The 57671-nt window shown below is 41.9% G+C and carries 47 protein-coding genes and 3 pseudogenes (1 of these 50 cut by a window edge); 18 read left to right on the forward strand and 32 right to left on the reverse strand.

The genetic code is table 11. The annotated features are described in order from the left end of the window. The 7 genes and pseudogenes from PTE_RS27265 to crtB all read left to right on the forward strand — a co-directional run. A pseudogene (locus tag PTE_RS27265) lies at window positions 1-101 on the forward strand (carotenoid oxygenase family protein) (its annotated part extends 322 nt beyond the left edge of the window); the annotation flags it as partial. Then, window positions 86-844, forward strand: a pseudogene (locus PTE_RS11885) (carotenoid oxygenase family protein); the annotation flags it as partial. The pseudogenes PTE_RS27265 and PTE_RS11885, both read left to right, overlap by 16 nt. Before the next feature lie 178 nt (window positions 845-1022). Beyond that, complete coding sequence (locus tag PTE_RS11890; RefSeq protein WP_036846706.1) at window positions 1023-1976, forward strand: polyprenyl synthetase family protein; 954 nt, start codon at window positions 1023-1025, stop codon at window positions 1974-1976. Then, complete coding sequence (gene fni, locus PTE_RS11895; protein ID WP_036846709.1) at window positions 1948-2979, forward strand: type 2 isopentenyl-diphosphate Delta-isomerase; 1032 nt, start codon at window positions 1948-1950, stop codon at window positions 2977-2979. Before PTE_RS11890 ends, fni begins: the two co-directional genes overlap by 29 nt. Before the next feature lie 80 nt (window positions 2980-3059). Continuing rightward, window positions 3060-4235, forward strand: a complete 1176-nt coding sequence (crtY, locus tag PTE_RS11900) for a lycopene beta-cyclase CrtY (protein WP_036846816.1) — start codon at window positions 3060-3062, stop codon at window positions 4233-4235. Beyond that, the gene (locus PTE_RS11905; protein ID WP_036846711.1) at window positions 4228-5709 is read left to right on the forward strand and encodes a phytoene desaturase; all 1482 of its coding nucleotides are present in this window, start codon (window positions 4228-4230) and stop codon (window positions 5707-5709) included. Before crtY ends, PTE_RS11905 begins: the two co-directional genes overlap by 8 nt. Beyond that, window positions 5706-6632, forward strand: a complete 927-nt coding sequence (gene crtB, locus PTE_RS11910; RefSeq protein WP_036846714.1) for a 15-cis-phytoene synthase CrtB — start codon at window positions 5706-5708, stop codon at window positions 6630-6632. Before PTE_RS11905 ends, crtB begins: the two co-directional genes overlap by 4 nt. Before the next feature lie 282 nt (window positions 6633-6914). Here crtB and PTE_RS11915 read toward each other — a convergent pair whose 3' ends face one another. Next, window positions 6915-7445 carry a single-stranded DNA-binding protein gene (locus PTE_RS11915; protein ID WP_036846716.1) on the reverse strand — a complete coding sequence of 177 codons (531 nt, stop codon included), beginning with the start codon at window positions 7443-7445 and terminating at the stop codon, window positions 6915-6917. Between the two features lie 242 nt (window positions 7446-7687). On the opposite strand from PTE_RS11915, the gene uvrA reads away from it, so the two are divergent. Continuing rightward, entirely contained in the window at window positions 7688-10522 is a 2835-nt protein-coding gene (uvrA, locus tag PTE_RS11920) for an excinuclease ABC subunit UvrA (protein WP_036846717.1), read from the forward strand. A gap of 62 nt (window positions 10523-10584) precedes the next feature. Here uvrA and PTE_RS11925 read toward each other — a convergent pair whose 3' ends face one another. The 7 genes from PTE_RS11925 to dnaB form a co-directional block, all read right to left on the reverse strand. After that, window positions 10585-11523: a pseudouridine-5'-phosphate glycosidase gene (locus tag PTE_RS11925; protein WP_036846719.1), complete on the reverse strand. Its 939-nt coding sequence runs from the start codon at window positions 11521-11523 to the stop codon at window positions 10585-10587. Continuing rightward, complete coding sequence (locus tag PTE_RS11930; protein ID WP_036846720.1) at window positions 11520-12611, reverse strand: PfkB family carbohydrate kinase; 1092 nt, start codon at window positions 12609-12611, stop codon at window positions 11520-11522. The genes PTE_RS11925 and PTE_RS11930 overlap by 4 nt, the downstream gene beginning before the upstream one ends. A 531-nt stretch (window positions 12612-13142) precedes the next feature. Further along, window positions 13143-13598 (reverse strand): GNAT family N-acetyltransferase, encoded by a 456-nt coding sequence (locus PTE_RS11935; protein WP_036846723.1) that lies wholly within the window; start codon window positions 13596-13598, stop codon window positions 13143-13145. 621 nt (window positions 13599-14219) lie between these two features. Beyond that, entirely contained in the window at window positions 14220-14426 is a 207-nt protein-coding gene (locus PTE_RS25045; protein ID WP_110742898.1) for a colicin E5-related ribonuclease, read from the reverse strand. 155 nt (window positions 14427-14581) lie between these two features. Then, window positions 14582-15778: an amino acid aminotransferase gene (locus PTE_RS11940; RefSeq protein WP_036846725.1), complete on the reverse strand. Its 1197-nt coding sequence runs from the start codon at window positions 15776-15778 to the stop codon at window positions 14582-14584. A gap of 53 nt (window positions 15779-15831) precedes the next feature. Further along, window positions 15832-16911 carry an alanine racemase gene (gene alr / locus PTE_RS11945; RefSeq protein ID WP_036846728.1) on the reverse strand — a complete coding sequence of 360 codons (1080 nt, stop codon included), beginning with the start codon at window positions 16909-16911 and terminating at the stop codon, window positions 15832-15834. Window positions 16912-16948: 37 nt separating this feature from the next. Beyond that, a complete protein-coding gene (gene dnaB / locus PTE_RS11950) occupies window positions 16949-18358 on the reverse strand; it encodes a replicative DNA helicase (RefSeq protein ID WP_036838957.1) in 1410 nt (469 codons plus the stop codon). Window positions 18359-18528: 170 nt separating this feature from the next. Between dnaB and PTE_RS11955 the strand changes: the two genes are divergently transcribed. Then, a complete protein-coding gene (locus PTE_RS11955; protein ID WP_036846731.1) occupies window positions 18529-19512 on the forward strand; it encodes a quinone oxidoreductase in 984 nt (327 codons plus the stop codon). Between the two features lie 134 nt (window positions 19513-19646). On the opposite strand, the gene PTE_RS11960 is transcribed toward PTE_RS11955, so the two are convergent. The 4 genes and pseudogenes from PTE_RS11960 to dusA all read right to left on the reverse strand — a co-directional run bounded on the left by PTE_RS11960 (window position 19647) and on the right by dusA (window position 23952). Then, complete coding sequence (locus PTE_RS11960; RefSeq protein WP_036846734.1) at window positions 19647-20024, reverse strand: ASCH domain-containing protein; 378 nt, start codon at window positions 20022-20024, stop codon at window positions 19647-19649. Beyond that, window positions 20002-21057, reverse strand: a complete 1056-nt coding sequence (locus PTE_RS11965) for a hypothetical protein (protein ID WP_036846738.1) — start codon at window positions 21055-21057, stop codon at window positions 20002-20004. The genes PTE_RS11960 and PTE_RS11965 overlap by 23 nt, the downstream gene beginning before the upstream one ends. Window positions 21058-21405: 348 nt before the next feature. Next, window positions 21406-22543: pseudogene (locus PTE_RS11970) on the reverse strand (ISAs1 family transposase). A 371-nt stretch (window positions 22544-22914) separates the two neighbouring features. Beyond that, window positions 22915-23952, reverse strand: a complete 1038-nt coding sequence (gene dusA, locus PTE_RS11975; protein ID WP_036846740.1) for a tRNA dihydrouridine(20/20a) synthase DusA — start codon at window positions 23950-23952, stop codon at window positions 22915-22917. A 362-nt stretch (window positions 23953-24314) separates the two neighbouring features. Here dusA and PTE_RS25050 point away from each other — a divergent pair, with 362 nt between their 5' ends. The 3 genes from PTE_RS25050 to PTE_RS11980 all read left to right on the forward strand — a co-directional run bounded on the left by PTE_RS25050 (window position 24315) and on the right by PTE_RS11980 (window position 26086). Then, a complete protein-coding gene (locus PTE_RS25050; protein WP_110742896.1) occupies window positions 24315-24539 on the forward strand; it encodes a type II toxin-antitoxin system RelB/DinJ family antitoxin in 225 nt (74 codons plus the stop codon). Between the two features lie 163 nt (window positions 24540-24702). Continuing rightward, window positions 24703-24816, forward strand: coding sequence for a type II toxin-antitoxin system YafQ family toxin (locus PTE_RS25055; RefSeq protein ID WP_245219047.1), 114 nt, complete (start codon window positions 24703-24705; stop codon window positions 24814-24816). Window positions 24817-25117: 301 nt separating this feature from the next. Beyond that, window positions 25118-26086 (forward strand): IS30 family transposase, encoded by a 969-nt coding sequence (locus PTE_RS11980; protein WP_036846742.1) that lies wholly within the window; start codon window positions 25118-25120, stop codon window positions 26084-26086. A 34-nt stretch (window positions 26087-26120) separates the two neighbouring features. Here the strand turns inward: PTE_RS11980 and PTE_RS11985 are convergent, their stop codons facing one another. The 3 genes from PTE_RS11985 to PTE_RS11995 form a co-directional block, all read right to left on the reverse strand. Next, entirely contained in the window at window positions 26121-26663 is a 543-nt protein-coding gene (locus PTE_RS11985) for a VOC family protein (RefSeq protein WP_245219045.1), read from the reverse strand. A 189-nt stretch (window positions 26664-26852) separates the two neighbouring features. Continuing rightward, a complete protein-coding gene (locus PTE_RS11990) occupies window positions 26853-27275 on the reverse strand; it encodes a tail fiber assembly protein (protein ID WP_036846752.1) in 423 nt (140 codons plus the stop codon). A 2-nt stretch (window positions 27276-27277) separates the two neighbouring features. Beyond that, window positions 27278-28186, reverse strand: coding sequence for a gp53-like domain-containing protein (locus PTE_RS11995; protein WP_036846753.1), 909 nt, complete (start codon window positions 28184-28186; stop codon window positions 27278-27280). A gap of 401 nt (window positions 28187-28587) precedes the next feature. On the opposite strand from PTE_RS11995, the gene PTE_RS12000 reads away from it, so the two are divergent. After that, on the forward strand, window positions 28588-29778 hold the full coding sequence (locus PTE_RS12000; protein ID WP_081738216.1) for a lactate oxidase: 1191 nt from the start codon (window positions 28588-28590) through the stop codon (window positions 29776-29778). A 168-nt stretch (window positions 29779-29946) separates the two neighbouring features. Here the strand turns inward: PTE_RS12000 and PTE_RS12005 are convergent, their stop codons facing one another. Next, complete coding sequence (locus PTE_RS12005) at window positions 29947-31089, reverse strand: DUF1266 domain-containing protein (RefSeq protein ID WP_036846756.1); 1143 nt, start codon at window positions 31087-31089, stop codon at window positions 29947-29949. Window positions 31090-31308: 219 nt separating this feature from the next. Here PTE_RS12005 and zur point away from each other — a divergent pair, with 219 nt between their 5' ends. Further along, window positions 31309-31818, forward strand: coding sequence for a zinc uptake transcriptional repressor Zur (gene zur, locus PTE_RS12010; RefSeq protein ID WP_036846759.1), 510 nt, complete (start codon window positions 31309-31311; stop codon window positions 31816-31818). A gap of 135 nt (window positions 31819-31953) precedes the next feature. Here zur and lexA read toward each other — a convergent pair whose 3' ends face one another. Together lexA and PTE_RS12020 are read right to left on the reverse strand one after the other, a co-directional pair. Beyond that, window positions 31954-32559: a transcriptional repressor LexA gene (gene lexA, locus PTE_RS12015; protein WP_036846762.1), complete on the reverse strand. Its 606-nt coding sequence runs from the start codon at window positions 32557-32559 to the stop codon at window positions 31954-31956. Window positions 32560-32678: 119 nt separating this feature from the next. Continuing rightward, on the reverse strand, window positions 32679-33050 hold the full coding sequence (locus PTE_RS12020) for a diacylglycerol kinase (protein WP_036846765.1): 372 nt from the start codon (window positions 33048-33050) through the stop codon (window positions 32679-32681). Between the two features lie 130 nt (window positions 33051-33180). On the opposite strand from PTE_RS12020, the gene plsB reads away from it, so the two are divergent. Further along, on the forward strand, window positions 33181-35637 hold the full coding sequence (gene plsB, locus PTE_RS12025; RefSeq protein WP_036846768.1) for a glycerol-3-phosphate 1-O-acyltransferase PlsB: 2457 nt from the start codon (window positions 33181-33183) through the stop codon (window positions 35635-35637). Window positions 35638-35686: 49 nt separating this feature from the next. On the opposite strand, the gene ubiA is transcribed toward plsB, so the two are convergent. The 3 genes from ubiA to pgi form a co-directional block, all read right to left on the reverse strand. After that, window positions 35687-36541, reverse strand: a complete 855-nt coding sequence (gene ubiA, locus PTE_RS12030) for a 4-hydroxybenzoate octaprenyltransferase (RefSeq protein ID WP_036846771.1) — start codon at window positions 36539-36541, stop codon at window positions 35687-35689. Window positions 36542-36570: 29 nt separating this feature from the next. Continuing rightward, entirely contained in the window at window positions 36571-37083 is a 513-nt protein-coding gene (gene ubiC, locus PTE_RS12035; protein ID WP_036846774.1) for a chorismate lyase, read from the reverse strand. A 186-nt stretch (window positions 37084-37269) separates the two neighbouring features. Continuing rightward, window positions 37270-38916, reverse strand: coding sequence for a glucose-6-phosphate isomerase (pgi, locus tag PTE_RS12040; RefSeq protein ID WP_036846777.1), 1647 nt, complete (start codon window positions 38914-38916; stop codon window positions 37270-37272). 298 nt (window positions 38917-39214) lie between these two features. On the opposite strand from pgi, the gene lysC reads away from it, so the two are divergent. Further along, window positions 39215-40594, forward strand: a complete 1380-nt coding sequence (gene lysC / locus PTE_RS12045; protein ID WP_036846780.1) for a lysine-sensitive aspartokinase 3 — start codon at window positions 39215-39217, stop codon at window positions 40592-40594. A gap of 369 nt (window positions 40595-40963) precedes the next feature. Then, entirely contained in the window at window positions 40964-41263 is a 300-nt protein-coding gene (locus PTE_RS12050; protein WP_023044494.1) for a hypothetical protein, read from the forward strand. A gap of 112 nt (window positions 41264-41375) precedes the next feature. Here PTE_RS12050 and PTE_RS12055 read toward each other — a convergent pair whose 3' ends face one another. From PTE_RS12055 to PTE_RS12080, 6 genes are all read right to left on the reverse strand, one after another. Next, on the reverse strand, window positions 41376-42413 hold the full coding sequence (locus PTE_RS12055; RefSeq protein WP_036846783.1) for a DUF2156 domain-containing protein: 1038 nt from the start codon (window positions 42411-42413) through the stop codon (window positions 41376-41378). Further along, a complete protein-coding gene (locus PTE_RS12060) occupies window positions 42397-44964 on the reverse strand; it encodes an aminotransferase class III-fold pyridoxal phosphate-dependent enzyme (RefSeq protein WP_036846786.1) in 2568 nt (855 codons plus the stop codon). Before PTE_RS12060 ends, PTE_RS12055 begins: the two co-directional genes overlap by 17 nt. Window positions 44965-45055: 91 nt before the next feature. Beyond that, a complete protein-coding gene (locus tag PTE_RS12065) occupies window positions 45056-46102 on the reverse strand; it encodes an acyl-CoA/acyl-ACP dehydrogenase (RefSeq protein WP_036846789.1) in 1047 nt (348 codons plus the stop codon). A gap of 50 nt (window positions 46103-46152) precedes the next feature. Continuing rightward, window positions 46153-47049, reverse strand: coding sequence for a hypothetical protein (locus PTE_RS12070; protein ID WP_036846792.1), 897 nt, complete (start codon window positions 47047-47049; stop codon window positions 46153-46155). Window positions 47050-47097: 48 nt separating this feature from the next. Continuing rightward, window positions 47098-47481 carry a membrane protein gene (locus PTE_RS12075; protein WP_036846794.1) on the reverse strand — a complete coding sequence of 128 codons (384 nt, stop codon included), beginning with the start codon at window positions 47479-47481 and terminating at the stop codon, window positions 47098-47100. Next, a complete protein-coding gene (locus PTE_RS12080) occupies window positions 47474-48298 on the reverse strand; it encodes an alpha/beta fold hydrolase (protein WP_036846797.1) in 825 nt (274 codons plus the stop codon). Before PTE_RS12080 ends, PTE_RS12075 begins: the two co-directional genes overlap by 8 nt. A 914-nt stretch (window positions 48299-49212) precedes the next feature. On the opposite strand from PTE_RS12080, the gene iclR reads away from it, so the two are divergent. Further along, window positions 49213-50043, forward strand: coding sequence for a glyoxylate bypass operon transcriptional repressor IclR (iclR, locus tag PTE_RS12085; RefSeq protein WP_036846800.1), 831 nt, complete (start codon window positions 49213-49215; stop codon window positions 50041-50043). Between the two features lie 265 nt (window positions 50044-50308). Here the strand turns inward: iclR and PTE_RS12090 are convergent, their stop codons facing one another. The 5 genes from PTE_RS12090 to metA all read right to left on the reverse strand — a co-directional run bounded on the left by PTE_RS12090 (window position 50309) and on the right by metA (window position 57321). Next, on the reverse strand, window positions 50309-50872 hold the full coding sequence (locus PTE_RS12090; RefSeq protein ID WP_036846803.1) for a hypothetical protein: 564 nt from the start codon (window positions 50870-50872) through the stop codon (window positions 50309-50311). A gap of 429 nt (window positions 50873-51301) precedes the next feature. Further along, window positions 51302-53074, reverse strand: coding sequence for a bifunctional isocitrate dehydrogenase kinase/phosphatase (gene aceK, locus PTE_RS12095; RefSeq protein WP_051477385.1), 1773 nt, complete (start codon window positions 53072-53074; stop codon window positions 51302-51304). A gap of 62 nt (window positions 53075-53136) precedes the next feature. Continuing rightward, a complete protein-coding gene (gene aceA / locus PTE_RS12100) occupies window positions 53137-54444 on the reverse strand; it encodes an isocitrate lyase (protein WP_036846808.1) in 1308 nt (435 codons plus the stop codon). A gap of 63 nt (window positions 54445-54507) precedes the next feature. Next, complete coding sequence (gene aceB / locus PTE_RS12105; RefSeq protein ID WP_036846811.1) at window positions 54508-56106, reverse strand: malate synthase A; 1599 nt, start codon at window positions 56104-56106, stop codon at window positions 54508-54510. 285 nt (window positions 56107-56391) lie between these two features. Next, the gene (gene metA / locus PTE_RS12110; protein WP_036846813.1) at window positions 56392-57321 is read right to left on the reverse strand and encodes a homoserine O-acetyltransferase MetA; all 930 of its coding nucleotides are present in this window, start codon (window positions 57319-57321) and stop codon (window positions 56392-56394) included. Window positions 57322-57671 lie beyond the last annotated feature (350 nt).

The following is a 57671-nucleotide window of genomic DNA, read 5'->3' on the forward strand; positions in this document are numbered from 1 at the left end:
ATGCTAANTTTTCNNNGATGCTTNTCCNGGATTTGTTAAANNNNAANCAAATGNCTANAAATGATTCTNATANAATGATAATTTATATGGATTTGGTGTGACATATGGTATTCGAACTAAGTTGACACTATACAACATAGACAGTGCCGGTGACATGACTGTCATACTCAACATTCTGCTTAAGAAAAGGCAATTAATTCAGGATTTTATAATGACAAAGAATTATTTTTTGTTTTTTTTAGGTGGGCCGCATATAAATCTTAAGTTGAGAAATATAATTGGCAATGAAAGCATCCTTGCATCTATGAATTCACGTGAAAATGAGAAGGGCCAAGTCCTTTTAATTTCAAGAGAAAGCCATGATGCTAAATTATATGATGCAGTTCCTGGATTTGTTTTTCATTTCGCAAATGGCTATGAAGATGCTGATGGAAATGTGATTTTTGATGCCTCATTTTGGCGGTCATTCCCAGTATTTACACAAAATATATTTAAAAATAATAGTTCAGAGCTTTGTCGTTTTACTTTATGCACTGCATCCGGGAATGTTGATAAAGAAATTTTATTCAGGGGGAACACCGATTTTCCAGCCATAAACCCTATAGTTTGTAGCAGAAAGCACAGATATGCCTGGTTCGTTTGCTGGGGGGACACTGAAAGTGAAGGGAGATCAATAATTAAATTTGATTTTGTTGATAGGAGTGTAATAAGTCACTGTTTTGATAATGATTTGCCTGAAGAGCCTGTTTTTGTAGCCAAAAAGGATTCTGTTAAAGAAGATGATGGTTGGCTTATTTTTAAGGTTTATGTCGCAAAATTGCACTGTACAGATGTCGTGATCTGAATGCTGATCGACACTCAATGGTGTGCAGATTACGTTTGCCGCACCATATTCCAATGGGAATGCATCACTGCTGGATAAATGAAGTTATGCTAGAAACCTGAAACCTGTAGTAATAGTAAGCTTATCATTGTCTTTCAAATGGCTTAGTGAAATTATTTACGTGATTCGGGAAATACTTATGAACGTTAGTACTGCACAAGCTATGAATTACGAAGAGACATTACTGGAGTTACAGAGTGCACTACAACAGCACCTGGAACGGATACTTCCTTCAGAAGCCCCGGATGACAAAGTCTGCGCAGCCATGCGAGCAAGTACACTGGTATCTGGAAAACGTATCCGCCCCCTCTTATTGCTACTCATAGTCCTGGATCTTGGAGAAAACCCCTGGAAGACTGACTTTCTACAGCTGGCATCTGCAATTGAAATAGTGCATGCAGCCTCATTAATTTTAGACGATCTTCCCTGTATGGATAATGCTGAACATCGGCGCGGACGCCCAGCTATTCATCGGCAGTATGGTGAAAGTGTCGCGATCCTGGCGGCTGTAGCCTTGTTGAGCCGGGCTTTTGGCCTCATTGTAGAAACAAACCTTTCTGAATACGATAAATCTGCTTCTGTCGCCATACTTTCTCATGCAATTGGTTTAAACGGTCTTGTCCAAGGACAATTTCGCGATCTGAACAATACATTATGTACTGGTAATTATCATGCCATTGCGGCCACCAACGATTTAAAAACCGGTTTGCTTTTCGACGCAACACTTCAGTTAGCGGCAATTGCTGTGAATGCACCTGATATAATTCGTCAGGCATTGCGTCATGTATCACAACATTTGGGGCAGGCGTTTCAATTACTGGATGACTTGAGCGATGATCTGAATAATACAGGGAAAGATATGTATCAGGATAAGGAAAAGTTAACAATGGTGACTCTGCTCGGAAAATCTAAAGTACATGAACATTTACGCAGGCACATCAGATACATTGATAAATATTTGGCGGTAGTGTGTCGCAGGCATTCAGCCTCACGATATTTTATACGACGCTGGTTTGATAAAAATATTGCGATGTTTAATGAATTTCAACCTTGGCCCGAAAAAAATGAAAAAGATCGATCACACTCAGCGTAAAAATGAGCATCTGGATATTATATTCCGCTCCCCTCAAACTGAGACCCAGGTAAAAACGGGGTTTGCTGAGTGGCGATTTCAGCATTGTGCTCTGCCAGAATTGGATCTGGACAGTATAGATCTTAAGTGTTCCCTCTTTGGAAAAACTTTGCAAGCACCACTGCTCATAAGCTCTATGACTGGAGGGGTTCATCGTGCTCATGCGATTAATCACCATCTTGCAGAGGCAGCTCAAGTACTGGGAATTTCAATGGGGGTCGGGTCACAGCGTGTTGCTCTTGAAAATGAAGCAAATGATGGGCTTAATCGCTCACTACGTCAGATAGCTCCTGATATTCTCCTTTTCGCTAATCTCGGGGCAGCCCAAATTCGTGGCGAGCACGGGTTTAATTATGCTCTGCGAGCAGTACAGATGATTGAAGCCGATGCTCTAATTATCCATCTGAATCCGCTACAGGAGGCGCTGCAACAGGGGGGAGACCGTAACTGGTGCCATGTTCTATATGCTATTGAACAACTCGTAGCAAAACTTGGGGTTCCCATAATTGTTAAAGAAGTAGGTTCAGGTTTATCGCTTCCTGTAGCACACCAATTGGCAGAAGCTGGAGTCAGTATGCTGGATATAGCCGGGGCTGGAGGAACCAGTTGGGCAGCGGTTGAAGCTGAACGCGCATCCACACCGTATCACCACGCACTGGCCATGGCATTTGCTGACTGGGGAATTCCGACCACGACAGCACTGCGTGAAATACGCGGGGCACTTCCAAACATGCCACTGATCGCCTCTGGCGGCATCAGAAATGGTGTTGATGCTGCCAAAGCTTATTGCATGGGGGCACAATTGGTCGGCCAGGCCGCTGCCGTCATACATAGTGCAGCCCTCTCCACAGATGCAGTTATAGAACACTTCCAATTAATTATTGAGCAGATAAAAGTCGCCTGCTTTTGCACAGGAAGCGCCGATATTGCGGCGCTGCGTACAGCTATTCTGCTACCAACATGAGTTTTTCCGCTACGAATTTCCGTGATGTATATAACTCTCGATGAGGTTAATAACTTGGTGATTGTCGGATGATCAACAAAATGATGTACGACTGGGATCTGATTTTGGTGGGGGGAGGATTGGCCAACGGACTGATCGCGATGCGTCTTCAGCAGTGCAAACCGCATCTGCGAGTGTTGCTCATTGAAAACACAGAAACAATAGGGGGCAATCACACGTGGTCATTTCATCAACACGATCTTACTGAGGCGGAACATGGGTGGATAGCACCGCTGATCACCTATCGCTGGTCAGGTTACGACGTAATTTTTCCAGCATTTCAACGCACATTGCCACATTCATATTTCAGTGTCACATCCCAACACTTTGCCAACATACTCCGTGCGTATTTGGGCGAGCGTATACAGACTCGTTTATTGGTACAGGAGCTGACGCCACAGAAGGTTTACTTACAGGATGGTTCGGCTCTAAGTGCAGGCGCAGTCATTGATGGGAGAGGCTGGCGACCAGGACCGTTTATGGGGAATGGTACCCAGGCATTTTTTGGTCAGGAATGGGAGCTGGAAGAGTCGCACTCTTTAACCCATCCGATTTTAATGGATACCAGTGTGGGACAGAATACAGGTTATCGATTTGTCTATGTCCTGCCGTTTTCCCCAACTCGTCTGCTGATAGAAGACACTCATTACGTTGATCGAGAACCGCCGGATAAGACCTTGTCACAGGCAACTATCGCAGAGTACGCGAAGAGGCATGGCTGGAAACTGGGTAAACTAGTTCGAGAAGAGAGCGGTTGTCTCCCGATTACACTTACGGGGGATTTTACCTCTTTCTGGGCACAACTAGCAGGCCAGCCCACCTGTGGGTTGCGTGCAGCTTTGTTTCACCCCACGACAGGCTACTCTCTGCCACACGCCGTTCGGTTAGCAGATCGTATTGTTGCTCTGCCGGAGCTTACTGATACCTCCTTATTCATTACCCTCAGGGATTACGCACGACAGCAGTGGCAACACCAGCGCTTTTTCCGTCTTCTAAATCGCATGCTCTTCCTGGCTGGGGATCCACAACAACGTTGGCAGGTGATGCAACGTTTTTATCAACTTTCCCCAGATCTGATTGCGCGTTTTTATGCAGAGCAACTTAATTTCGTCGATAAGGCCCGGATTCTCATAGGTAAACCGCCGGTGCCGATAAAAGGTGCCCTAAAGGCCATGTTTAAACAACACAAGAAGCTTCAGGGATTTTATCATGATTAAAGCGCTGGTAATTGGTGCTGGTTTTGGTGGGCTGGCGCTGGCAATAAGGCTCCAGTCTGAGGGGATCCCGACATGTATTTTGGAACAACGGGATAAGCCAGGTGGACGCGCCTATGTTTATAAGGAACAGGGGTTCACCTTTGATGCTGGCCCCACTGTCATCACCGCTCCCAATGCCATTGAAGAATTGTTTACACAGGCTGGTAAACGTATGGCTGATTACGTCGATTTACTTCCCATACGCCCTTTTTATCGGCTCTGTTGGGAATCGGGCAAGATGTTTGATTACGACAATGATCAGCAACATCTGGAAGCGCAAATCCATACATTCAATCCAAGTGATGTTAACGGGTATCGACGCTTTCTGGACTATTCTCGGAAGGCCTTTGATGAAGGCTACCTGAAACTTGGAACGGTGCCCTTCCTCTCTTTTCGCGACATGCTGAGTGCGGCTCCCCAGTTAGTACGTCTACATGCATGGCGTAGTGTTTATAGCCAGGTGGCACACTATATCAAAGATGAGAGTCTGCGCCAGGCATTCTCATTTCACTCGCTACTGATAGGAGGTAACCCCTTTGCTGTATCTTCTATCTATACTTTGATCCACGCACTGGAACGAGAATGGGGAGTTTGGTTTCCGCGTGGAGGCACCAGCGCCCTGGTCGAAGCAATGGTGAAATTGTTTACCGATATTGGTGGAAAAATTGAGCTTAATGCAAAGGTAAAACGCTTCACCACCCATGGCAATCGGGTCACAGGTGTACAATTGACTGACGGACGAAATATGACATGTGACGTTGTGGCCTCAAATGCCGATGTTGTGCATACCTATAAGCACCTGTTAGGTCAGCATCCGGTCGGAATGGCCCGCGCCCGAACACTGGTGCGTAAACGAATGAGCAACTCACTGTTCGTGCTTTATTTTGGTCTGAGCCACCACCATGCGCAATTAGCCCATCATACAGTTTGCTTTGGTCCACGCTATAAGGAACTCATCGAAGATATTTTTTATCATGACGGACTGGCAGAGGATTTTTCGCTCTATCTCCATGCCCCCTCTGTTACTGACCCATCTCTTGCTCCCCCGGGGTGCGCAAGTTACTATGTTCTGGCCCCTGTACCACACCTGGGAACAGCTAATCTCAACTGGGATATAGAGGGGCCACGCCTACGTGACCGTATTTTCGCGTATCTGGAAAAGTACTATATGCCCGGTCTACTCAAGCAGTTAGTCGTTCATCGTATCTTTACCCCATTTGATTTTCGTGACCAGCTAAATGCCCATCTAGGTTCGGCCTTCTCCTTTGAACCGTTGCTGACACAAAGCGCCTGGTTCCGACCACACAATCGGGACAGCCATATTGATAATCTGTACTTCGTCGGCGCAGGCACGCATCCTGGAGCGGGTATTCCCGGCGTGATGGGGTCAGCAAAAGCCACAGCCACACTGATGTTAGAAGATATCGCCAGATGAATCCCGCACTGCTTAAACATGTTACTCAGATAATGGATCAAGGTTCAAAAAGTTTTGCCAGTGTCGCCCGACTTTTCGATACGGCAACACGGCGCAGCACAATGATGCTGTACACCTGGTGTCGCTATTGTGATGATATAATAGACGGGCAAGAGTTGGGGGGACAAATAAGCAATGTTGATAAGTATGACGCTTGCGAGAAACTTCAAATGCTGCAATACCTAACGAGGCAAGCTTATGACGGTTTGCCGATGACCGAACCTGCTTTTGCAGCCTTTCAGACAGTAGCTCTGAGTCATGAAATCCCTCAGCAGCAGGCCTTCGAACATCTGGAGGGATTCGCGATGGATGTACGCGGTGATCCTTGCAGAACGTTAGATGATACTCTGAGATATTGCTACCATGTCGCGGGAGTAGTTGGGCTGATGATGGCAAGGGTGATGGGGGTTCACAAAGCGAGTGTGCTGGATCGGGCCTGCGATCTAGGAATTGCTTTTCAATTAACTAACATTGCTCGGGATATTATTGAGGACGCGAAGGCCGGGCGTTGCTACCTTCCGCTAGAATGGCTTTATCAAGAAGGGCTAATGCCGGACACACTTATTTATACCGAAAACCGTCCTGCGCTTGCTCGGGTGGCATCCCGGTTGGTGGTGGAAGCGGAGTCTTATTATACCTCTGCTCTGACAGGGCTTACTGGTTTACCTTTGCGTTCAGCCTGGGTCATAGCTTCTGCTCATGGTATCTATCGTGAAATCGGCATTAAAGTGCAGCAAGCAGGAGTACAGGCCTGGGAGTGCAGACAAGGAACTAATCGTAGAGAGAAAGTTACCTTATTAATGGCCGGCGCAATGCAGGCGCTTATGTCTCGAGTGGCAATAATAACGCCTCGCGATCCCAAATTGTGGCAGCGGCCTCATTAAAACTTAACGCCACTTCGTTGTGTAGCACCCTACATTTCGTCACCTGAACAGAGATGTTAACTATGGAATGTCAAATTATATGGAACTTGCAATGGCTGGCGCAAAGTAGGTTATTTCCCCGCAACCAGCCTTTTCCTGACATGCTACACTCCCCTCCCTCTTTCGAGGTTCAAACCCATTACTGGGTAAGGATTAGTCAGGCTTGCAATAGGCATTCCAACAGCCTATGATTATCACACCAAAACATGATAACCACTTGTTTTAAAAATAAAAATTTCACACTCAGAACGGAATGTCATCATCAAAATCCATCGGTGGCTCATTGCCTTGTGGAGCAAGGGACTGAGCCGGACGGGAAGGCGCACCGCCGCCGCTGAACTGCTGAGATTGTTGTGGCTGTGATTGTGGCTGCTGTGGCTGTCCCCAACTACCGCCTTGTGATTGGTTATCCTGTAAGCCGCTTGCACGCCCACCCAGCATTTGCATGGTACCACCCATGTTTACCACCACTTCAGTGGTGTAACGCTCCTGGCCGTTCTGATCCTGCCATTTACGGGTTTGCAGAGAACCTTCGATATAAACCTGTGAACCTTTACGCAAGTATTCACCCGCGACTTCTGCCAGTTTGCCGAATAAAACAACCCGGTGCCATTCAGTCTTCTCTTTCATCTCACCGGTCTGTTTATCGCGCCAGCTTTCAGAAGTCGCCAGAGTAATGTTAGTAACTGCGCCACCGTTCGGCATATAGCGGACTTCTGGGTCCTGCCCCAGGTTGCCGATTAAAATAACTTTGTTTACGCCTCTGCTGGCCATTGGGAATACTCCTGATGAAATGAATTTCTACAATTATAAGCAATGCAGTTTAACATGCGACGCTAAAAATGAAACGCAGCCACATTAGAACTGACTTTGCGAAGCTCACCGTACTTTATACTGTGATACTGTACTTATTACATTATTTCACTTAAATACTGTATATCTAATCAGTCAACTCTGTGTAATAATAACGCACTTATTATTAGTTATGCACGTACGAATAATCTGGGAAATGGTTCATGGATAACATCGAAGTTCGGGGCGCACGCACCCATAATCTCAAAAATATCAATTTGATAATTCCCCGAGACAAGCTGATAGTTATCACGGGTTTGTCCGGCTCAGGTAAGTCTTCTCTGGCATTCGATACGCTTTATGCAGAAGGGCAGCGTCGTTATGTTGAATCACTTTCAGCTTATGCGCGCCAGTTTCTGTCACTGATGGAGAAGCCCGATGTTGATCATATTGAAGGGTTATCCCCGGCTATTTCCATTGAACAAAAATCCACTTCCCATAACCCACGTTCAACCGTGGGTACAATTACCGAAATTCATGACTATCTGCGTTTGCTGTTTGCTCGTGTAGGTGAACCACGTTGTCCTGATCACGATGTTCCACTCGCAGCACAGACTGTCAGCCAGATGGTAGATAATGTTCTGGCATTGCCGGAAGGGAATCGCCTAATGTTGCTGGCACCGATCGTCAAAGAGCGCAAAGGTGAACACACGAAGTTGCTGGACAATCTGACAGCACAAGGGTACATCCGCGCACGCATTGATGGTGAAGTCTGTGATCTGTCCGATCCGCCAAAACTGGAATTACAGAAGAAACACACCATTGAAGTGGTCATTGATCGCTTTAAAGTTCGCACCGATCTGGCTCAACGTCTGGCTGAATCTTTTGAAACAGCGCTGGAGCTTTCAGGTGGCACAGCCATTGTCGCCGATATGGATGACAATAAAGTTGAAGAACTGATTTTCTCCGCTAACTTCGCGTGTCCTGCATGTGGCTATAGCATGAGTGAGCTGGAACCTCGCCTGTTTTCTTTTAACAACCCAGCCGGTGCCTGCCCAACTTGTGATGGTTTAGGCATTCAGCAATTTTTTGATCCTGACAGAGTCATCCAGAATGGTGATATCTCTTTAGCAGGGGGAGCAATTCGTGGCTGGGATCGCCGTAATTTCTACTATTTTCAGATGCTGTGTTCACTGGCAAACCATTATAAATTCGATATTGAAATACCTTTCAATTCCCTGAGCGCCAGTATTCAGCAAGTGGTGTTATACGGTTCCGGTAAACAATCCATTGAATTTAAATACACTAATGACCGTGGCGATACCACGGTACGCAACCACCCGTTTGAGGGTGTACTGCATAATATGGAACGCCGTTATAAAGAGACAGAATCTACTGCCGTTCGTGAGGAACTGGCGAAATATATCAGCAATCGCTCATGTATTTCCTGTCACGGAACCCGTTTACGCAAAGAAGCCCGTTATGTATTTGTTGAGAATACAACTTTGCCGGAAATCTCAGATTTTAGCATCGGCCATGCAATGGACTTCTTCCAAAATATCAAGCTCAGTGGTCAACGTGCACAAATTGCCGAAAAAGTACTGAAAGAGATCCGTGACCGCCTGAAATTTCTGGTTAATGTTGGTCTGAATTATTTAACACTCTCCCGTTCCGCCGAAACACTGTCCGGTGGCGAAGCTCAGCGTATCCGTCTTGCCAGCCAGATTGGTGCCGGTTTGGTGGGCGTGATGTATGTACTTGATGAACCTTCTATCGGGTTACATCAGCGGGATAATGAACGCTTGCTGGAAACACTGATCCACTTGCGCAATCTGGGGAATACTGTGATTGTGGTTGAGCATGATGAGGATGCCATCCGCGCTGCCGACCATATTATTGATATCGGCCCCGGTGCTGGTGTGCATGGCGGCGAAATCGTCGCGGAAGGTACAGTTAAAGATATCATGATTAGCAAAGATTCACTGACAGGTAAATTCCTGAGTGGTGAACGGGAAATTTCAATTCCAGAGAAGCGTATTCCAGCTGATCCGAAAAAGGTACTGAAGCTGATTGGCGCGAAAGGTAATAACCTGAAAAATGTGACGTTCAACCTACCAGTCGGATTATTCACCTGTATTACCGGAGTCTCTGGCTCCGGTAAATCGACGCTAATAAATGATACGCTGTTCCCCATTGCACAACGCCAATTAAATGGCGCGACCAATATCAACCCTTCTCCTTATATTGATATTCAAGGACTGGAGCATTTCGATAAAGTGATTGATATTGACCAGAGTCCAATCGGTCGAACTCCCCGCTCTAACCCGGCAACTTACACCGGTGTATTTACGCCAGTCCGTGAGTTGTTTGCAGGTGTACCTGAATCCCGCACCCGTGGTTATACACCTGGGAGATTCAGTTTTAACGTTAAAGGTGGACGCTGTGAAGCTTGTCAGGGTGATGGCGTTATTAAGGTAGAAATGCACTTTCTGCCTGATATTTATGTCCCTTGCGATCAGTGTAAAGGTAAGCGTTATAACCGTGAAACACTGGAAGTAAAATATAAAGGCAAAAATATCAATGAAGTCCTAAATATGACGATCGAAGAAGCCCGTGAATTCTTTGATGCTGTTCCTGCTCTGGCCCGCAAACTGCAAACACTAATAGATGTTGGTCTTTCCTATATCCGCCTGGGGCAATCAGCAACGACGTTATCAGGTGGTGAAGCGCAGCGGGTAAAACTGGCACGAGAACTATCCAAACGTGGAACCGGGCAGACGTTATATATTCTTGATGAGCCAACAACCGGTCTGCATTTTGCTGATATTCAGCAATTATTGACAGTTCTGCATCAGTTACGCGATCAAGGAAATACCATTGTGGTTATTGAGCATAATCTTGATGTGATTAAAACCGCTGACTGGATCGTGGATCTTGGCCCTGAAGGAGGGAGCGGTGGCGGCGAAATTCTGATTTCCGGTACTCCTGAAGAGGTATCCGAATGTGAGCAATCACATACTGCGCGTTTCCTGAAACCGATATTGACGAAAAAAGCCTAATGCGCAAATAGGGGCTCAGTTGAGCCCCGTTGTTTTCTGCCAGTAGCTTTCCGAAACTCACTTCACCTACGGTTTTCCCAATAGCAACAAGCAATTTTCGACGCCAGTTCAGCGTTATTAAGTATCAATTGAATATTGGCAGACAGACTATCGCCTCCGGTCAACTCAACCACTCGAGCCAACAAAAACGGTGTACATTCCTTTCCACTTACTCCCTGCTCAATGGATTCGCGCACAGCCTGTTCGATAGCGGCATTAATCTCCGTTTCCGGCATGGCATACTGCTCAGGGATCGGGTTAGCAATCACTAATCCCCCCTGTAATCCGGTATCCCATTTTATCACCATTGCCTGGGCTATCTGTTCTGGAGAATCCAAGCGAATATTGACAGAAAATGGACTGGTACGGCAGAAAAATGCCGGCAAAGAGTGGGTCTGATAGCCAATTAACGGTACACCATGAGTTTCAAGATATTCTGTTGTCAGGCCAAGATCCAAAATGGATTTGGCTCCCGCACAGACTACCGCAACACTGGTTTTCGCCAACTCCTGCAAATCGGCTGAAATATCAAAAGTATGCTCTGCTCCACGATGCACACCACCAATGCCACCGGTAGCGAAAATTTTAATCCCCACCATTTCCGCAATAATCATGGTAGAGGCAACGGTGGTCGCACCATTTTTTCCGGCAGCAACCACAAAGGGTAAATCACGACGACTGACTTTAGTAACCTTGTAGCCTTCACTGCCCAAAAGTTCTATTTCTTCATGCGACAAACCGGCTTTCATACGTCCATTAATAACGGCTATTGTTGCAGGAATAGCGCCATTTTCCCTGATTTTCTGCTCAACCTGTAGCGCAATTTCTACATTTTGCGGATAAGGCATCCCTTGAGCAATAATCGTAGATTCCAACGCTACGACGGGTTGGTTATCCGCTAAAGCTTCTGCAACTTCCGAGGAAACATCCAGATATTCATTTCCAATAGCGTGATTTTTCATGATTGTAATTCCAATAGTTTTCGGACACTGCCATTTGACAGATTTGGATTATTGGTAAATTCACAAGATAATGTAATGGCAGAACACCCTTGAGCAAAACGAACACTCTCTGCCAGCGTCATATCTTCCAGCCAACAGTTCACCAGACCGGCCATCATGGCGTCGCCGGCACCCGTTACATTAACCACCTTGACACTGATAGGATGTGACCAACCCGCCATACCATCACTTTCACTAAAGTAAACACCCCCTACGCCCATGCTAAGAACTAAACGCTGCACACCTTGATCGTGAAACCATCGTGCCACTACCGGAACATCGGTAGGTTGGGTAATTTTCATTCCACTTAGCGCTTCCGCCTCCAGAAAATTAGGCTTTAAGGTGTGGATATAGGAAAGCCAGTTTTTAATCTTAGGTGCTTTAAATGCAGATACTGTATCCACAAATACCGGCACTGTTCCGGCATTAGTCAACAACCAAACCAAAGCCTCTTCAGATAAATTGCAATCAATAACCAGTACGCCAGCATGCTGAATAAGATCACAATGACTCACCAACAACGATGGGGTCAGTTTTTCCAGAATATGCATATCGTTGATAGCAACCAACATCTCACCGCTATCATCTAATAAAGAGATATACGTCGAGGTATTCTCACCATAAAGCTTATAACAGCGATCGACGTTAACACCCGCGCGTTTAGCCTGATCCAATAAAGTACTGCCATAGAAATCATCACCAACAACAGAAATAAGATGACATTCTTTACCCAATAGAGCGATATTTTGGGCAATGTTTCTACCTACACCACCAGGTGTGCATTTCACTTTTCCTGGGTTAGAATCTTCATAAATTAATTTAGCGGATGCATAACCACAAACATCCATATTAATAGATCCAATAGTCACCACATAATTGTGATCAGATAAAATATAACCTTTCCCCTTTATATACCCCTTATTCATTAAATTCATAATATGACCAGCAACACCGGAGCGACTTATACCTAAAATATCGGCAATTTCCTGCTGTGGGATCAATGGATCTCGTCTCAGAAGGTGCAATATTTGTTTTTCCCGATTCGTCATTTTTGGGCACTTGTTTGTTTTTAAACATACGTTTGTTTTATGTGTTAAAAACAAAACAGTAAAGCGAGATTTTTTATTTCACAACGAAGTTGGGAGAGCGATCGTAAGAGTATATGACTGGATTTTCAGCCCAATTTTATGTGATAACCATCAAGTTAAATCCTGCTGGAATACCCATCCTTCCAGAATATTAAGAATCGGCTAGTGTTTTATACTAGAAATAGATTTAACAAAACAAAGAAATAAGAAAAGTCTTATTGAAAACTAACAAATGTTTGGGTATGCCTTGAAATAGTTAAAATCATTTTTACCGTCTGAGACATGTTTCATGAAAAAGTGATCTATTTCACAATAAATAGCAAGAGTTAGATCACGTTCAAATGGCAATATTTTTGGCAAACTGTTCAATTCACCGAATCTTGATTAACATGACTTTCACAGCAATTTATATCTGTATATTGACACGATGAATTGTTCTCTGCATATATGAATCCCTCATTTATAATTAATCAATAGATTGATTTAATTACATTAAATATTTTTTTGCTTGTAAATATCAGGACGAACGATTTGCCAAACAAAGTTTTCTGATTTTACCGGTGAATAACCTGTCTTTTCATATAACCAAGGGGCTGTGGTAGTAACCAACATAATTCTTCTGAGCTTTATTATTTGAAGATGATCCAGACAACACTCCATCATCCAGCGTGCTAATCCTAACCCCTGATAATCATCCAAGATAAAAACATCGCATAGATAACCAAAGGTCGCGAAATCAGTGACAATACGCGAAAATCCTATCTGTTGGGAATCTTTGTACAAACCAAAGTTTAAGCTATTTTCAATTGATAAGTTCACAGTTTCTTTATCAATTCCTTCTGCCCAACTCGATTTTGCCAAAAATTGATGAATCAAGTTAATATTTAATTCATGTTTATCCGTAGAAATAATATAACCATTCTTTTCCCAACGATGTAAATTTTCCATTTACTTCCTCATAAGCAAAACGATGCTAATCAACTATTCTATCAAAGAGTATTCTAAAAGACTTATCGTAGCTAATTTTTAGTAATTATTTCAACAAAAAATTCAAGAAAATAATGATAATATATTCTCTATTACAACCACGATAAGATCAAGTCTAATTTGAAAGGACTAAACCCTACTCAGCATAGAACTCGGTCCTTCTTTATCCCTAGTCCTCACCTGACATATCGGGATAAATTCAAACAAGGTAGCTTTATACTCTGATAATTGATATGTAAGTTACCGTTTTTTAGCTAAAGTAATAATAAATACATCATGTCCACTTTTTTCATCTTCCTTGATATTTTCTATAGCTTCTTTATTATTTTTTTCACCTTTTATAAATCATTCTCCGGATTCATTAATCCATCCAAAATAGCATCTAACCTAGTCTCAAATTTTCCGGTGTTACGATGCCAAATAAACCCTTCAATACGTGAAATTACTAATTTTTTATTAGTAGCAATTTCACAGAATCCTATCGCCGCTTAAGGTGTTAACTTCATTACAATACTTCCACCTAAGGCAAAGAACTCATCAGGATTAGTATAAACGCGTAATTTATCTATAGATATATTCACTTTATTTACTCCACTTAATTCGACTATTAGCATTCCAGCCAGAGTCCATTTTATCAGCTATCTGAGTAATTTCTCCCGTTCTATCGTTTACTACTATATATCCATTTGGAGGAATACCATATACTGTCGCTGTATTATTCCTTCTTAATTTATCTGGCGTTTTATTATCTTTTGACTTTTCATTCGTGATACTAGTCTGACTAATAATTGCAGGTCAAAAAAACATAAGAATATAAATATTAAAATTCAATTATCTGAAGCGCACCATACCTAGTGCGCTTCTAAAGAGGGGTATACTGCTATTTTACAAACCTGCCAATCATTATCATCAATTCAATAGCAGATCATTTACATTAAAATTTATTACTTATTTACCGCCGCAAATGTTTCAGCAATACGCTCAACATTATGATAATTAACCCCAGCCATACAGACTCGGCCATTACCGACCAGATAAACAGCAAACTCTTTACGCAGGCGATCTACTTGCTGCTGACTAAAGCCGGTATAACTGAACATGCCGCGTTGTTTCAGCAAGTGATCAAAATTTTTCTCTGGCAGTGTGGTTCTCAGGACATCCACCAGCACCGTGCGCATTTCCAGAATACGCCTGCGCATATGTTCAACTTCTTCCAGCCATTGTGTCTTTAAAGCCGGATCAGTCAGAACCTTAGCCACAACCTGTGCACCAAAATTCGGTGGACTGGAATAAATACGGCGTACACCAGCTTTCAACTGTCCAAGCACCCGATCTTTTGTCTGTCCATCATCACAAACAACAGACAAGCCACCAACGCGTTCACCATACATAGAAAATATCTTGGAGAAGGAGTTGCTCACCAGGAAAGGCAAACCGGCTGTCGCCATAGCGCGAATGGCATAAGCATCTGCTTCCATACCATCCGCAAACCCCTGATACGCAATATCAAGAAATGGCAGGAGTTCCCTTTCTTCAACAATCTGAACAACCTGATCCCATTGATCATCTGTCAGATCAGATCCCGTTGGGTTATGGCAACAAGGATGCATCAAAACTATGCTTTTTGCCGGCAATTTTCTGAACGTTTCCAGCATTTCACTGAATTTTACCCCTTTGGTCTGTTCATCAAAATAAGGGTAGTAATTCACCTTCACACCAGCACCCATAAAAATAGCCGCGTGGTTTTCCCAGGTTGGATCACTGCACCACACTTCTGAATCAGGGAAATACCGATGCAGAAAATCAGCGCCGATTTTCAGACCGCCAGAACCACCTAACGCTTGAATTGTTGCCACCCGCTGCTGTTGCAACATAGGATGATCTTTACCAAGTAGTAGTTCCTGAACAGCAAGACGATATGATTGCAGCCCTTCCATCGGCAGATAAAGAGAGGCAGTCTGTGACAACGCACGAAGTTGCTCTTCAGCGGTAGCCACAGCCTGCAATTGCGGAGTCACACCCTGCTCATCGTAATACAGCCCAATGCTCAGATTAATTTTTTCCGCACGAGGATCTTTTTTAAATTCTTCAGCCAGCGAAAGAATAGGATCACCGGCATAAACATCAACATTCTGGAACATCAGGCTATACTCCTTGTCAATCAGTTATTCAACAAACAATATAGCCTATAGCATCATTCGTCCATATATTCCATTGCAACTCTGGAAGTGAGTTTAGTCATCAGCTCGTAAGTAATGATGCCCGTGCATTCAGCAACCCGTTCCACTGGCAGCACATCCCCCCAGAGAACCACTTCATCACCGACTTTATCTGTAGCATCCGGCCCCAAATCAATAGATATCATATCCATTGAAACACGGCCAACAATCGGCACTTCACGCCCATTAACAAATATTGGCGTTCCTGAGGGAGCACTGCGCGGATAACCATCACCATAACCAATAGCCACAACACCAAGCCAGGTATCCAGTTCACTGACCCAGGTTCCACCATAACCGACTGACTCACCGGCTTTGTGTTTACGAACCGCAATCAAGCTCGATTTTAATGTCATCGCTGGGATCAGGTTAAAATCCGCCGCCGTTTTATCAGGCAATGGCGATACACCATACATCATAATCCCAGGACGTACCCAGTTCTGATGGGCTTCCGGCCACAGCAGGATCCCCCCCGACGCATCAATAGACTTTTCTCCCGGCTTGTTAGCACAGAAAGCCTGAAAACAGGCTATCTGCTGACGGGTTGTGTCTACAGTGGGTTCATCAGCCCTGCTGAAATGGCTGACAATATTGACTGGCTGCCGCACATTTAGGCAACGACTTAACCGTTCATAGAAAGCTTCTGCATCTTCCGGCCGAACACCAAGACGATGCATTCCGCTATCCAGCTTCATCCACACCTTTATCGGATGAGATAATTCAGCCTGCTCCAGTGCTTCCAACTGCTCAACGCTGTGCACTACCGTCTCAATATGGTTGGCTACCAGTACAGGCAGGTCAACCGCATCAAAGAATCCTTCCAATAACAGAATCGGTTTGACGATACCTCCATAGCGTAACGTCAATGCTTCACTAATTCGCGCTACACCGAAACAATCGGCGTCTTCCAGCGTATGTGCTGTCTCCAGTAAACCGTGGCCATAAGCGTTTGCTTTCACAACTGCAATAAGATTGCTTTTAGGGGCGAGAGTCCTTACCCGTTGCAGGTTATGTCGCAGAGCGCGGCGGTCAATAACTGCGGTTGCCGCTTTCATTTTATTCCTTTATTGATTAATTCTCTGGTGTTAATACTTATTCGTCGTCATAACTCGGTCCGGCGTAGTTATCAAACCGCGACCACTGACCATTAAACGTCAGGCGAACTGTACCGATTGGACCGTTACGCTGCTTACCAAGAATGATTTCAGCCACACCTTTCATGTCGCTGCTCTCATGGTAAACCTCATCACGATAGATAAACATAATCAGGTCGGCATCCTGCTCAATTGAGCCGGATTCACGTAAATCAGAGTTAACCGGGCGCTTATCTGCCCGTTGTTCAAGGCTACGGTTGAGCTGAGAAAGTGCAACTACTGGCACCTGAAGTTCTTTAGCCAACGCTTTGAGTGAACGGGAAATTTCTGCAATTTCCAAAGTACGGTTATCAGATAAAGATGGAACCCGCATTAATTGCAGGTAGTCGATCATAATGAGGCTCAACCCGCCATTTTCACGGAAAACACGCCGGGCACGGGAACGCACTTCGGTCGGCGTCAGGCCGGAAGAATCATCAATATACATATTGCGTTTTTCCAGCAATATCCCCATCGTACTGGAGATCCGCGCCCAGTCCTCATCATCAAGTTGACCTGTACGGATACGGGTTTGATCCACCCGTGAAAGGGATGCCAGCATACGCATCATGATCTGGTTGCCAGGCATCTCAAGACTGAAGATCAGAACAGGTTTGTCCTGCATCATGGCTGCGTTTTCACACAGGTTCATGGCAAAAGTGGTTTTACCCATAGAAGGACGAGCGGCTACAATGATCAGATCTGATTTTTGTAACCCTGCGGTTTTCTTATCCAGATCCTGATAACCGGTAGAAACACCCGTTACCCCATCATGAGGCCGCTGATAGAGTTGCTCAATACGCTCGACGGTTTCCTCAAGGATCCGTTCTATCCCTTTCGGCCCTTCATCTTTACTGGCACGGTTTTCTGCGATCTGGAATACCCGCGATTCAGCCAGATCCAATAATTCTTCGCTGCTCCTTCCCTGAGGATCGTAACCCGCATCCGCAATTTCATTAGCTACTGCAATCATATCGCGGACAACAGCACGTTCGCGGACGATATCCGCATAGGCATTAATGTTAGCCGCACTTGGCGTATTTTTTGATAATTCGGCCAGATAAGCAAAACCACCTACATTGCTCAGATCCCCACTCTGCTCAAGAGATTCAGATAACGTAATCAGGTCTATGGGGTTGCCCATCTCCAGCAACCGCTGCATTTCAGAAAAAATACGTCGATGTGGACGGCTGAAAAAATCATTGCTGGTGACTCGTTCGGAAACATTATCCCAACGCTCGTTATCCAGCATTAAACCACCTAACACGGATTGCTCCGCTTCCAAAGAGTGTGGCGGAAGCTTCAGCCCTTCCATCTGGCGATCTTTTGGTTCAGCCATTTTGTTGTGAGTTGATTTTTTTCCTGCCATGAATCCCGCAATAATCCACTGATAAACCTGTAACGACGCACGAGTATACGCTATGAAGTGTCTTGAGTAATTAGATATAGTTTGTAATTATTCCTGACACCTTAAAGCCCGTTTACAATCAGTTCAACTACTACGTGCAAACATTCTCCCTACATTTACGAGGTTGAGTCATGGCAAAGCATATCGAATTTTCCGCAACCGGCGGCCCTGAAGTCCTTAAATATTGTGAATTCACACCCGCAGCACCTGCTAAAGATGAAGTACAAGTAGAAAACAGAGCTATTGGAATCAACTATATTGATACTTATATTCGTAGCGGGCTATATCCACCAGCACACCTGCCAAGCGGCCTGGGTACTGAGGCCGCAGGCATAGTGAGCAAAGTGGGTTCCGCTGTAACCTCCATAAAAGTGGGTGACCGTGTGGTTTATGCGCAATCAACTTTGGGCGCTTACAGTGAAGTACATAGTGTCGCGGAAAGTAAAGTCGCTGTTCTGCCGGATGCCATCTCCTTTGAGCAAGCTGCCGCTTCTTTTTTGAAAGGGTTAACGGTTTACTATCTTCTGCGCCGTACCTACAAAATTCGACCAGGCGAACCCTTTTTGTTTCATGCCGCCGCTGGTGGCGTTGGGTTGATTGCCTGCCAATGGGCAAAAGCCTTGGGTGCAAAACTTATCGGCACTGTTGGCTCCGATGAGAAAGCCCAACGCGCTAAAGATGCCGGCGCATGGCAGGTAATTAACTATAACCGCGAAGATATTGTTGAGCGAGTTTATGAAATAACCCACGGTGAAAAAGTGGGTGTAGTTTATGATTCCGTAGGTAAATCCACCTGGCTGAACTCATTGGATTGCCTGAAACGCCACGGTTTGATGGTCAGTTTTGGCAATGCATCTGGACCAGTTACGGGTGTCGATTTGGGGATTTTAAATCAAAAGGGCTCACTGTTTGTTACTCGCCCTTCTATCGCCGGCTATATTTCGACCCGCGAAGAGTTGAAGGAAGCCAGCAAAGCGCTATTCGATCTGATTGCCCGCGGCAAAATTAATGTAGATGTACCAGAGAGCCAGAAATTCCCACTGAGTGAAGCGACAAGAGCGCACCAAACATTGGAAAGTCGCGCGACTCAGGGATCAAGTTTACTGATCCCTTAATGGTAAATTGAACGAGCTATCGACCAAACCGCCAACGACTATATTATGTACATTCATTAGATAACAGTGCTGAGTACAGAGTGTGAGATGGAGGATAAAACGATACCCCTATTAATTATTGGGGTATCTCTCATTCAGGAAGATAAATAGCGATAGGATTGAGGCGCCTTTATCCCTTGACCAAGCATATCTAAAGACAAAGGTTTATCGTACTTTTTAACATTACCAATGCCAATTGCGACAGCATTTTTTCTCCCCTCAAAATAATTATCAAAAAAATCCTTTGTTATACCTGCAAATTGTCGAGTCATTTCCCACACAACAGAAGGTGAATCAGAAATGATCTCTTCAATTTCAAATTCTCCAACAACCATCCCTATAGGCATAGTCGCATATATAACAACGGACTGAACTTCGTTATTTTTAAAAGCCCCTTTTCTGAATTCAAATCTCTTTGAACCATCAAGTATTCTATTAACATATTCAGGCTTAATTGATAATAAAACTTTCATTAACTTCACTCAGTCGGATAATATCATTAAATTGATCATTGGTTAATTTCATTACTCCCCAATAATCATCACCATTTAAACCAACTTCATTAATAAGTCTATCACGAATAATCCTTTTGGGCAAAGCCACATTATAAGTAAATCTCACTATATATGGATATCGTCTTTCTTTATATATTTTAGTTAATTCACTTTCACTAAAGACACTAAACCTACCACAATAATCAATATAACTTTTTAAAGTTTGGAATTCATCAATAACCCGAACTTCTTCAACAACACAAAGTGAGCTAATCACTGATCTATATCGCGCTGGCCCTTGCTTATCGGCAGTCCTATATATAACAATGATATCTCCTCTCTTCATGTAAAGAACATCTTTCATTGCACATATATATATTTTATGAATACTATTAGCATGTGAAACATCCTGAACAATATCAGGTGGCTCAGTTAAAAGGCGTGAATCAGGAAAGAGGCGTGTATGAAACTCTGGGTATATTGATAATAAATATTTATTTTCTGTTTTACTCACTATCAATGGATAATCAAGAAGAATATCACCATTTATTAAAGTTAAATCTCTAACATATACAAATTCTATGCCATTATTTGTATGTTTTTCGCCATGCTTATAAAAACCATATTTTTTGAATAAGCGGATCAGGTAATCATGCATTTCAAAGATAGTCACATATATGTTATCAACCTCTAACGCTATTGCTGTATCGAATACTTTCTTTATAAAACGCTGTCCACGCAATGTGCCTTTTGATTCAAATTTAAACGTACCTATTTTAAGATGAGTGCTACCAGGCAAAGAAGGTTCGACATCTGAAACAGTACTCGCAGATTTTNAATAGAGAAATCCGTCTATTCTATTCGTATCATCATACAATAAATAAGCTGATTCATTACTCAAGGCCTTTTTATTTAACCAATCTGAAAATTCGACATAACTTTCCTTTAATGTGTCGAAAAAGACGTCATTATGATTAAAACAACTGAACTTCTCATATCTTAAACTATCCATAAACACCAAACCTCCACAAAGGCAGTTCTTCCCTCTGAGGTAACGACACAATAGTTTTCAACTAATCCCACTTCTTCAGTCAAACAACCTAACGCCTGAATTATCTTGCTGGATAATAATGTTACCCAAGCATACAAACTTCATCCTGAATAATTTCATACCATTACAAACTACTTTTAATTACTTACTTCTATTCGATATTAATTTTATACCCATTAAAAAATCAATAATCGTTGAATATCTTAATCTTTGTTCAATGTTAAGTTTCACAATATAGCATGATAAAGAAAAATAAAAAGACTCAGTGTTTACGCATTCCATGTAGAATAATGCCTAACAAACTGGTTGCTAAGTACTTACCACAGGGNGGNCGCNCATCACTTTGTATTTATTTATCAAGATAAGCTGGCTACTAAATTCTCCTGACCAAGTCGCTCTTCGACGTTTCGCTGCTTGACTATCTTTTATACTCGTATTTTGTTTAATCACATTTAATGCTATTCGATTAAAAAGAGCCATTTGTGCTGCACCATCAGGATCTTTAAGCGAGATAGCATCTTCCCCAAAGATGACGCCCAAAACCCAGTGTAGCTCATTTTCTACTGACCAATGCTTTCTTATTGCCGTGGCAGCCCGCTCCACATCTAAAGGCAACGAACTCACATACCAGCGTGAATCACGATGGGCTGGTTGGACTTTCACACTGCGTTCACTGACCACTTCGATAACAGACTGTATTGATGGCCATTTTTCCTGAAGTGCTGCTGGCAATGCCGCACGAATTTGCATAACATGACGGAATTCTGTCCGTCCATGCCCCTTNCTNTTCTCCGTAAACTCAGCCAGTTCGTCGTTATCACCATGCGCCGCAAAATGAGATTTAACAAACCCAGAGAGCGTTTTTTGATTCCCTTTGATGATAACAATAAAATGGTCGCCTAGTTGGGTAATGAACTCAAGGGTTTCCTTCTGACAATTCAGGGCATCCAGGGAGACAATCGTCCCATCGAGTGCCAATAAGTCAATCAGTTGTCTAGCAATAGGTCCTTCCTGACTTTTACTTTAGGATGCCGGAAGGTACAGGACAACACCCGATTCCACATCATAAGCACTGACCACATGCAGGGTTTCAAACAAGGTTCCTTTACAGGTCCCCCTCATTGTTTTTCCATCAATGGCGATGAGACTTTTTCCGGCTTTAACCCGGCGTCGGTTGATCCAGGCATAAAAGGCTTCGACCAGTGCATCTTGTTCTATCATTTTGATAATATTCGCAATACAGTGGCGGCGAGGAATACCGTGAGTAAAGTTGGTATATGTTAAGCCACTCGANNNGTATCNCNCCAAATTCCGGGATTGATTTCCAGCCAGAAGCCCCACATAGCACAGCAGAAAAAGCTAAAAAAATCACATCCATTAATTCATGTTTTTTATTGATGTCAGAACGTGGGTCATGTATCTTGCTGATAAAGTTGAAAATACTCATTATTAAGATCACGCTTTTATAGAATAGAGAGATCTTAACGTTTTAATGAGAGAAGTGGCTATAAAAAGTTATATTTTGGTCTTTATTTAACCCAAATAACCTTGTTAAAATTGTGAGATCTTGCCCTGGTACTTACCACCAGCAAAGATCGCAGAACTTAAGCATTATTGCTGAAACAAGACTGTCCAAATTCCAGTACGGCAAAATTGATTTATTCGAGCAGTATCACAATGTTTGACAAACATATATGGATATCTATTTTTGTCAAATAATGGGAAGCTAATCCCGAAAAATAAGTTAAATCACGGCAAAAAATCATGCGATATCGATAAATATTTTAATCCCATCCTTAACGGTAAAACGAGCGGATATTACATCCGCTCAGTTACCATTGCCAACGCCTGTTCCACAACGGGAATATCTGCACCGGGTTTATGGGCATTTTCACTCAGATGACGACGCCACTGACGCGCACCCGGAATCCCCTGAAAAATGCCTAAAATATGGCGGGTGATATGCCCCAGATAGGCTCCTTTTGAAAGTTCTTGCTCTATATAAGGATAAAGCGTTCTAACCACCTCAACGGGATTCACTACCGGAATTGAAGAATCAAATAACTCGTGATCAACATGTGCCAGAATAGATGGATTCTGATACGCCTCACGCCCGACCATAACCCCATCCACATGTTGCAAATGCTGTTTTGCTTCTTCCAGCAATTTAATACCACCATTGATAGCAATTGTCAGTTGAGGAAAATCTTTTTTCAGTTGATAAACCCGCGGGTAATCCAACGGTGGTATCTCACGGTTTTCTTTTGGGCTTAAACCAGAAAGCCAGGCTTTGCGTGCATGAATGGTAAATATATTGCAGCCACTGCGTTGTACAACAGTATCAATAAAATCACACAGGAATTCGTAGCTGTCTTGCTCATCAATACCAATACGGGTTTTAACCGTAACCGGTACACTGACCACATCCTGCATTGCTTTGACACAATCCGCCACCAATGCAGCGTCCCCCATCAGGCAAGCGCCAAAACGTCCGTTTTGTACCCGATCAGAAGGACAACCCACATTCAGGTTAATTTCATCATAGCCACGTTCCTGAGCAATTTGCGCACAATACGCCAGCGCTTGTGGATCACTTCCACCCAGTTGTAATGCTATTGGGTTTTCTTCTTTACTGTATGCTAGATAATCGCCTTTTCCATGAATAATTGCTCCAGTTGTCACCATTTCGGTATACAACAGCGTTTGCTTAGTCAACAGACGATGGAAATAACGGCAATGACGATCTGTCCAGTCGAGCATCGGGGCAATGGAAAATCGACTAGGGCTATATTTATCTATCTCTCTATTTAGTTCTTTGATTTTACAAATATTATTTGATTCTTTATTTTGGTGCATTTCTGTACTTTTTAAGCTATTGTTTCTTCCTCTGTACACATCAGCAATGGTGTAGCCGGATACGGAAGTTCGCAAGAATATGGCTTACTATAACATAGAAAACTCCCTCGTATTGACAGCATAAGTATACTACTGACACCAAAATAGAGTCGGAGCTGACCTTGCAATGATTAACTACAATGTAAGGTACCTTTCTCCTGTTTCAGCTTCAGCAAAACCTATTTATATTTTATACTGACTAAAACGTAGACGTTACATTGCAGAAAAAGGCAAAAAATAATGCATTTTTCACTCGATAAAACTTGTTTTGTGACCACAATAGACACACAAAAATATGAAGAGGTGTACTATGAAATAGTGCTATTTTAAAAGTCCGTGTACCTGAAGAACTTAAAAACGCTGTAGTACAAGCCGCCCAGAATAACAATTTGGATATGTCCAGCTTTATCCGTTTAGTTCTCACCAAAGCTACAAAGGAACGTCATGTCCCTAATACGACAACACAAGCTGCGATCCGTGAACTAGAAAATGGCGGTGGCACTCGTGTTGATACCGTTGATGAATTTTGGGGCGAGATATTCAAATAATCATGCTAAAAATTTGATATTCATCAGCCTTTAAAAAGGACTTAAAGCCGTATCAGCACGATAAAGCAGCACTTGCCGCTATTGATACTGTATTAAAATTGCTTATAAATGAGTAAACCACTACCACCCAGAATATAAAGAGCCCCCACTGAAAAGAAACTATATCGGGTATTTAGAATGTCATGGAAAACCAGACCTTCTATTAATTTATAAAAGAACGGAAGGAGAAATATTATTATATCGCACAGGCAGCCATGCAAAATTATTCAAACGGTAATATTCATAATAGTCCAATCTTCCGGGCTATTTTCTAATTCCCATTAAAAATGTATTTGACTCTATTATATCAGACACAGTAAACTTAATAAAGATCAAATAGAATATTCATTATAGTAATACTTAGGCCCTGAGTTATCTCCCCACCTTAATTTTTTAATTATACATGTAAACATAATTAAACATTTACATGTATATTTCCCAATTAATAAAACATGGGGGATTCTACTAATAAGTGCGATTTTTCAGAAAGGCGGTCAGTTGCTATAGTAGGCACCTTTCCCGCCACAGGAAAATGCACTATGGCCTATACACAACTGACCGAAACAGAAAGATATCAGATTTCCAGTTTAAAAAAAGCGGGTTTTTCACAACGTTTCATTGCTGAGTCACTTAAGCGAAGCCCGTCGACCATCAGCAGAGAATTGAAGAGAAATCAAGAAGTCCAGACATACTGCCCTGAACAGGCTCATTTGAAGGTATTGGCTNGTCGTCATTTTGCTAAGAAAGCCNNGAAAATAACGCCGGAAGTAAAAAAATGGATAAAACGGTTAATTTGGAAAGACTTAAGTCCTGANCAGGTGGCTGATTATTTAAAGCAACATAAAGGGATATCTTTGCATCATGAGACAATTTATAGCCTGATTTATAAAGATAAAATAGAGGGGGGTGATTTATGGCAACATCTGCGAATTACCAGAAAACCCTATCGTAAACGTTATGGTAGCTATGAAAGAAGAGGCAAAATTAAAAATCGGGTCAGTAATGATGCACGCCCGGAAATTGTTGATAAAAAAGATCGTATTGGCGACTGGGAAGGAGATACGATAATAGGGAAAGGAAAAAAAAGTCTCTTATTAACATTGGTAGACCGCAAGCCGCTGTATACGCNNATCGTNNANCTNGATAGCAAGCGAGCTTCAGAAGTCGCGAAAGCTGCAGTGAAAGTATTATTTCCGTTAAAACAAAAGGTTAAGACCATCACGTTCGATAACGGTCTGGAGTTCGCAGATCAAGAAATCATCAGTGAAAAATTAGAAACCCAAATTTCCTTTGCTCACCCTTATTCGCCTTGGGAAAGAGGGATCAATGAGAATATCATTGGGTTAATCAGACAATACTTTCCAAAGGGAACCGATTTTAATGAAATCTCTGATCAGGAAATAAATTTTGTGGTAAACCGATTAAATAATCGCCCCCGGAAAACACGGGGTGGGAAAACACCGAATGAATTATTTAAGGGAATACGAACATGTTTACTTCCAGATTAACGATGTTGCACTTATTATGTGAATCTACCCATCATTATATGGAGATAGAATCATCAGTTCCAATATCATCATGCCCTTCTTCAAACTCCCATTGAACATTATATTTATCTATAAAATAAAAATATCTGATATTACCGATAATCTTACAGGTTTCTTGCTTTAGAACAGTATTCTTTTCATCTTCTTCGCTAAAAAACATAAACTCATTACTGGCTATTTCGTCTATTTTATACGGCTTATATAATGGTGATGAATTTATCAATCTGACATTCGGAAAACTCTTTACGTGCTCAAATACACTGTCTATATTCTGCATTCTAAGACAAATATGACCAACACCACCAATGTCATGAGTCTCTTTTATTTCATCCCGTTTTCTTCCAGTTGGACAGTGATATTCCATCAATTCGATAAAAACGCCAGTTCCAGGAATTTCTAAAAACGCTATTGATACATCTACCTGTTCAGGATTATCGATAAAACCTGCTGATTTTGCAAAACCATTATTTTTAAAATGAGGAAAGAATTGTCTTGGTATCGCACCAAATAGATTCTTATAAAAATCAATTGCCTCCATCAGCTCACATAGCATACAATTCATACCTGAATTCAGATAAAAATTATATCAGAATAAATTAATTTAAGTAAAATTAATTTATAGTAGATAATATGCGATCAAAATTTAGATTAATCTGAAAATCTGAATTTCCCTAAAAAATCAGGCAATCAATTTTTCAGGGAAATTCATCAACCCAGATTTTATCAATCACCTTGGTTGCTCAGGCCAATCAATATCTTTTCCCTGTGAAATATCTATCCGGTTAAGTATTACTCTATACTCTTTCCATGCCAATAAAGCCATTTTCTCTTCTTTAGTAGCAATATCTAAATCAACAGCATCTTGCAATGGTGCGATTTGTTTTATTGCCTCAGCCATTAATTGCTGCTTTTGGAGTTGGGCATATTGCTGTAATTCACTTTCCGTGGATGGAGGAATATCCCCCCATTCTGGCAAGCCATTTTTACCCGCTATACGGCACTTTCCTTCTGGTGCATTATTAGCGGCATATTTATAATAAATATCACTACTGACTTCCATAACATCATCCGGCAATGAACCAGCTGCAATATAATTCTCTTTCAACTCTATTGGATAGAACGCATTGGTTTTTGCACTGTAATAATACATAACTAATATCCTATCGCTATCCAAAAGAATGGGCTGTTCCATCTGGCATTTACCCAAGAGTTTAATAAATCGAAAGATGAGCGATCAATCACATTTACGTAGCCAATAACCGCTCCCATAGAACCTATTTTGCTCTGGATAGGATTAATATTCACAGAATAATCCGTATTGGAAAAACTAATTGGTAACTGAATACGAGCCACATTACCACTTTGGATCACGTCAGTGCGTCCCCATTGATAAATTACACCCGTGTCTCCACATTTCCACCAACCATTAACAGCTTTATCGGCGGTGTTCTTATTACCTTTAGCATTAATTTTTTTATCAACTTCAATACTAATTTTTTGGTCTAATTCAATATCAATTCTCCTGTCTACTTCAATATTAATTTTTTGGTCTATTTGTTCTGGTGTATATACACCAATATCCACGGCGCCCAGATGAATATCCTCAGACAACTCCTTACCATTCACTTTCCGAATATTAGGCACTCTATTACTAAGATTGTCATTAAACGAATCTGCTAATTCTTGGATAAGCTTTTGTGTCGCGGCCAACCTGCTACTATTACCAAGCATGTTTGTAAGCTGAACAATACCTTCCTGTGCTAATGAAGCACTTGGAATTTCTGTTGTGATTTTCTGCTCTAAAGCTCTATTTAATTGTGTAGTGAGTTTGACTATATCGCCATCATCCAAAACATCATCGCTACATTGTGTAGAGATAAAATCAGCTACCACAGATGATATGATTGATGATTGACGCAACACCTTATTTAACAAACCAATGGAAATAATATTGGGTGGAATCCCGGTGTTTAGATCCCGACTTTCTTCATATTCTCTTTGAGATACAACATTAGCATCCTGGCTAGCAGAAAAAGCTTTAAATTCATTTTTATTACTCATAATTTCTCCTTAAAGAAAAAATTAATATTTTTATTAAATAAGATTTTAAGTTAATAGATATTAAAATAGAACATCTGACCTATAATCTAATACCATTTTAATATTGCATTTCAATAATAGTCTCTTTCTGACAAAGAACGATGAAAATTTTTTATAACTTATAGCAATTAACTATTTTCGTATAGTTAATTTAGGCAATAGTTCAATACCTAAAACTAAATTTTAAGTTTTTAGATAAACCTCGCATAACAAAAAAACCGGCTCCAACAGGCTTTGTAAGCTCATAAAAACATGCTTAAGTATTTATTAGCTTGAATTATCCAGAATTTGTCTATTCTTATATATGTGGACAAATTCTATTGTCAATATTTATAAGCCTACTTTAAGTAAGGGAGAATTGTATGCCATCAAGAAGAGACGTCATGGTTGGAGGATTAAGTCTTGCTGCTGCCGGTATCCTATCTACGGTATCTTCAGCTAATGCTGCAACTGCTAACATAAAACTGCAAGGAGCTTATAAAACAGGTAGCGAAGAAAAAGCCCTTGATATTATTAATCTTTATGATTTGGAAGAAGAAGCACGTAAACTGATTCCTGCCCCTCAATTTGGCTATATTAGCGGCGGTTCAGGTGATGAATGGACGCTACGTGAAAATACCAGAGCCTTTGACGATTACCAAATTATTCCCCGCTATCTCGCGGGGATAAAAGAACCTGACACAACAACCGAATTACTCGGCAGCAAAGTGGATATGCCTATTTTCATTCCACCGATGGCAGCACATGGACTGGCTCATATCTCGGCTGAATTGGGAACAGCGCGTGGCGCGGCTGCCGCTGGTGCCCTGTTTACTGCACAAACTCTGTCTAATTCATCTCTTGAAGAGATAGCAAAAGTGAGTAACGGCCCCAAATGGTTCCAAATTTATTTTACCAAAGATATGGGTATGAACCGTGAACTAATACGCCGGGCTAAAGCTATGGGTGCAACCGCCATCGTATTTACGGTTGATTTAGAGTGGAGTGGTAATAGGGAAACCGATAGACGCAATAAATTTACCTACCCACGTTCACTTCCATTTCCTAATATTCCTGGCGCTACCGCCGGTGCACCATTATCAGAAATTACAGCGCTATTTAAACGGGATCTTGATTTTAAGGATCTGGAATTTATCGTCAAAGAATCAGGTCTTCCTGTCATCGTAAAAGGTATTCAATCTGCCGAAAATGCTAAAGAATGTATTGACCACGGAGCCGCAGCTATTCAAGTTTCTAACCATGGCGGCCGGCAATTAGATACTGTCCCGGCAGCAATCAAGTCATTACCAAGCATTGTTGAAGCCATTGGACATCATATTCCGGTCTATTTAGATGGCGGTATCCGTCGCGGTATTCATGTGTTTAAAGCACTCGCATTAGGCGCCAAAGCTGTCGCTATCGGCAGACCAATTTTATATGGACTGGCATTGGGTGGAGCACCAGGCGTAACTTCCGTTTTAAACCTGCTTAAAGATGAGCTGAAACTTAGCATGAAGCTGGCGGGATGCGCAGCTATTAAAGATATTGAGAGAAAGTTTATCAGTTTAATTTAACTCATTAACTGATGACGTAAATATCAGCCCCGTTTCATTTGAAATAGATGATTTCAGGAAACGGGGTAAATTCTGTTAACCACGGTAATTTTTATAATTTAACTGGTAAAATAGAATTTTCACTTTTCCCCTGAAATATTCTTCAAGGGGAAAAGTTTAATATAAATATTAATGAAGTATACGAGACGCTGACGGCTCCGCAATATCAATTTCATAACGTTGTTGTTCTTCCATTCTACTACGTAAAACATCTTCTACTAATGCAGAAAAACCTGTCATCATTTGCCGTTCCATAATAATGCCTTTTGGCTCAGGCCACGGCAGGCTGGCAATTGGCCAGTCACAATATAATTTATAATAATTAAACTGATCCAACCGTTCTTTACTCTTGTCAAAATCATTACTCCAGTAGGCATTACCCAACCGGAAGTTTGTATAGAACTCATCAAAGCGGCCAAAGATTTCATAAATATAATCAGCGGTTTTCAGCATATTTTTCCATGCCACGTCTTCACTGATATAACCAGCGCAAAAACAATTACGGCTTAAAACAATTGCAAGCCACAAATCAAATCCCCACACTAATGCAGGTGGGCGCCCATTAGCCGTTTGAGAACATTTACGAATAGAGGCAGGTGTTACTTCAACTAATTTGGCAAGAACTTTAAACATTTTGCCATCACTAAGCGCAGCATCAACAGCAAAATGTTTTGAATGCATCCCATCCCACAAACCGGTTAGCATTTTCATATAGCCTTCTTCATCAATAATTCCCCAGTCACTGTATAGTTGGGATTGATGTTCCTGAGTAGGTGATAACGGGAGCAGGCAGTAACGATAGTTATCATGAGCAACCCGTGACTGCAAAGGATAATGCTCCAGAGTTTCACTCCAAAAACCCAGCCAATAGTCACTCACAATATTTAACCGCAATACCTGGCGCTTTTCTTCCGGTAAAAAAGATAAACCTGCTTGTTGATAATAACGCCGTTGTTCCCATTCAGGACGTTTAACAATACGATAAATAATAACTGAAAGTAACATTACTGAAAATAATGCTATACTGACTACTTGTGCCAGAAGTAAATAGTCTGTAGTAGGGACGGATACATTATCTATTATAAATAATACAATTGCCACAGATAATATAATTCCCATACAGACTGCAATTACAAATAAAATATTAATCAATGCGTATAATGAGCTCATAAAAGGTAACTTTCTTTTTTCACAGATAATATTCTTTATTACCTGATAGCCTTTAGCAGGAAACTGCCTATAATGAGGCTGATTTTGTAAAAGTTCTTTCATCACAAATGATTCCTTTCCGAAGATTATCTACCATATATGATAATTCTTATCTGTATTATCACAAACCTCAAGAAAACATTATTTTTGCTTCTAAGTATCAATTTAACCAAATTAACCCCATCAAGGGACAAGCACAGTAAACTTTTCTGGAGAATATTTTCTATCGTAGAAACATGATAACATCCTAATATTGTTATCATGCTGGCTGTAAGGGGCGCAATGAAACTGATTAACCAAAAAAAGTTACTGGAACAAGCCGAAGCTATTTGCCTGGCACGGGGAGTTCGCTTTACTCCGCAGCGGTTTGAAGTTTTGCGTCTAATTTCAGAACAACCCGGCGCAATCAGTGCTTATGATTTACTGGATTTATTGCGGGAAGCAGAACCACAGGCTAAACCACCAACCATATACCGGGCACTGGAATTTCTGCTGGAACAGGGATTTATTCATAAAATAGAATCCACCAACAGTTATGTGCTGTGCCACCATATCGAACAACCAAGCCACACCTCAGCAATGTTTATTTGCGACCGCTGCGGTTCTGTTACAGAACGAGATAGTGGAGCCGTTGAATCCGCTATTCAACAGTTAGCAAAAACCGCCGGATTCAGTTTACGCCATACCGTCATTGAAGCGCATGGTTTATGTTCCTCTTGTGCAGAGATTGAATCCTGTACTGAGCGGGATGGATGCCAGCACGACCACAGTATTGAGGTAAAAAAGAAATAGAGAACCTGTAAATAGCGGTTGGCAACCGCAGAATCACGTTCAAGATAATCATATTGATAAACCAATAACATGATTCTGCCGGAATATTGCAACTCTTTGACAATCATCAAAAAACAACGATTCGATATTTTACTATCAAAACCCATCACCGTTACGAATCACCCCGACGGCTAATCCTTCAATTGTCAGGCTCCGTTCACGCAGATCCACCACGATTGGCTTAAACTCAGGGTTTTCTGCCAATAATTCAACTTTATTTCCAGTCTGTTTAAAACGTTTTACAGTTACTTCATCGTCAATACGGGCAACAATAACCTGCCCATTACGAACATCCTGTGTTTTATGCACAGCCAACAGATCACCATCCATAATCCCAATATCTTTCATTGACATACCGCTGACTCTCAACAGGAAATTTGCACTTGGCTTAAACAGTGCAGGATCAATCCGATAATGACTTTCAATGTGCTCCTGCGCCAACAGTGGTTCACCTGCGGCTACACGACCAATCAACGGTAAACCAGATTCTTCTAGCAGCAAACGGATACCCCTGGATGCCCCGGCAACAATCTCTATCACCCCTTTGCGAGCCAATGCTTTTAAATGCTCTTCAGCCGCATTAGGTGAACGGAAACCAAGACGTGATGCAATTTCAGCACGCGTTGGTGGCATACCCGTTTGCGAAATGTGGTCACGCACCAAGTCATAAACCTGCTGCTGCCTTACGGTAAGTGCTTTCATTTCGCCCCCTGTGTGTTTATACAGTCAAACTGTGAGTATATACAGGTAAATAGCGATTGGGAACCTGCCAGGGCAGAAAATCAGCCCAATATAGTATAATGACTCATTATTAAACTAAATCAGGTCACAAAATAGCGCCAGAGAATGGTACTCCAGACAATTAACGATAGCATCATCGTCAGAAAGACCGCCGCCGATCCCATATCTTTTGCCCGGCCGGACAGTTCATGGAATTCGCTGCCAATACGATCAACGACAGCTTCAATAGCACTGTTCAGGATCTCCACAATCACCACCAGCATCACTGAACCAATCAGTAAAATGCGCTCAATTGCGCTGATATCCAGATAAAATGCAATAATTACCGCCAATATAGATACGATTATTTCCTGCTGGAAAGCCGCTTCATTTTGCCACGCAGCCCTGAGACCTTTCATCGAATATACGGTTGCTTTGATGATACGGGTCAGTCCCTTGGATTGATTTGCCATAAGTTATTCACACCAAATATAAGGTTATTTGCCACTTTCTATCTTTTATTATCGTCTTAACATAACAGATCTCAACACCTGTTTCTGGTATGCTTGCGACGTATTGCTAACAAGAGGCTTCAAGTTATTTATGTCAGGTTGGCGTAAAATATATTATAAATTATTGAATTTACCACTGAAAATACTGGTAAAGAGCAAGCTTATTCCTACAGATCCCATTACCGAATTACGGCTCGATACAACACGCCCTATTCTGTACGTCTTGCCGTATCACTCCAAAGCAGACTTACTGACATTACGTCAGCAATGTCTTGAGCAGGATCTGCCGGACCCTTTAAACTCACTGGAGGTAGGTGATACAGAGCTTCCGGGCTATGTATTTATCGATAATGGCCCACGCGTATTCCGCTATTGCGCACCAAAGCAGGAATCCGTAAAAATTTTCCATGCTTATCTGGATCTGCATCGTAATAATCCAAACCTGGATATTCAAATGCTGCCAGTTTCTGTCATGTTTGGTCGTTCACCCGGACGTGAAGGACACAGCACCCCACATCTGCGGTTACTTAATGGTATCCAGAAATTCTTCGCTATTCTCTGGCTGGGCCGGGACAGTTTTGTCCGTTTTTCAAACACCGTATCTCTGCGTTATATGGCAACTGAGCATGGCACAGACAAGACAATTGCTCACAAGCTGGCTCGCGTGGCACGAATGCACTATTCACGCCAACGCCTGGCGGCAGTGGGTCCGCGCGTGCCTGTTCGTCAGGAGCTGTTTAATAAGCTGCTGGCTTCAAAAGCAATAGAAAAGGCCGTCACCGATGAGGCCCGCAGCAAGAAAATCTCCCATGAGAAAGCGCAACAGAATGCCGTTAACATGATGGAAGAGATTGCCGCAAATTTCTCTTATGAAACGGTACGGCTGTCAGATCGTGTACTTAGCTGGACCTGGAACCGTCTGTATCAGGGGATCAATGTTCACAATGCTGAACGCATCCGTCGTCTGGCACAGGATGGTCACGAACTGGTTTATGCGCCCTGCCACCGTAGTCATATGGATTATCTGCTGCTCTCCTATGTGCTTTACCATCAGGGTTTGGTACCGCCCCATATCGCCGCGGGTATCAACCTGAATTTCTGGCCGGCAGGGCCGATATTCCGCCGCCTTGGTGCATTTTTCATCCGCCGCACTTTTAAAGGTAATAAACTCTATGCCACGATATTCCGTGAATATCTGGGTGAGTTATTTGCACGCGGCTATTCTGTTGAATACTTTATGGAAGGTGGCCGTTCCCGGACAGGTCGTTTGCTCGATCCCAAAACGGGCACCCTGACCATGACGTTACAAGCAATGTTGAGAGGTGAATCACGCCCAATCACTATCGTGCCAATTTATATCGGTTACGAACATGTGATGGAAGTTGCCACCTATGCCAAAGAGCTGCGGGGAGCAACCAAAGAGAAAGAGAGCTTTTTCCAGATGATACGCGGTTTGCGTAAACTTCGTAATTTGGGGCAAGGCTATGTAAACTTTGGTGAACCTATCCCGTTGATCCAATATCTTAATCACCATGTTCCTGACTGGCGCGATTCTATTGACCCAATAGAATTTCACCGTCCCGAATGGGTTAACCCGACAGTCAGTAAGCTGGCCGGGAAAATTATGGTGAACATCAACAATGCCGCAGCTGCTAACGCAATCAACCTGTGTTCAACTGCCCTGCTGTCATCACGTCAGCGAGCACTGACTCGTGAGCAACTGCTTGAGCAACTGGATTGTTATATACAGCTCATGCGCAACGCGCCTTATACAACCGATGTTACTGTGCCAAAGAAAACCGCAGAAGAGTTGTTAGAACACGCTCTGCAAATGGATAAGTTCGAGGTAGACAAAGACAGTATGGGCGACATCATTATCCTGCCGCGTGAGCGTGCGGTTCTGATGACCTACTACCGCAACAATATCCAGCATTTATTGGTACTGCCATCACTGATTGCCTGCATCGTTATTGATCATCGCCGTATCAGCCGTGAAGCGTTACTAAGCCAGGTAGAAATCATTTATCCCCTGCTCAAAGCAGAACTGTTTATACGTTACAACAAAGCAGATCTGCGAGAAGTGGTTAATATCCTAGTTAATGAGCTTACTCGCCAGAGCCTTATCTGTAACAAAGAACAAGGTATGCTGGTGTTGAATCCAGCGCGTATTCGCCCATTGCAATTGCTGGCAGCCGGTGTCCGCGAAACACTGCAACGTTATGCCATCACCCTCTCCTTACTGAATGCCAACCCGGAAATCAGCCGGGGTGCGCTGGAGAAAGAGAGCCGAATGCTGGCACAACGTCTATCGGTATTGCATGGCATTAATGCACCTGAATTCTTCGATAAGGCGGTATTCACCACATCGGTAAATACACTGCGTGAAGAAGGGTATATCAGTGATAGTGGTGATGTGATTACCGCAAATACTCAGGAGCTGTATCAGGTATTGAGTGAATTGATGTCACCTGAAATCCGTTTGACTATCGAGAGTGTCAGCTTACCGGCTGAACACAACGATGCTGAAGAGATAACTCAAGAAGCGTAATTTTTAGCATCCGGGTGATAATGGGTTTTCCCCATTATCACCCGATATATCAAACGTAACTGAAGAAAATACCCAAAAATAACACCACACCAACATAGTTATTATTGAGAAATGCCTGGAAACAAAGCTCCCTTTCCCGACCTGCCATCAGTTTCTGCTGATAAATAAATAAGGCACCGGCAAGCAACAATGACCAATAATAGATGCCGCCCAGATTCATCATATAACCCACCAACAGCAAAACCAGCAACATAGCAAGTTGCAGTAAACCAATAATCAACTTATCGAAACGACCAAACAGGATAGCAGTAGACTTAACACCAATTTTCAGATCATCGTTACGATCGACCATGGCATACTGCGTATCATAAATAACCGACCACAAGATATTAACCAGAAATAACAGCCAGCATTCTAGTGGTAAGGACTCACTAACCGCAGCGAATCCCATTGGGATAGACCAGCCATAAGCCGCTCCCAGAACAAACTGAGGAAGATGACTGAACCGTTTAACAAAGGGATAAAACCAGGCCAGCGCCAACCCAACGACTGACAAGCAGATAGCCATCTTATTAAGCGCCAGAACCAACCCGAAAGAAATCAGCACCAGTACGACAAACAGGATCTTACTCTCTTTCTCACTGATAGCACCACTGGGCAGGGGACGTGTTTTTGTCCGTTCGACATAACCATCAAATTTTCTGTCAGCAAAATCATTAATAACACATCCGGCTGCACGCATCAGAAACACACCGGCAGTAAAGACCAATAATATGTGCATATCCGGGATCCCTTTCCCGGCAATCCATAAGGCCCAGAACGTCGGCCACAACAGCAATAATGCACCTATGGGTTTATTAATACGCATTAAACGGCAATAGGCCAGCCATTTACTTTGCGCCATACTTCCCACCACTTCTGTCTCCCCTTTTTTTAAATTTCACTTTCGTATACAGGTGATTCAGGCAAGAAGACTTCCGTTAATAATAATGGCTTGCCTGATAACCTCAGCAATGATCGCCTTGCCCAACGTTTCCCCTGTTGCCCCACATGAATATAATCCCGCGTTAATTTATTGCTACTAAAAAGATATCGCCCAAGCGGGACTGTTCCTAAATCAACCAGACTTTCATCAGGGCCGGTTAATGTTACTTCAGGAATTAACGTTCTTCCCAATAACCAAGGGATATTATCACCGTATAACACGACCTCACGCAGCCAGTATCTCTGACAAGTTAGCAAATGCTCACTTTCATCAAGAAGTTCTTCCGTTGTGATAAAAAACTCCCTGAATGGTACAACATGAACACACTCACAGTATTGTTCAAAACGGCGGGTCATTGAACCTAACTCCATCAGCCAGTCTGAAATCCCATCAGGCAAGTCAGATGAATCCACCGAGAACCACTGAATAGGTGCCGTTGTTAAGATCGAGTCGGTTAACATGCGATTTTCCATTAGGACAAATTTCTTTTATCCGGTAGTACAATTGATGGGCACTGAGAATACCACGTTGTAGGTATACAGAATAAAAAGTTATGACAAATTCTGTAAATAATGCTTGCCAAAAGAGCGAATTATGATGAACACAATTCGCTTATACAAATTAAATTCCTGCTTCAGAATAAGTGATTAACGCCATGCTTTAAAACGATTAATCAATCCATTTGTCGAACTATCATGATCGGCAACCTCTTCAGCCTCCTCAAGCTTTGGCAAAATACGATTAGCCAGCTGCTTACCCAGCTCAACTCCCCATTGGTCAAAGGTGAAGATGTTGAGAATCGCCCCTTGTACAAATATTTTGTGCTCATACATGGCAATCAACGCACCCAAACTGAATGGGGTAATTTCACGCAACAGAATGGAATTCGTCGGACGGTTTCCTTCAAACACTTTAAATGGTGCAACATGGCCGACTTCAACCGCAGTTTTACCACTGGCGGAAAACTCAGCGTCCACTTGCTCACGGGTTTTACCGAATGCCAACGCTTCTGTTTGAGCGAAAAAGTTGGAGAGCAATTTGTTGTGATGGTCACTCAATGGGTTATGGCTGATCGCCAGAGCAATAAAATCGCAAGGGATCAGTTTAGTGCCCTGATGAATAAGTTGATAGAAAGCGTGTTGACCATTGGTTCCCGGTTCACCCCAGATAATTGGGCCGGTTTGGTAACCCACCGGATGACCATTGCGGTCAATATATTTACCGTTGGATTCCATATTGCCCTGCTGAAAGTATGCTGCAAAACGATGCAGGTATTGATCATATGGCAGAATCGCTTCAGTTTCCGCGCCAAAGAAATTGTTGTACCAGATGCCAATCAGCGCCAGTAATACGGGGATATTCTGCTCAAACTGGGTATGGGCAAAATGCTGATCCATTGCGTGTGCACCACTGAGCAGTTGTTCAAAATTATCAAACCCAATAGAGAGCGCAATAGACAAACCAATCACTGACCATAATGAATAACGGCCCCCCACCCAATCCCAGAACTCAAACATATTTTGGGTATCAATACCGAATTTCTTAACTTCCTGCTCATTGGTGGAGAGCGCGGCAAAATGCTTCGCAACATGCGCTTCATCACCGGCAGTTTTCAGAAACCAATCACGGGCAGAGTGAGCATTGGTCATGGTTTCCTGTGTAGTGAACGTCTTGGAAGCAATCAGGAACAAAGTTGTTTCCGGGTTAAGCGCTTTCAGGGTTTCCGCAATATGGGTCCCATCAACATTAGAAACAAAATGCATATTCAGATGATTTTTATAGGGTTTCAGCGCTTCAGTGACCATATAAGGACCGAGATCTGATCCACCGATACCGATATTCACAATATCAGTCATCACCTTACCGGTATAACCTTTCCACTCACCGTTAATCACCCGCTGGCTGAAATTTTTCATTTTTTCCAACACAACATTAACCTGCTGCATAACATCTTCCCCATCAACAATAATCGGGGTATTGCTGCGATTACGCAGAGCAATATGCAGTACAGCGCGATCTTCAGTACGGTTAATTTTCTCACCGGAGAACATGCTGCGAATAGCGCCGGCAACATCCGTCTCTTTCGCCAGCGCCTGTAACTTTTCCAATGTCTCGGTTGTGATGCGGTTTTTTGAAAAATCCACCAGCATCTGGTCATCAAACGTCGCGGAGAACTTAGCAAAACGATCTTTGTCCTGTTCAAACAACTCACGTATGTGAATACCTTTTATCTGCTCAAAATGCTGTTCTAATGCCTTCCAGGCTGAAGTTTGACTAGGATTGATATTTTTCATGGCGATGCTCTCTATCAACTGACTGTAAATAATTGGAGGTAAAAAAAGATTGTAACCCGTAATTCTGTGATTAAAGCCTCCTTTCCTTTAATCACTGATATTGGTCAAAACAATCAAGTTTTTCTAGCTCTATTTGCTGGATTGCATGAAAAACAACCAACTCTCTCCGCTATCCTCAATTTCTTTTATGATTATCCTATCATCATGAAAGATATTGATATAACCCTTCACTACGTTGACTCAAATCGGTTAACCCGATATTTCTAAAATTCCATCCAGTCAACATAAGGTTATCGCAATGAGTTCTGTTTCATCCCTTTTCCCGGAAACCGGCGGGTATATCGTCGCAAAATTTGGTGGTACCAGCGTGGCAAATTTCGATGCCATGAATAGCAGTGCAGATATCGTACTGGCAAATAAAGAAGTTCGTGTCGTTGTACTGTCTGCTTCTGCTGGTATGACTAACCTATTAATCGCGCTGGCGGAAGGCTGCGATGCAGATAAACGGGCTGACTATCTGAAACAAATCCACACCATTCAATATGCGATTGCTGATCGTTTGCACATATCTGATGCTATTCGTCGGGAAATCAACCGTCTGCTGGAAAATATTAAAGCACTTTCTGAAACAGCATCGCTGGCAACTTCGGATGCACTGACAGATGAATTAGTCAGCCACGGAGAGCTGATGTCCACGCTGTTGTTTACCGAGTTGCTTCGCCAGCGTGGTACCGATGCCGAATGGTTTGATATTCGCAAAATTATGCGTACCGATGATCATTTTGGTCGTGCGGAACCAAACAACACACAGCTTAGAATACTGGCAACTGAACATCTCTTACCTCGTCTGAAAAATACCCTGATTGTCACTCAAGGTTTTATTGGCCGTGAAGAGAAAGGCTGTACCACCACACTGGGACGTGGTGGCAGTGACTATACTGCGGCACTGTTGGGAGAAGCCCTCAACCTGAAGCGTGTTGATATCTGGACAGATGTTCCGGGGATTTACACTACTGATCCACGAGTCGTTCCGGCTGCCCAACGAATTGATAAAATTGCCTTTGATGAAGCGGCTGAGATGGCAACATTTGGTGCTAAAGTCCTGCACCCGGCAACGCTGTTTCCGGCTATTCGCTGTGGTATTCCTGTATTTGTTGGTTCCAGTAAAAATCCTCAGGCCGGCGGTACACTGGTTTGCGATACGACGGAAGCGCCACCCCGATTCCGTGCTATCACCCTGCGCCGGCAACAAACCTTACTGACATTGCACAGCCTGAAAATGTTACACGCACAGGGATTTTTGGTTGAAATATTTACTATCTTGTCACGTCATAACATCTCCGTGGATTTGATCACCACGTCTGAAGTGAATGTGGCATTAACACTTGATACTACCGGCTCCACCAGTACAAATGGCAGTTTGCTGACCAATGCACTGATGACTGAGCTTTCAACGCTGTGCAGGGTTGATGTGGAAAAAGATTTGGCGCTGGTGGCGATTATTGGTAATCAGCTTTCTCAAACCAGTGGATTAGGAAAACAGGTTTTTAGTGCGCTGGAAAGATTCAATCTCCGTATGATCAGTCACGGCGCCAGCAACCATAACTTGTGCCTGCTTGTCCAAGGCAACGACGCAGAACAAATTGTTCAAACGCTTCATCAGCGTTTATTTGAGTGAGTGAATATAGTTTCGTAGACCTTGATATCCCTCTCAGCCAAAAGACTGAGGGGCATATTATGTTAAAAAATCAATAAATATCGTCTAAAGTGGGTCGGTAATAATTCAAGTCAGTTTTAAGTGAGAAAAAATATGATTTACTTGGTTATTTTATGTTAATTTTTCCATTTATCCTATCACCCAACAGCTGATAATAAAACACAAGATAATATTATTATTACATTTATATTGATCTATTATAAATTTACATTCCAAAAATAAAATAACTCTTCCTTATTCCAATGTTTAACATTGGAACCCTCCTCCTACTAAGATAAATTAAAATTATCTTATACATCATAAAAAACAAGTTAAAAACAGGAATAACAAATGAAAGAAAATATAGAATTAACTCCCCCATATAAAAATTCCACAGGAATAATATTATCGTTAGAATCAGGAACAGGAAACCCCTATCCCAATAATACAGAAATTAAAGTTAAACAAAATAATGGACAACAATCTAAATTTTATTTAGATTGGAATCTGGACGTGAACATGAATATTGGTTTATCCATAATATATAACACGTTACTATCTTCATTTCAGCAAAAAAATAAGGTAACAATAACTTATGAAGAGAAAAATAATTTTAGATATATACGCTCAGTGAAAATAATTTCATCATAGAAAATAGACTAATATAAAAATAACTATTAGCCATGACAGGTGATCAGTTTAGTATTTTTAGCCCCTCATTGATCACCTGTTACCCAACATTAAAAGAAAACTTCTTACAACATCAAATACTATTGGTCGTCCGCAATGTTGACCATAATGCTTTCATGGCTTTTCCCTTGGGGAAAGCGATATATTCCGGTTCAATTAACGACGGCCGCCAGCTCATTTTATATTGACGTTGCGAAGCGGCAGGATAAACAATGCCGCCTTTTGATGACAACCATTTGGCAATTTTATGAAAGATTGCCGAATCATTGAAGTTCCTCTCCTCACCAAACTCCACCAATGGGGTGAAACCTAAATGAAGGTAGGAAACTGTCCCCTCTCCCAGGAAGTCATTAATCGCGGTTTCATTAATAAACTGCATAGTGCCGTCGGGTATGTCCGGTTTCTTTCGGGATAGATTATGAAACCACCCCGATGTCTCCCCCCAAGTGTAACTATAGACGATATATGCCTGAATCTGTTCTCCCCGAGTTGCAATATAGACTCTGTGCTCACCTGAATTCACTTCCACGGTGTTGAAATCAATCACCAGTTTTTTCAGGGCTTTCGCATGTTTTTCTTTCAACCAAAGCTGATTAATCTGTTCTAGTTGTGGTTTTAGCCGATAATATTCCTCTTGCGAGCTTATCTCTCGAACAGAAATTCCTGCCCTTCTGGATTTGCTGATTTTATTTCTAAGCTGCTGAAACCGCTTGCCTGTCATGCTATATCCATTAAGGCTCAGTGAATAACTGGCCCCAAGCTGGTTCACAGAAAAGCCATTATTCTTCAATAACACAAAGTCACTCTCATCACCGTGCAAAAAAACCGGGAAAGCCCGTTTTTCTCTGGTGAAATTGAGAAATAACTGCAAAAGTGCAGCGCGTTCTTCATCAGGTGCCAAGATGCCACCAACACACATATGCAGGTTTTTGTCCTGGAAGAAACCAATCGCTCCCTTCTGATTCGTAAACCACAGTGTTTCACTATTGAACAACAGGCTACTCAACGGGTGCTTTGCATAGCAAAGCACCTTTCTAAGATGACTGTTGCCAAGAACATCCTGAGCGTTCCCGGTGGTAATAACCTGGGGAATATCAGGCAACATACTCATAACGTTCACCTTGATTCTTCGGGGCATACTGGACCGGGATAAACCCATGCTTCCTGGCGATATCCCGGATGGCTAATGCGTCATTGTAATCAATAGACTTACCGATGCTTTGATGAACACTCACCTGCTCAAGCGCCACAGCAATGGTTTCTGACAAGCAAGCCAGATTGACCCCCGCAGGGACATCGATCAGATTGCAATCGCTGTAAGTGACTTTCTCAGGCTGATAGACCAAACCACCTTCATAAACAAGATGGTTACCGTCACGAATGAAATCGAATGGTCTGGCCGCATCAAAAACAATGGCGGAATCTTTCAAGTAATTCGTATTCAAGAAAGGCTTGCCTTCACTGGTTGCTGAGACGATAAAGTCAGCCTGACTCAAAGATTGTTCATAACTCTCTATCGCTTCTAAACCAAAGGTGCCAATGACTTCAAGAACTTGCTGATGCAACACACGGGCATCGGTGACACCGGGATTTTGTTTAACAAGCCATTTCCTCATCTTATCCATGACAGAATCTGGCTGGATAATATCGTGAGTTTTTAACACCGTGGAGAGAAGCGCCTTGGTCAGCTCAGAAAGCAAAATGCGTGCTTTATTGGGGCGGCTAACCAGGATAATCCGGCCAAAGTTATGGGCTAAACCGGTGACAGAAAGCCGGCCGACAGAGCCTCTGGCCCCCACTACCGCCAACGTTTGCTGGGACGCATTTTCAGCCAACATTGAACGAATACCCTCAACCACCGCCATCGCCGTCAGAGAATTGCCGTTAGTCACTATCCGGCCCTGCCGATTATTCACCAAGCTGTTACCCCCATCAGTAATCACCGATGTATAAGCGCCTAATCCGACTATTTCAGCACCATTTTTCTCTGCTATATCAAAATACTCCTTCATTAACACCGCCCGTTCTTTCACCGACAAAGCCATCATATCTTCGGGACTGATAGGTGAGAAAAGAAGCATACCGTTAGCGTATGCCGTTGAGCTTTCGACACCAAACTCAACCGCGATATCAGGATTGAAATCAATCGCAGAAACTTCCGTGATCCAGTTACCGAGCTGTTTCTGTTGCTCCGGTGTGTAATTCTCCTTTATTGACAGACAATAGGAATGCGCAAGCTCATTGACCGAAGTGGTGTGAATCAGGAAAGCGAATTTCTTACCTTCAATCAATTGCGGCACAGGCGTTTTAATCTGGGCAACATTGTTGTTTCTTGAAATTGGATAACTGACCGATGGTGGCGGGAGATCCGCAACAGATAGGTCTATCAAGTGTGAAAACAGAATGTCATACCGTCCATTCTGGACCAGTTTACAGACTTCATCAAAAGCTGTGAAAAACGCTTTAATATCTTCTTTGGCAACGTTAAGCGGCGGCTCAAAACGTACAGAACAAGGGCGGGACATCAATGGCATGGTGAAAATGCCATAGTGTTTCAATAAGAAACTACAAATAATGTAAGCCAAACCACCACTTCGTTGGCTGAAATTGATAAATATGTTGGAAACCGCTTTACTGTCCTGTATTTCCAGACCCCGCATCAAGCCGGCACCTTGCCAATAAAAAAGCGTCGGGTATTTAGCGGCCAACTGTTCAAGACATTCATCAACATAATTGCTGACCTCCTGAACATGCGTTAACGCCTTGCCGTCATCTTTAGTCAGATGTTCGATAACAGCAATCCCCATAGTCGCCGCCAGAACATTATTGGCAAACGTGGAGCTGTGTTTCTTGTCGAACTCGGAAACATAAAGTTCATCTGAATACAACATTGCACCAATAGGCGAGATACCCGCACCCAACGCCTTAGAAAACAGGATCACATCCGGTTTCAGGGAATAGAGCGTGGCCGCACAGAATGCCCCCAACCTACCGATGCCAGTCTGAACTTCATCAAATACTGACAACGTGCCATTGGCCTTACACAATTGCAAAATACTGGAGAGCGTATCCGATGGAATCACTTTCATTCCACCTTCTCCCTGTACTGGTTCAATGATAAATGCGGCAAATTCCCGGCTTTCCAGCTTTCTTTTTATTTCATCCAGGTTTTCACTATCAACATGTTCATACAGCTTATCATCGTAAATGAAATCAGCTTTAAACCGATTGGAGCCTGTAGCGGATAATGCCGAGTAAGTTTTACCGTGGAAACTGCGATTCAGACTCAAAATACTTTTTCTGCCGGTCACCAGGCGTGCAAACTTAATCCCCGCTTCTACCGTCTCAGCACCACTGTTAGTAAAAGTACAGTGGGTGTATTTTTCCTTGTCTATTTGTTCTGCCAGCATTTCAGCCAATAACCGTACCTTTTTGTGAATATTGGGCTGAAAGAAGATAGGTTCTTTATTTTCAATGAACTTACTGACTTCGGTGATAGCAAAATCAGGATTATGCCCAAATGGCAATGCACCATATTGAGCCAAAAAGTCTTTAACAACCCGGCCATCCGATAATGTAAGCCGGTTATTTTCAGCAGACTTAATATCCAGTTCAAGGCCCACAGAGTTTAATAAACTCTCACGATATTGATTAACAAACATAGTTCTCTCTCTCTTTTTTTAGGTGCACAAAGTCATGCTGTAAACAGCATGGGAAAATTCTTGAGTTATAAATAGGTGATCTAAAAAATCATTAAGCTGGCTGCATTATTTGGTTAATCATCTGGAATTCTCCTACAGGATGAAATTTAAATAACTGTACAGCGGAATAGAAACTCATAATTTCTGGTGTTGTCATCACCTTAATCCCACCACAACATCGGAATATGAAATTGGCGGTCTCTTCAAGGATCTTTTCCAAGGTATAACGTAACGCGAGGATCTTATAGACGGCATTTTCATCCTGACTAGCATAAAAAGCTATCATCAGCATCTGATCGAGAATAACACTAATCTTATAATCAGCTTGGGTCAGGGTGTATTTAATGGACTGCTGTTCTGCCACCTTCTCAGGAATAAAACGAGCAAGACCATCCAAAACGCCAGAGTAAGTATTAGCGGCAAAATAATTAAACAGTGATAAACCGTAGGAAAGAATTGCTTGCTGCTCAAGCCCCTTATAATGAGAAAGACGTTCTGAGGAAATTTCAGTATCCAAAAATTTTACTTCTTGATTATCACTTTCAGTAAAAATCCCCAGTCGCCAGAAAGGAATAACCTTAATACTCTGCGCCGATTTAGAAACCAACACGACTCTCATTTCATTGTCATTATCTGTGTCGCATACCGATAATACGTAATAATCAGCAATCGAAGACAGAGAACAGGGTTTCTTCGAACCATTAACCAATAGTTTTCCTCCTTTAGAATGCATTTTAAGTGACGGCATAAAAATATTCGCTCCAGGCAGCCCCTCAGCAAAAGCAGAAGCAACCAGCGCTTTTGAAGCCATCACTTCATCCAATAATGTGTTGTTATCTTCGAATATATCGGGAAACTTACTGCAAGCCAGTACAATATGATTATGCATAGTTAAGGCAATACCGACAGAGGGAAGCCATGAAGAGACTTCACGTACAGTCTTACCCACCTGATGAAGCCCCTCGATGCTGGATTGAGCCACCAAGCGTAAGCATTGTGAAGCGGCCCCAGAATCCAGCAACAATCTCTTCAACCTATCAGGAGTCAAATGCTGATATTTCCCGCTATTTTTCCTGAGCTCTTCAACAATATCTGTCATTTTCAACTCTCCTTTGCTTATTCAAACAACCCACTGAATAAGCCTGATATCTACACTAAGCCCATGTACTCAAGACGGGACTGTTGCATCTGCTCCACCAGAGAATGAGATAACTCAAGGCGAGATTCCACAGTAGAATCGGACAACAGCATCCCGGGCGCCAACTCATAGCCTTCAATAAAGCGCAAATTGCTCTGCATACCCCGTTGATAGAACATTTCGCGCTCCACAAACAGGTCATCAACAGATACCTGATTCCATAACGCCAATCCTTCTTCTATACACTCAAGAGCCGGTTGCTTTAGCGAGCTATCCTTTTCGAGCGCCATTTTGACAATGTTTGCACACACGGTCAGATGCCTTAATTCATCAGCATTAGCTCTGGCCTGAGTCTCGGCGGCGGTAATATCAAAAGGACGCCATTTGATCTCACTGAGTTCTGAAGTTGGCGCCAACACACCTTCCAGAACAACAGTAATGATCAGCACACCGGCGATGTAGTTATTTTCCAATACCACCCACTTGTCAAAATAAGTTCTCAATGTCTCCAGCATATTGGTCATTTTTCCCAATAAGAGGCTTTCCATTTTTCCGGCTACATTGCCGATATCCGCGAAACCTATTCTCACCAGATGTTCCCTGAATAATTTGGCATGTCTGCCTTCATCAAATATCTGGGTCAACATATAATCAAAGTTGATATTGTCAGGTGCTTTATCTGCAAGCAACAACAATGCCTTAGTCGCTTCATATTCTGAGATCGATTTAAAAGAGAGCTCCCTAATCAGAGATTCCCGTAAATCACCAGGCAAATAGGTTAGTTTAAGATCATTGGCATAATGGTTTTTTTGTCTTTGTTCAACCTCTACCTGTTCAGTAAACCATTCATCCAATCCCCAATCCTTTGCTTGCATTTCTATTTCCGATGCCTGTTTAATTAAGCTCATGATATAAATTCCTATTTAGATGGAGTTATCTCTCTATAATGTTTCATTTTAATGAACAGTTGGCTGCTTAAATACATTAATAGATAATTTAGGGAAATTTCCCAGCACACCCCGATCCAGGCAAATGTGGACAAATAACGCAATAACACTGTAATTATCCTGAAATAACCAGAGCCAGAGCAAAGTAATCATACTAAGCGTGAATAAATTATGGCAAGCATTATAAACAGTATAAAAAACAGGTGGTGGAACCTCTTTCTTATTCAGCAAACTCCAAATCCGTCCTGGATAATAGCCGATAATATCAATCAGAAAAAATAACACAATAAATTGCCACCAATTGATATAACTCTCAAGCTGCCAGGTCAGAAATAAACTGATGAAAAACAACCCCAGAAATTCCCAACGCAGAATTTTCAATGTATTAATCATTTCTATTCTCCATCATTTCTCTCTTCATGATTGCAATAATGCCTTCTGGCTGTTTAATCCAAACACTATGAGGATTCCCTTTAAGAGCCAGGGTTATTTCACTCACTTTTGCGTGAGGTATAAGACTTGCTAATGATTGGGTAGATTTTAACGGTGCCCAATTATCTTCTTTGAAACAAATATAAACCGCTTTGGATAAATTCTTATTCCTTTTACCTTTATAAGCACTGATATGGTCATAATTCCCTGTCCAGACAGTCCAGGACCAATCACGCATCAACCCCTTAGCTTCTCTTATACCAAAACCAATCTTTTTTCCAGGGAGATAACCATATAACGCAGTCAGAATGTTAAAAATAACAGCAGCCTTTATCATCTGTATCCGCCCCATTCCCTGCCAATTCTTATACCACACGCTCCCGGTTGCCACACAAAACAGAGAAAAAGGCCGGTCAGTTGAGCAGGCAAAAAGCGTCGCAATATGCCCTCCAAGGCTGTGACCAAATACAATAGGAATTTCCTTACTATTTAATTGAATAGCCTTGTCCAACATTGTGGGAAGATAATCCCGCAGCAGATCGGAATAGTTATAATCATTTTCCCTGCTGGGTTTGGGTTGGTTGTCTCCATAACCTGGCATATCAGCAGTCACAACCTGAAAACCCTCTTTTACCAGTTGTTGTATCAGAGTTTCATATTTCCTGATTTCCACACCAATAGCCGGTAACAATACAATCACCCTGCCATTATTATCTCCCTGATAAACCTTATAATTACAGAGAAAATTGCCAGCCACTTTAAAATTATTATTTTTCATATCTACAATGCCCCCATTAACTACATCACACTCCGGTGACTGACATCGGCGAGAAAGCAGCCAAAAAAATTCGTGTTTTAAAGGCGATAAATATCAATCAGTTATCTATATTTACCTTTTCGGGCTATTGGTGGTTTTTAAATTTATTATTAACCAATAAAAAGCCCCTTATACTTTATTAGTTACAGGCTATCGATAAATCAAGAAACATATATTATTTTCCGAATTATTTGCTGGAAGAATTATTTTACACTTCACACATGATTTAATTGCAAATGTGAATTATATCATTAATATATGAACAAGATTAATTATCAATCAGTAACAATATCAATCCTGAATATATTAAATATATATATAACAACTCCCACAGAACAATATGGTTATATATAAAAACAATCGATTAATAATGGAGATAGATAACTTTAATTGTGGAAATACATAAAAGCAAATTAACTTTATTCATGTAAAAATTAAACAATATATTCTGAAATTATTTCATCATTTTATCTTTACCAAATCAATTTAATACTTTAACTAAAACAAACTATTAATTCCTTACATTATCTCTTAATAACACTTACACAATAACATTATTAAAGATTATAAATTATTATTTATCTACTATTTAATTCATCAAATTAACCAGTCATTCTGATATCTTATTTTTTGACTGGTTTTAATGATAACCATCAATTTTATGGGACTAGAAACTATCTTATTCGGCGTTATTGTTGCAGGCCGTTATTGTAAATAAATAGTGAACACAGACAGCGCACAGAAATCAGATCTACACATAGTGCGTAAGGAGTGACAGATAACATTCTCCACACATCGGATGAGTATTTTTCAGGTTTATCGTCCATAATGAGAAATGAAAATGAATTCCATCTTATGATTCAGAGGGCATTTCAATGAGCACTGCCGTTACCAGTAAAAAAACAAAAAGGACTAAGATTACGACGAATAATGCTGCTGCTAACGGGCAGGTACAGTCATTAAGTCGCGGTCTTAATCTTTTGGAATCTATTTCCGAGTCACCCGGAGGTATCGCACTGACTGATTTAGCACAACAAGCCGGATTACCCAACTCCACCACTCACCGCCTTCTGACCACCTTACAACAACACGGTTTTGTTCGTCAGGTTGGCGATTTAGGGTTGTGGGTTATCGGTTCACACACGTTTATTGTCGGCAGCAGTTTCTTGCAGAGCCGCAATCTATTGGCACTTATTCACCCTATCCTTCGCCGCCTGATGGAAGATTCCGGTGAAACCGTCAATCTGGCTATTCTTGATCACAGTGAATATGAGGCGGTTATTGTCGATCAAGTGCAGTGTAATGCCCTGATGAGAATGTCCGCACCTATTGGTGGCAAATTGCCTATGCATGCTTCCGGGGCGGGAAAAGCATTCCTTTCAACACTATCAGATAACCAACTGGTTCAATTACTGCATAAGAAAGGGCTTCATGCTTATACGCAACATACCAAGACAACCCCTTCAAGTTTAAAAGAAAATCTGGAACAAGCGCGTAAACAAGGGTATTCGTTCGATGATGAAGAGCATGCTTTAGGTCTGCGCTGTATTGCCGCCTGTATTTATGATGAGCATCACCAAGCCTTCGCTGCTATTTCCATTTCCGGACCTGTATCTCGGATCACCGATGATCGCGTCACTGAACTTGGTGCCTCAGTTATCCGTGCAGCAAAAGAGATCAGTAAAGAATATGGTGGAATTCGTTAATTCTTTTTATTAAATTATCATATCCTTCTCAGGGCATTGATTTTTTCATGCCCTGTCTTTTCAGCCCAATAAATTCAACTTACTTTATAATATTCCTGAAAATATTATCGGTAATATAACAGAATAATAACGAAATTATTTAACCAGTTTAGAAGTAATATCAGTGACAAATGAGATAAAGGGTCCGAAGACAATTATATTTCCAGACCCTTACAGATATAGAAGGATTAGTTAATAAAGCACTAATCGATGAGTGCCATCCTTATTAAATTACTTTTGATAGATTCCAAGTGCCTGTTCCATTGCCTCGATTAGAAAGACGTGAAGTATATACATTATATACTGCACCAGGAGCAGTAGCATTGAAACAAGTATCGAGAAATCCCCCGCGTACACTATTATAACTATTCAGAAAACGGATAATATCGCCTTCACGAACTTTACCATCATATCCATTGGTTGTATCTGAAAAAATGTACCATGTCAGGGTCTCAACCGGACGTGCTGTTTTATCGGCCGTGTAAACATTATAGAGCTCAGGCGATGGTGCGTAACCATTAGTGCCAAGATATCCTCCATTATTTTGGTAAAGGTTCACAAGAAACACCGTATCACCACTATAAACCTCTGTCCCTATATTCTTTCCGCTCGCAGACAAGATTTGCCATGTACCTGTACCCGGACCACGTGTCGGTGAAGAAGCCGTAAGTACGTTATATTTTGCTCCCGACACATTTGCATGACCATTAGTATCCAAATAGCCACCATTTCCATTATTATAGTTATTTTTGATATGAATTTTATCACCGTATAAAATTACACTAGCCATTATTAACTCCTTAAATGATTTCATTCAATTATATAAAATTTTAATGATTTTAATTAAAATTCAAAAATATTCATTATTTTTTAGTCATTAGCTGTGACAAAAATATGTTTTCTGAACTCAATGAAATTATAGAACACCAAAAAATAAACAATTCCATTTTTATTTCTTAAAGCAATCACCAAATATATGGTTTTAATTTACATTATGATTATGCTTTCTTAATAAAAAATATATTTTATATTAAACTTCAGATTTATTATTTTTAGGAACATTCATATCCGGAATAAGAAAAATAAATCGGAGTTAATTTATATTTAACTTAAGGAAACAATTTAATGAAGATAATAATATTAACTACTGATGAGCCACAGATTCGGCTAATAGCGGATGAAAACAGCAGTTGCCAATAGCAACTGCCATGAGTAAACATCACACTGAATCTTTGGAGGCAACAGCATAACGGGTTTCTGCATCATTACTCTCAATTCGCTGGCTAAACCGCTGTTTACGGCGATATGCAAACACATCTTCCACATGACCACCTTTAATCCGTTCCTGTAGTGCTCGCCAATAATCTGCTTTGAACAAATCACTATGCATCTCTTCAAAATAACGGCGAATACGACTGTCAGCACAAAGAAAATGCCGGAATTCCTCAGGAAAAACATCATTTGGCGCTACGCTGTACCAAGGTTCACTGGCAAGCTCGTCTTCTGGATAACGCGGCGGCGGTATATCGCGGAAGTTAACTTCCGTCATATAACAGATTTCATCATAGTCGTAGAACACCACACGCCCATGCCGTGTCACACCAAAGTTTTTGAACAACATATCTCCGGGGAAAATATCCGCCGCAGCAAGTTGTTTAATCGCATTACCGTATTCTTCAATCGCATCTTTCAGTTTCTGTTCATCCACTTGTTCCATATAGATATTCAACGGGGTCATTCGGCGTTCCATATACAGATGCTTGATAAGGATCTTATCCCCCAGATCTTCCAGTTTTTCCGGTATTTCTTTCTGCAACTCTGCCATCAATTCAGGACTGATACGGGCCTTATCAATAACAAAATTTTCGAATTCCTGTGTGTCAGCCATTCTCCCCACACGGTCATGCTCTTTGACCAGACGGTAACACTCCTGCACCCGCTCCTGAGTCACCTCTTTCTGTGGCGCAAATTTATCTTTAATAACCTTGAATACTCTATCAAGTGAAGGGGAAGTAAACACCAACATCACCATACCTTTAACACCGGGAGCAATCATAAATTGCTCTTTGGAGAAGGTAATGAACGCCAGATATTCCCGGTAATATTCTGTCTTACCATGCTTCTGACAGCCAATTGCCATATACAGCTCAGAGGTTGATTTGGCCGGCAGAATTTCTCTCAACCACTCCACCAAAGCCGCAGGCAAAGGCGCATAAACCATAAAATAGGAGCGGGCAAAACCGAATACAATGCTGGCATCAGCCTGATCGGTCAGACAGGTATCAATAAAAATCCCGCCAGATTCGTTATGATGGATCGGCAATAAGAAAGGATAAACCTGATTTTCAATGCGGATTTTACCCACTAGCCAGGCGGCTTTATTGCGATAAAACAGTTCATTCGCTATCTGAAAAGTCGCCTGTAATAATTCTCCGGCTGGAAATGTTCGTTGCAGATAATCCGTGATGTAACGAATATCCCTCTCCAGATCTTCCCAATGTAAACGAAGCGGCAGATCATTGAGCATTGTCCGTAACATTGAGGCAAGATTGCCATCAGGGAAAAAGTCACGGGATAACGGCCGGGGAATATCCCGGAATCTGCGGGCAGGCTGGGAGGTAAAAATAAATAACTTATCCGGTGTCAGGTTACGATGCTCAAACAGACGGCAATACACAGAATTAAAAAAACTTTCGGCAATTTCAAACCGGGGATAATCTGGTAATAAACTGGTATAAACCACCTTCACTTCGGCAATGTACTCTTCATCATATCCGAAAACACCATGTATACATTTAAGCTGCTCAACAACCAACCCAACGTGATGATCATAAAGATTGATACGCTTTTTCATCGCTTGCTGAACGGCGCGCCAGTCAGCCTGTTCGAAGCGTTGCTGTGCACCTGAAGTCACCTCCAAAAAGCGACCATACTGTGCATCGAATCCTTGTAAAATCGTTTGTGCTATCAGATGTGCTGAATCTATCCCCATCGCAACTCCTCAATATATTCAGCCTGCAATAAGCAGGCTGAATAGAATAAGAAACACAACAATCAGAACTGCTGCTCTTCCGTAGAACCCGTCAATGCAGTGACAGATGATGTCCCACCCTGAATAATCGTGGTCACTTTATCGAAATAGCCTGTACCCACTTCCTGCTGATGAGAAGAGAAGGTATAACCACGCTCAATGGATGAAAACTCTCTTTCCTGTACCTTCTCCACATAATGTTTCATACCTTCGCCCTGAGCATAAGCGTGTGCCAGGTCGAACATGTTGAACCACATACTGTGGATACCCGCCAGAGTAATAAATTGGAATTTATAACCCATTGCTGACAATTCAGCCTGGAAACTCGCAATGGTCTTATCATCCAAATTCTTTTTCCAATTGAACGATGGAGAGCAGTTGTAAGCCAATAATTTACCGGGATATTTGGCGTGAATCGCCTCGGCAAAACTGCGGGCCATTTCGATATCCGGTGTTGATGTCTCACACCACACCACATCAGCATATGGAGCATAAGCCAAACCGCGACTAATCGCCTGATCGATACCTGCTCTGGTACGGAAAAATCCTTCATAAGTCCGTTCGCCAGTAATAAACTCACTGTCATAAGCGTCACAATCAGAAGTCAGCAGATCAGCTGCATCGGCATCTGTACGGGCAATGAGCAGTGTCGGCACACCAGAAACATCCGCTGCCAGACGCGCAGCAACCAATTTTTGAATAGCCTCTTGTGTCGGAACCAGAACTTTACCGCCCATATGACCACATTTTTTCACCGCAGCAAGTTGATCTTCAAAGTGAACAGCCGCAGCGCCAGCCTCAATCATGGCTTTCATTAGTTCAAAAGCATTCAGAACACCACCAAATCCTGCTTCCGCATCTGCCACAATTGGCAGAAAATAATCGGTATAGTCCGAGCTATCAGTACCAATACCATTTGCCCACTGAATCTGATCTGCACGGCGAAAACTGTTGTTAATACGTTTTACTACCGCCGGAACCGAATCTACCGGATAGAGGGATTGATCAGGATACATACTGGACGCAGTGTTAGCATCAGCCGCAACCTGCCAGCCAGAAAGATAAATCGCTTCAATACCCGCTTTTGCCTGCTGTAATGCCTGTCCGCCGGTTAATGCACCCAATGAGTTCACATAACCCTTCTTTGCTTTACCATGCAGCAGTTCCCACAGTTTTTTGGCGCCAAGCTGTGCCAATGTATGTTCGGGATTAACCGAGCCACGCAATTTGACCACATCTTCCGCACTGTACGGGCGGATAATTCCATTCCAGCGAGCGCTTTTCCATTCCTGTTCCAGTTGAGCGATTTGTTGAGTTCTGGAGATTGTCATGACTTCTACTTCCTATCTTTTATTAAATTAATCGGATAATGGTGGTTTATTATTATTCGTTGCTTAGTCAAGCAATTGATATCCCGGCAGTGTCAGGAAATCTATCAGCTCATCCTGAGTGGTAATGCGCTCCATCAACTTGGCCGCATCGTTAAATCGCCCTTGGCTGAAACGTGCTTCTCCAACTTCTTGCTTAATGACCTCCATTTCCTCTTCCAGCATTTGTCTGAACAAGCTTTTTGTTACTTTTTTACCGTTGGATAATGATTTTTCATGATGAATCCATTGCCAAATGGATGTCCGGGAAATTTCTGCTGTCGCAGCATCTTCCATCAAGCCATAGATAGGCACACACCCATTTCCTGAAATCCAGGCTTCAATGTACTGAACTGCCACGCGGATATTGGCGCGCATCCCTTCTTCAGTACGCTCTCCAGGACAAGGTTCCAGCAATTGCGCAGCCGTAATAGGTGCATCTTCTGCGCGGGAAATAGCTAACTGGTTTTGCCGTTCTCCCAATGCCTTATCGAAAATCTCCATTACCGTATCGGCAAGACCTGGATGAGCAACCCATGTACCATCATGACCATTACGCGCTTCCAACTCTTTATCCGCCCGAACTTTATCTAACACCCATTTGTTGTGTTCAGAATCTTTACTTGGAATAAAGGCCGCCATTCCCCCCATCGCAAATGCTCCACGTTTATGACAGGTTTTAATCAGTAAACGGGAATAAGCACTCAGGAAAGGTTGATCCATTGTGACAGATTGACGATCAGGCAAAACCCGATCACCATGATTTTTCAGTGTCTTGATATAGCTGAAAATGTAATCCCAGCGACCACAGTTAAGACCAACGATATGGTGACGAAGATGGTAAAGAATCTCATCCATCTGAAATACAGCGGGCAGAGTTTCAATCAATACTGTTGCTTTGATTGTACCTCTCGGCAAATCAAAGCGATCTTCTGCAAAACTGAACACATCACTCCACCAAAGCGCTTCGTGGTAAGACTGAATTTTAGGTAAATAGAAATAAGGGCCACTCCCTTTTGCCAGTAATTGCTTATAGTTGTGGTAAAAATAGAGCGCGAAATCAAACAATCCGCCGGCAATGGGTTCATCCTGATAGAGAACATGTTTTTCCGGTAAATGAAGCCCCCTTACCCGTGCGATCAAAACAGCAGGATCTGATCGTAACTGGTACTGCTTCCCCTGCTCATTAACGTAAGAAATTGTGCCATTAACAGCATCACGTAAATTGATTTGTCCCTCAATAACCTTATCCCAAGCCGGTGCTAAGGAATCTTCGAAATCAGCCATGAAAACTTTTACATTTGCATTCAAAGCGTTGATAACCATTTTCCGTTCTACTGGTCCAGTGATTTCTACTCTGCGATCACGGAGATCAGTTGGAATGTTTTGAATTCTCCACTCACCCTCTCTAATGGAACTTGTTTCCGAAATAAAATCAGGCAATTCACCGCCATCAATTTTCTTCTGCCAAATATCCCGAGCCGCTAATAGTTTTTTCCGTCTATCAGTAAACTGAACAACCAGATTTGCCAGAAAATCTACCGCTTCAGGCATCAAAATCTCCTGCTCTGCCGCGCCAAATCGCTTAATAAACGATAATTCAGTCGCTAAAGTTTGCTGCGTCATTCACTCATCCTCATTTTAAAGCACACTTGAATAAGAGTAATCGATATTTAAAATAAATCAAAAACGATTTCCATTTTTAAATAAATTTATTTTTATTCAAGAAAAAACAATGAATTAAACGACAAATTACTCACCTATAATTAGAGAAATTGATTCCATAAATCATACGATCATTTTGTTAAGTTTTTGTTATGTAAGATAAACTACAAAAAGTGCGGTGTTGACAGAAGATTAGAAAAAAATCTGGGGAATGGAATGGCTGAGATTCAGCCATTTATGAAGATATTAGTCCAGTGTTGGATTCATGTAAGTAAGATCATATGGCGTAATCTGGTACACATAGTAATTCAGCCAGTTGGAAAATAATAAATGCCCGTGACTGCGCCACGATGCCAATGGTTTTCTTTCTGGATTATCATCTGGGAAATAATTTATTGGGATCTTTGGATCCAGACCTGCCGCTAAATCACGTAAATATTCACCAGCCAGTGTCCCGGCATCATATTCAGGATGACCCGTTACAAACACCATACGTTTATCTTTGCTCGCCAGTAAATACACACCTGCATCTTCAGAGCTGGAAAGAATATCAAGATCGGTATGTTCACGAATAACCTGATCAGGAAAGTCCGCATAGCGGGAATGAGGAGCAAAAAAAGATTCATCAAACCCTCTAGTCAATAGTGCCAGAGGCTCCAGCGTCGTATGATAATAAACACCTGATAATTTTACTTCTCTGGTAAGCTTCGGCAAACCATACAAAATATTCAAAGCCGCTTGTACCGCCCAACAGATAAATAGAGTAGAAGTTACATGCTCCTTTGCCCAACTAATTATTCTTTCGATCTGCCCCCAATATGCCACATCTCCAAATTCAACTAACCCCAATGGAGCACCAGTGACAATTAAGCCATCAAAATTTTGGTGTTTTATTTGCTCAAAATCACAATAAAAGTTATTCAAATGCTCAACAGGCGTATTCCTACATTTCCGGTTATCCACCCTGAGTAGCTGGATATCTACCTGTAAAGGCGTATTAGATAGCAACCGTAAGAATTGATTTTCAGTCTCAATTTTCTTTGGCATCAGGTTAAGCAGCAATACCTTTAGCGGACGTATATTTTGAATATTTGCACGGGTAGATGTCATCACGAACACATTTTCGTCTCGTAAGAAATTCACTGCCGGTAATTCATCCGGTATACAAATTGGCATGCTATAACCTCGATTTTTTATCCATTTATACACTTAGACTTCTAGATAGCTAAATCTAACTAAATATTAGCTAAATGTCGAGGCTTTACAAGTAAACTGAAATTATTTCATTTTGTTCATACCACGATATCTAACATGAAAATAGTTAATAAATTTTTAATATTTTAAACAAAAAATAATTTGAATTTCATTTTTATATAAAAAGATAATAAGGCAAATTTACTTAAAAATGGAATGAAATACGCTAGAAATCAATACAAAAAGACAAGATCTATTAATAAATTATTCTTATTGTTAAGCTATCAGATCTGCCTCCAGTGCCGAAATACATGTAGCTTCCTCTGAAACAG

This window comes from Photorhabdus khanii NC19, from assembly GCF_000517265.1.
Lineage (GTDB): Bacteria > Pseudomonadota > Gammaproteobacteria > Enterobacterales > Enterobacteriaceae > Photorhabdus > Photorhabdus khanii.

Bases quoted from the DNA above. Each gene is read 5' to 3' on its own strand.
- crtB (WP_036846714.1), top strand. From the start codon at position 5,706: ATGAATCCCGCACTGCTTAAACATGTTACTCAGATAATGGATCAAGGT.
- PTE_RS12060 (WP_036846786.1), bottom strand. From the start codon at position 44,964: ATGTTTGTTAATCAATATCGTGAGAGTTTATTAAACTCTGTGGGCCTT.
- lexA (WP_036846762.1), bottom strand. From the start codon at position 32,559: ATGAAAGCACTTACCGTAAGGCAGCAGCAGGTTTATGACTTGGTGCGT.
- aceA (WP_036846808.1), bottom strand. From the start codon at position 54,444: ATGACAATCTCCAGAACTCAACAAATCGCTCAACTGGAACAGGAATGG.
- PTE_RS12090 (WP_036846803.1), bottom strand. From the start codon at position 50,872: ATGGCTAGTGTAATTTTATACGGTGATAAAATTCATATCAAAAATAAC.
- PTE_RS12080 (WP_036846797.1), bottom strand. From the start codon at position 48,298: ATGAAAAATAATAATTTTAAAGTGGCTGGCAATTTTCTCTGTAATTAT.
- crtY (WP_036846816.1), top strand. From the start codon at position 3,060: ATGATGTACGACTGGGATCTGATTTTGGTGGGGGGAGGATTGGCCAAC.
- PTE_RS11995 (WP_036846753.1), bottom strand. From the start codon at position 28,186: ATGAGTAATAAAAATGAATTTAAAGCTTTTTCTGCTAGCCAGGATGCT.
- metA (WP_036846813.1), bottom strand. From the start codon at position 57,321: ATGCCAATTTGTATACCGGATGAATTACCGGCAGTGAATTTCTTACGA.
- PTE_RS12005 (WP_036846756.1), bottom strand. From the start codon at position 31,089: ATGAAAGAACTTTTACAAAATCAGCCTCATTATAGGCAGTTTCCTGCT.
- pgi (WP_036846777.1), bottom strand. From the start codon at position 38,916: ATGAAAAATATCAATCCTAGTCAAACTTCAGCCTGGAAGGCATTAGAA.
- zur (WP_036846759.1), top strand. From the start codon at position 31,309: ATGAAACTGATTAACCAAAAAAAGTTACTGGAACAAGCCGAAGCTATT.
- aceK (WP_051477385.1), bottom strand. From the start codon at position 53,074: ATGGGGATAGATTCAGCACATCTGATAGCACAAACGATTTTACAAGGA.
- alr (WP_036846728.1), bottom strand. From the start codon at position 16,911: ATGAAAGCGGCAACCGCAGTTATTGACCGCCGCGCTCTGCGACATAAC.
- plsB (WP_036846768.1), top strand. From the start codon at position 33,181: ATGTCAGGTTGGCGTAAAATATATTATAAATTATTGAATTTACCACTG.
- PTE_RS11890 (WP_036846706.1), top strand. From the start codon at position 1,023: ATGAACGTTAGTACTGCACAAGCTATGAATTACGAAGAGACATTACTG.
- ubiC (WP_036846774.1), bottom strand. From the start codon at position 37,083: ATGTTAACCGACTCGATCTTAACAACGGCACCTATTCAGTGGTTCTCG.
- iclR (WP_036846800.1), top strand. From the start codon at position 49,213: ATGAGCACTGCCGTTACCAGTAAAAAAACAAAAAGGACTAAGATTACG.
- PTE_RS11915 (WP_036846716.1), bottom strand. From the start codon at position 7,445: ATGGCCAGCAGAGGCGTAAACAAAGTTATTTTAATCGGCAACCTGGGG.
- lysC (WP_036846780.1), top strand. From the start codon at position 39,215: ATGAGTTCTGTTTCATCCCTTTTCCCGGAAACCGGCGGGTATATCGTC.
- PTE_RS11955 (WP_036846731.1), top strand. From the start codon at position 18,529: ATGGCAAAGCATATCGAATTTTCCGCAACCGGCGGCCCTGAAGTCCTT.
- dusA (WP_036846740.1), bottom strand. From the start codon at position 23,952: ATGCACCAAAATAAAGAATCAAATAATATTTGTAAAATCAAAGAACTA.
- PTE_RS11985 (WP_245219045.1), bottom strand. From the start codon at position 26,663: ATGGAGGCAATTGATTTTTATAAGAATCTATTTGGTGCGATACCAAGA.
- PTE_RS11990 (WP_036846752.1), bottom strand. From the start codon at position 27,275: ATGTATTATTACAGTGCAAAAACCAATGCGTTCTATCCAATAGAGTTG.
- PTE_RS11925 (WP_036846719.1), bottom strand. From the start codon at position 11,523: ATGAAAAATCACGCTATTGGAAATGAATATCTGGATGTTTCCTCGGAA.
- ubiA (WP_036846771.1), bottom strand. From the start codon at position 36,541: ATGGCGCAAAGTAAATGGCTGGCCTATTGCCGTTTAATGCGTATTAAT.
- PTE_RS11930 (WP_036846720.1), bottom strand. From the start codon at position 12,611: ATGACGAATCGGGAAAAACAAATATTGCACCTTCTGAGACGAGATCCA.
- dnaB (WP_036838957.1), bottom strand. From the start codon at position 18,358: ATGGCAGGAAAAAAATCAACTCACAACAAAATGGCTGAACCAAAAGAT.
- PTE_RS12000 (WP_081738216.1), top strand. From the start codon at position 28,588: ATGCCATCAAGAAGAGACGTCATGGTTGGAGGATTAAGTCTTGCTGCT.
- aceB (WP_036846811.1), bottom strand. From the start codon at position 56,106: ATGACGCAGCAAACTTTAGCGACTGAATTATCGTTTATTAAGCGATTT.
- PTE_RS12070 (WP_036846792.1), bottom strand. From the start codon at position 47,049: ATGAGCTTAATTAAACAGGCATCGGAAATAGAAATGCAAGCAAAGGAT.
- PTE_RS11960 (WP_036846734.1), bottom strand. From the start codon at position 20,024: ATGAAAGTTTTATTATCAATTAAGCCTGAATATGTTAATAGAATACTT.
- PTE_RS11905 (WP_036846711.1), top strand. From the start codon at position 4,228: ATGATTAAAGCGCTGGTAATTGGTGCTGGTTTTGGTGGGCTGGCGCTG.
- PTE_RS12050 (WP_023044494.1), top strand. From the start codon at position 40,964: ATGAAAGAAAATATAGAATTAACTCCCCCATATAAAAATTCCACAGGA.
- PTE_RS12075 (WP_036846794.1), bottom strand. From the start codon at position 47,481: ATGATTAATACATTGAAAATTCTGCGTTGGGAATTTCTGGGGTTGTTT.
- PTE_RS12055 (WP_036846783.1), bottom strand. From the start codon at position 42,413: ATGAGTATGTTGCCTGATATTCCCCAGGTTATTACCACCGGGAACGCT.
- PTE_RS11940 (WP_036846725.1), bottom strand. From the start codon at position 15,778: ATGTTCCAGAATGTTGATGTTTATGCCGGTGATCCTATTCTTTCGCTG.
- uvrA (WP_036846717.1), top strand. From the start codon at position 7,688: ATGGATAACATCGAAGTTCGGGGCGCACGCACCCATAATCTCAAAAAT.
- fni (WP_036846709.1), top strand. From the start codon at position 1,948: ATGAAAAAGATCGATCACACTCAGCGTAAAAATGAGCATCTGGATATT.
- PTE_RS12020 (WP_036846765.1), bottom strand. From the start codon at position 33,050: ATGGCAAATCAATCCAAGGGACTGACCCGTATCATCAAAGCAACCGTA.
- PTE_RS11935 (WP_036846723.1), bottom strand. From the start codon at position 13,598: ATGGAAAATTTACATCGTTGGGAAAAGAATGGTTATATTATTTCTACG.
- PTE_RS12065 (WP_036846789.1), bottom strand. From the start codon at position 46,102: ATGACAGATATTGTTGAAGAGCTCAGGAAAAATAGCGGGAAATATCAG.